Genomic DNA, 42,160 nt, shown 5'->3' with positions numbered 1-42,160 from the left:
GGGAGCAGCAGGATGAGAGTCAGACTACTTGTTTCAGCGGCCTTCATGGCCGCAACGATGACTCACGCCTTCGGCGCACAACAGCCTCGTCCTGGCACTTTGGATTCACGCGTTACAAGCGTCGTTTATCAGCCAAACAACGTGGTGAAGGTCTCCGCGACCTACGGCATCTCAACGATGATCATCTTCGATGAAGATGAAAAGTTCGAGACGATCTCTCTTGGCGACACAGACAGTTGGCAGGTCGCGCCGTCTGAAAAAGGGAACATCCTCTTCGTAAAACCTATTGCGAAGGGTGTCGCTACTAACATGAATGTCGTGACATCCAAGCGGATCTATTTCCTCGAATTAAATGACTACGCGCCGACAGACGAACGTAAGGTCTTCGGAATCCGGTTTGTGTACCCCGAGAAGGACTTGAACGCATCTCTGCGGAAAGAGGCGGAGTTTAGAGCCGCGAATCCGAACGTAAGCAATATCGACAAGGCCAATGTAAATATCGACTATTCATTTTCGGGTGATGCCGCTTTGAAGCCGTCTATGGTCTTCGATGACGGGAAAAAGACGTTCTTTAAGTTCAAAGGGCGCGTACCAGCGATTTTTGCGGTTCAGTCCGACTTCTCTGAGACCCTTCGGAATTTCAGAAAAGAGGGCGAATACATCGTCGTTGATGGCACGGCGACGCAATACACGCTGCGAGACGGGAACCAATGGACCTGCATTTTCAATCTACGCAAGCCCGATTTTGCAGCCCCTGACCCTGACATCATGGCTCCAAAACCTGATCCGGACGCAAGCAAGCGCAGAAGGAGCGGCAACTAATGAAGCGCAGTCCCGAACTTGAAGCTATGGCGCAGGCTGACGAAACGGATGTCAGCAACAAGAACGCAAAACGGAACCAGACGGCCGGAATGGCTGCTCTGGTGATTTTTGGCGTTATCGCCGCATACATGGTCCTTGCGACCTCGAAAGATGAGCCGCGAGATAATTCCCAATCAGATGAAGAGTTTCGCACCACGACGTTCCGGCCGCCTGGCTTCGTGCGCGATGGTGAGCCGCAACCTGCCCCGGAACAGCCGGTCGTCGTCTTACCGTCACCTCCGCCGCCTCCGCCGCCACCCGAGCCGCCAGCTGACACGACAACGTTCAACGTGCCGCCACCACCAGTGGCTCCGCCTCCTACCGTGGAAGTACCCAAAGTGGAGGAGTTTCCCGAGCGCTTCAGGTCAAAGCTCATCACTATGGACCAGAATTTGGGAGGCAACGGGAATGGTTCGCTGGACGGGTCGGCCAGCGGCCCGCCGTTGACGGTTGCCGGCGAGGACAAGAATAGCCAATACCTCTCGTCCGCGAGCGCGATAGGAGATCGCAGCGCCAAGGCCAGACAGCTGAAGCGCCTCGACGCTTTAGTGCCAGAAGGCACGCTTATTCCAGGCATTCTGGAAACGGCCATCGTGAGTGATCTTCCCGGGCAGATCCGTGCTATTACATCTCAGGATGTCTACTCGTTCGACGGCCGGCGCGTGATCATCCCTACAGGCACGCGCCTAATTGGCGAATACCAGTCGGAGGTTACGCGTGGACAGAAGCGTATCTTCGTCGTCTGGACACGCCTGATCCGTGACGATGGTGCCAGCGTGAGGCTAAACTCAATCGGAGCGGATAGCCTCGGTCGATCAGGATTGACAGGTCACGTTGATAACAAGTTCCGGGAGCGTTTCGGCGCTTCCATCCTTCTTTCGATCGTTGGTGGCGGCGCAAGCTATCTGACGGGATATGGAAGCGAACAGAGTTCAGGTTCCAACAATGATGATGCGCAGCGTGGGGCGGATCTCGCTCGCGAGACGATCGCACAGACGTTTAGCGACATGGCAAACACCGTGCTTTCGGAAAATCTTCGCATCCCCCCAACGATCAGCGTCCCACAGGGCGAACGCATCTTCATCTTCGTACGCCAAGACCTCGATTTCAGCGACATGTACGACGATCCGGTTACAGAAGCGATGAAGGAGATCAAACGTGAACGCTCCGGCAGGTAACCCACTGGTTCATGATCCCCACTATTTCCTGACCCGTTCGTTGGAGCCCATCAGGCCATTTCTTGATGATCCAAAGGTTGTCGAAATCGCGATCAACAAGCCGGGCCACGTTTACGTGGAACGGTTTGGCGCGGACCATATGGAGCATCATCTTATCGATGTTCTGACCGCGCAAGAGATAGAGAACATCGGAGAACGCGTCGCCGCCTCAACAAAGCAGTTCTTGAACCAGGCCAATCCAATCCTAAGCGCGGCGCTGCCCACTGGTGAGCGCATTCAGGTCGTTTTACCGCCCGCGGCTCCTGACGGAGGATCCATTACCATCCGAAAGCAGGTCGTCCAGAATTTCTCTCTGGAAGATTACAGGGACAACGGATCGCTCGATAAGGTGTCGGTTGCCGTTGGAGGGTTGAGCAATGTCGATCGCGAGCTCATCGGGTATCTGCGCCAAGAAAAGATCTACGACTTCATCCATACTGCGACCACGAAGCGGGTTTCGATCCTTATCAGCGGCGGCACGTCCTCGGGCAAAACGACATTCTTAAATGCCTGCCTCAACTCAGTTGACCTGAACGAGCGCATCTTGACGCTCGAAGACACGCGGGAACTTTTTCCGCCACAGAAAAACACAGTCCACTTGGTTGCTTCCAAAGGTGGGCAAGGTACGTCCAATGTGACCATTCAAAACCTGCTCGAGTCGGCACTGCGCATGCGTCCTGACCGCCTTTTCGTGGGCGAGATCAGAGGCGCTGAAGCTTTCTCTTTCCTGCGTGCCATCAACACCGGTCATCCGGGTAGCATGTCCACAGTTCATGCAGACACCCCTATGGGGGCATATGAGCAACTTGCAATGATGATGCAGCAATCTGGCATGTCGGCGGGCTACTCGAAGCAGGACTTAATGTCCTACATTCAAATGGTGATCCCGATCGTCATCCAGCTCCGCCGCGAAGGAGGCAAGCGCGGCGTTTCGGAGATTTTCTTTGCAAGAGATGAAGCATGACGAAGGGCTTCAAAGCCGTCTACCTAGCGTTTTGCCTCGCGGTTGCCTTTGCGGCCTGGATGCTTGGATATGGCGCTGGCCTTCACCTGTTTTACGGCGACGGCAGGATCCTCGATACAACGATACGAAGCAACCCTTTCGCGCCAATACAACAGTTCTGGGCTTACAGCGATAATCCTACCCTGCAGAAGGTCGCCCTGGGGTCATTGGTGCCTGCCTTCGTGATCGCCGCAATTACTGCCTATCTCGGCCTTAGGCCAGTTACGAGCCCATTAGGGGACGCCGCGTTTCAGGACATCGCGGGTTTGCGGACGGGGAAATGGTTCGGCAAGAAGGGGCATATTTTCGGTCGTTTTGGAGGCAAGGTCCTCCGGGCGCAGGACGATCGCCATCACCTGATCATCGGGCCGACAAGGTCCGGTAAAGGTGCCGGTTACGTCATTCCGAATGCTCTCATGCATGAAGGCTCGATGATCGTTACCGACCTAAAGGGAGAGGTCTTCAAGGCGACGGCCGGCTATCGGAAGAAGAATGGCAGCCAGGTTTTCATTTTTGCACCGGGCTCCGAGCGCACGAACAGCTATAATGCACTCGATTTTGTGCGACCGGAACGGGGCAATCGAACAACCGACATTCAGAACATTGCCAGCATTCTTGTTCCGGAGAACACGGAGTCTGAGAATTCGGTTTGGCAGGCTACCGCGCAGCAGGTCCTCGCCGGCGCGATAAGCTACATTCTCGAAAGCCCCTTCTACCGGGACCGCCGCAATCTGGGCGAAATCAACTCGTTCTTCAACAGCGGCGTAGATCTCCAGGCCTTGATGAAGCACATCAAGGAGAAAGAGCCCTACCTCTCGAAATTCACCGTCGAGAGCTTCAACTCATATCTTTCCCTGTCTGATCGAGCCGCTGCATCAGCGCTTCTGGATATCCAGAAGGCTATGCGACCTTTCAAGAACGAACGGGTTGTTGCCGCAACAAAATTCACGGACATGGACCTTCGCTCCATGAAACGGCGCCCCATTACGATCTATCTCGCTCCGAACATCACCGACATTACGCTTCTCAGGCCCTTACTGACCCTGTTTGTCCAACAGGTCATGGATATTCTCACGCTTGAGCACGATCCAAACTCCCTTCCTGTCTATTTTCTTCTCGATGAATTTCGCCAGCTGAAACGCATGGACGAGATCATGACGAAGCTGCCTTACGTGGCCGGTTACAAGATCAAGCTCGCATTCATTATCCAGGACCTGAAAAACCTAGATGAGATATATGGAGAGACCTCGCGGCACTCACTCTTGGGGAATTGCGGCCACCAGTTGATCCTTGGAGCAAATGATCAGGCGACGGCCGACTATGCGTCACGGGCTCTCGGCAAGAGGACCATTCGCTACTCGTCGGAGTCTCGCACAATCGAAATCATGGGACTCCCACGGCGGACGAAGGTCGAGCAGATTCGCGAGCGGGACCTCATGATGTCCCAGGAAGTCCGGCAAATGCCGGAAAACAGAATGATCCTTTTGGTAGAGGGCCAGCGTCCAATTTTTGCCGAAAAGCTTCGGTTCTTCAACACCCAGCCGTTCAAGGCAGCTGAGGCCTACGCCCAGGCTCACATCCCGAGTGTCCCGGATATCGAGTACCTTCCATCGAAGCCGGTCCCGGCGACGACTGCAGAATATGAGAATGCCGGAAATGTAGCGCCGGTAGCTGAGCCTTCGGCTGCAGTCCAAACGAACATACCGGAAGCCGATCCCGCTCAGAAAGAGCCGGAAAAGCAGATGCCTGCAACGATGGCGCTAGAGCCCGCGGATGTAACAGCGCCGGCAACCACCCCAGCGAAGCGTACCGTCAATCCAGCCGCATTGACCTCGAAAGCCAAAGCCTCGCCCGCAGCCCGACCCAAAACCCCACGGAAGCGCAATAGCTCCGTGTCGGATGACATTGCACGGCGAGAGGAGATTGAAGCGCTGCATTCCCTTGCAGCACAGAAACTTCGCGAACAGGTCGAGAAAAACAGCGTCGGAAAGAACCCGACTAAGCGAAAGAACATCATGGACGTTTTCGCTGCGACCGTTCCAGACCCAGAGACAGCCTGAATTTGAAACGGCCCTAGGAGTTTCGCTCTCAGAGCCGCTACGAATCTACTTGCTCGGGTAGAAGGACTAAAATGGCCAAAAGCCAGCGAGATACTGGCCGATGTCTCCAAGCCAGATCGCGGCCGCGTCATACCATCCGACAACTGTCTGATACGCGAAGCCGATAGCAGCGAGAGCAGCAACGAAGGCGAAGATCGCGACGATCCCTTTTCCTACGGCTTCGTCCGACTTTCTGTTCTCAGTCTGAATGACGTATCGGTTTGTCATGGCCTATCACCGCTCACGATCGTCCCGATCGCGGTCCCTCTGTTCATTTTGCTCCCGCTCAAGTTCTTCAAGACGAGGCACGTGCTGCTGCGCAGGGTCAGTTCGCGTGGTTTCTCCTGCTTTCTGCCCAGCCTCACGCTCCTGTTTTACACGATCTTGTTGCTTGTTTGTAGCCTCGATTGTGTCGGCCAACTCGTGCGCCTCGCGCTCGCTTGGAAGCTGACCCCGCTCCTCTTCCGCATCAAGCTGAAGGTCGCGCTGACGATCGTCAGGAGCATCAGACGTAGAAGCGGTTTTGTTGGTCGTGTTTTCGTCTGTCCGGCCGTCTTCGCGTTCGACTTTTTCGACTTCGCTGCGAAGCTCTGGATCCTCGACAGCGACATCGCGAAGGTAGGCGTTTCCGTCGGCCGCTAGCTCGGCGGCACGCCGCAGGGCTGACCTGAGCCCGGTCTCGTACATTTCAAGGTCTTCTTCAGAAAACTCGCCCGACTGTACCAGCGCGATACCTTCTCTGAAATGCTCGACATCGATCATCGCATCATTGCCAGCCTCAACAACCGCTTCGCCATGCTTGGCAACAGCCTCATCCCACTTCTTGCTGACATCGTCAGCCTCGTTGGCGAGGCGAAACGCGTCATCGCGAACAGCGTCAGTGGCGATGGCTCCACTACGTTCATCCGCTCCCCCACGCTGGTCCGTGGCGTCAGCAAGTGGTTCCCGATCGTCCTCGTTGCCAATCTGTCTATCGCCAACGCGCTCGGTGAGCTCGAGCATTTCACGGCGCAGATCAACAATTTCCCGGGCTGTAGTGGCAACCTCATCGAAACCGGCTCTGTCGTCGGGTCCAGCGCTTCGCTCAAGTCTGAACAGAGCTGTTTCGACAGTCTTTTCGTATGATTCAAACTCCTGGCGTGTCTGCTCGCGCATGTCCTCTGCCTCCAAAAGCATCTTCTGCAATGATATCATATTTGTACGGAAATCGCCGCCGAAATCCGAGTGAACGACTGTTGAATTATTTGCAGAATCCAGCTCTCTGAGCCCTGTCTCAATGACATCACGATGTTCAGCTGCGAAAGCTACAGTCCGCCTATCACCGGAAACCGCAGCTATCTTTTGCCACGTCTCCTGAGCCTTGACGGTATACTGCCGGCTGCGATCACTTGACGCTACGGTGCGTCGGCCCGATCGCTTTGCATCGTAACGAGCCTGAGCGGGCTCACTTGTTCCAACGTGGTCGGTCCTGCCCTCGCGGTTTACGGCCCTGACCTGGTTGCGCGTGTACGCGGGCGCTGAGGCAAACTCCCGTCGATCTGTCATTTCCATATTGACGCCGTGATCGCGCGCCTTCTCGGCCATCACTTCACGCCATTGGCGAAAGGTTGCCGGCGTTGTCTCGATACGGTCCCCGGCTTCTGATCGCATCGTGACGATAGCATGAGCATGGACATGCGGACGCTTGCCCCCCTCCCCTGGTTGCTTGGTATCGGTTTCAGGGTCGTGCATCGCAAAGACGTACCGATGTCCAGCAAACTGGTCAGCGAGGAAATCTCGAACAGCGCCTTCAAAGGCTCCTGCATCGGTTCCGGCTCGGGCGGACATGATGACATGCATAACATCACGGCTTTTGCGGCTATGAAGCTCTTCGCGCCACTCCTTTTGAACGAGATCTCCGGCCGCTTTACCGTCTGCTATTAAGCGACCGCGATCATCCCGAACCTCTGCACTGTCCGCGATAAGCTCCCGAACCTTCGTGGTGCCGTAATCGACACCGTTTCCATAGCCTCCGAAGGAAAACCTCGCAGCGCCCTGACCTGCGACTGCGCTAGCGTCAAAACTTTGCTGCACGATCCCGGCCGCCTTGGCGTCGGCTGTAAGCCTCTTACCCTGCCCGCTTCGTAGAACGACAAGGCCATCAATCGTCAATGAACCGTCAGCGCGCTCCGCAGCGGCATAAGCGTACCGCCGGTCGCCAAAACCACTCGATAGGATATCTCGCACCCGGCCATGCAAATCCTCTCCATCAGCATTGGCCGCGACCTCCACCGAGAAGCTTCCAATATCTCGGCTCTCCGTCCGGTTCTGAAACAGGTGGTTCCAGTCGCCCCGAACACGAGCAAGATCTTCACGGCCTTCAAGTTTCTCACCGTTTTCGTTCTCTACCTTCAACTCACCGCTACGCGAGACGTAGTTGAGCATCGATCCGACGCGTGCACCGCCGCCATAGGAGGCCATTTTCACAACAGCTGGCTGACTACCCTTCGCGACGCTCGTAAGACGCGCCTCCATCGGGCGGCTTGAAGCCGCCGCACTACCAGAAGGCATTGAGATCCGGGGAAACTGCATGCGAGGCATCCGCATAGGCTTCACCGTGGGTCCGCCTCCCCCGCCCTTAACCTCCTTGATCTGATGAACGTACTTGAAGAGATTTTCTTCAGATTGCGCCGCCTTTCCTCCAAGTGACATCTCATGCAAAAGCGTTGCGCGCTTCTGCTCCCAGTCACTCGTGAACGCTCCGAAGAAGAACTCCACCCTACGCCTCCCCACGCCGCTGATAGCCAGCACGCCTTGAAAGCGATCGGAGTTCAAGCATTACAGCGGCCTGAATCGACTGAACGTTAGCTAGATTGATATCTAGTTCACTCGGATGAACAGCCTTGCCGCTGTTCAGCGCTCGCGCGACCTGGTTCAAGTTCACACCGATCTTGCGCATATCTTCCAGCAATGCCGCCATAATAAGCCGGTCATCACGCGTCAAAATCGGCCGCACGCCTGCACCCTCAAGCAACAGCGAACGGAAAAACGCGGACACGCTCATATCAGCCGCTTTGGCCGCCTCTTCGATCTTTCCATGTTCGGCATCCGTCAAGCGCACGTTTACGAGCCGGTCTTTACGGGCCTTAGTCGCAGACGTCACCAAACTGTTTTCACTCATCAGCCGAAGGCCTTTCCAGCGCAACGCGAAGGCATCGAGGGCCAGTCCCTCGATAGAAACGACCAAAATGTAAAACATTTTTGCGTATCCTGCCACTCATAATATGAAACGACCTGCCACTCATAATATGAAACGACCTGCAACGACCTATAACCCCCTCCATCCCATTGCGTCCCACTAATACCGACGCTTACGCATCGGCTTCAAAGCATTGAAACGCTCACCAGGGTTCACCGCCAAAACCGCTAAGAAGCCCTTGGTATGGCAGCGGTACTCACCCGCAAGGGACGCTCCGCTCTACGCTCTTGCGGCTTCCGTTCGCCTACCAAAGTCGGCCTTCACGCGGCTCCGGGGTTCACCACTCGAACAGATCACACGAGGAAACCACACGGTAGGCCGTGTGGTTTTTAGATGTAGATTTTACCTTCTGTCCCTCAACATGGCGGCAAAGCACGTTGAGTACACTTCACCCGGACATATCATGTTGTCGTTTAGTCGTTTCGATCTTAACCGGCGAGTTGACCACCCGTGTGAACCCAACATAAGTTATCGTCGTGCGGGCGTGCCGCGACATGGTTCCGGTCGCCCTACGGCGTTTTTGTACCGTTGGTAAGATGTCAACGACCACGAGATGCTCAGTGTGGGCCTGCCGTTTGGAAGAACCGAAACGATGAGGCCACACGGATGCCCTGGGGGCCATCAAGAGGTCGGACAAAATTTTTGGGAGAAGCAACTATGACAATTTGCATGTCCGCAGTAAGCGGGAAAGGTGGTGCAGGAAAGACGACTGCTGTCATCCTTCTCGCAGGAGAGTTTGCTCTCGAAGGCAAAAGCGTGCTGCTCATCGATGCGGATGGTCGCCAAAACCTCTCGACTTGGTTCCAACGCTCAATTGAGAAAAACTACCAGCCAGACGGCATAGCGCTTGTGACTGCAGCCCAAGGTTCTGGTATTAGGCAAGTCCTCGAACAAGACGCTGCAGATTATGACGTTGTGATCATGGATTCTCCCGGCCAGGATACCGTTACCAGAGACACGATCATTGCTGGTTCCCAACTGGTAATAACGCCGATCCAACCAGCGCAGGACGAGATCGTGGCTGCTGGCCAAGCAGCCAGCGATGTTGCCGACATGAGTGATCAGATAGGACGGCAGATCCCACACCTCATATACAGGACACGGATAAGCATGCCGAACCGCGCACTTGAAGAGTATCGTTTAATTCGTCCATTTGTCGCCAACCTTCAAGAGGGCGGCTATAATTCACACCTGCTCGAAACCGAACTTGTTGAACGGAACCCCTATCGAGAGATTCGAACCGGCTATGGAACGCTCCAAATGCTTGAGCTAACCGATCCCGTGAAAAAGGCCCGTGCAGAAGCTCTAGCATTCAAGCACGAAGTTGAAAGCTACCTCCAGACGACCGCAAGGGGTTAATGCTATGGTTAAACGCGACACCAGTGTGACAGATTTTGCGGTTGCGCCTCGCAAACCGCGTCAGGAGCCACAAGTCGGCCAGTCTGTGCCTTCCAAGTCAGCTCCGGCCACTCCTGAAGTCGTGGTCACCGACAAGGCAGCCAACATGCAGCCGACGGACATAGATGCGAGTGCTACCAATCCTCAAGCCGACTTCGGCCCGAACCAACAAAGCGGGAATCTGATTTCTGCCAACGAGGATGTTCGGCGGGAGCGAACCACAACACGAGCTCTTCGCCAAGAAGCGTCGAGACTGCGCTTACAGGACCTGAAACAGACGAAGGCGAGAGAAAGCAAGCACTTCGTAAACTGCCCTCTCGACTTCGACACCAAGCAACGGCTCGCTCGAGCCGCGGTTGAGAACGAAATTAAAATGACGGTCATCATCAAGACGGCCATAGACCAATACTTGCGGGACAACGGGTATTGATCCTGGACCCCAAATTCCTTCTTGGCGTTGCGTTAGGTGGATTGCTCGGAGTTGTCCTCGCGCCGCAGGCGGTATTGGTCGGAATAGATCTTCCCGCCCTGAAACATTCCCTTCTGGCGCAAACAGTGAGTGGGACGGATGTAACCGATAAGGGCGACTGGCCGACTGACCAGGCAGCCAAGGAGCAACTGTTTATCTTATCCAAATGGGATATAGAAAACTACGGCCCCAAATCGTCAGTTCACGTCGATCGCTGCATTAGTTTAGCTCGAAACGCCATCGCATGTGAGTTGACTGCGAAACTCGGTTGGATCAAAGAAGATACCCGCTTGGAAGGGGTCTTTGAGCGGAAAGATGATATTTGGGCTCTAGTTTCTCTTAGAACCAAATAGCTGGATATTCTTGAAAATACACTATATCGCGCGGGTCGAAGCGGTAAGTACACCAAAACTGAGTTCGCCAAGTTGGCTAAGTTTGCAACTTGCCGCCGATTGTACACCTTACCCCCAAATTGGTAGAAAGACCGTTTGGTGATTCATAGGAACAGACTGGTGCCAAGTTGGTTCAGCTTGGTACATAATACCGCTTGAAAAGCGGATTGAGGCTGAGGGTGATGTCGGAAACGCGAGACCTAATCAAATACAAGAGTTCGAAGGGCCTCGTTGAGACCACTGATGAAGAAGTAGACCGGCCGCTTTACCGCCGCCCAGGCTTCGAAGGTATCGTGAGTTTCAAGGAAATGGACGAGAAACTTGCCGCGTTTCTGCGCAAGGCTCGCGAAGACGAAAAGCTCACCAGAGAAGAATTTGCTTCGATGGTCGGGCTCTCGACAGCAGTGTACGGTCGCTATGAGCGCGCGTTTTCGAGGATGACAGTCACGCGGATGATCCATTTATGTGAACTTCTTGGCTTCCAGCCGATCGACATCCTTTTTGCAGCTGCACCTCATCTTTACGGACGTACGCCGGAAGAAGCGAAAGATCACCTGGAGCTCTCGCACCTTACACGGAGTCTACCGCACGAAGCCGTGAGAAATCTTATCGGAATTATCGCGCGCATGACACCTGAAGAGCGCCCGGAGAGAGACAAGAAGTAAGGCGGCTAGCGGGGCCTTCCTCGGCTGATGGCATCGGCCACCCAACGCCAGGCGAAGCCATACGTCTTGCAAGACAGCTTCCTAGCCGGCGTTGCGTGAGATGGAGACAGCGCCGAACATCACCATCTCATCCCGCCTGTCGATCATTCTCAGTATTGGCGCGCATCAAGGCCATCAGCATCGGACCTAGCGAAAACTCACCCTTCTCGGCCCGTTGCGTCAGATCACGCAGGTAACCGCCTGCAGAGTTGATCTGGCCCCCCCGCTCCAGAATGCAGGCCATGACAGCGGCCGCATTCTCGGGTCCAAGGGTTTCGCAGGCGGTCTGATAGGCGCTCGGGCTAACGCCGAGCATCGAACGAACGACAACAGCGGCTGACATCAGCTCTCGCCAAGTTGCGATCTGGCCGCCCGGCCCGTAATCGCTTATCTGCGGGCAAGCCCTCAAAACCATACCAAGTGGGAACGCCTTTATCGGCTCCCTCTTCGGTCGACTGATTTCACTCGGCTTCGCGCCCTGCTCGTTTTCAGAGCTAGGTTCAAGTTCAATGATGGATTCGGGTTTTGAATTCTGTATGTGGCGCTCCGTCTGAGCACCATTGGTGCTTATATCTTCTGAATTACCCATCAAATCCAGCCGGTTGATGACTTCTTCGTAAAGAAGCTGCATCTCGTCGAGGATTTTTGCCAGGTCGGACGCTGACGGGGTGCGGGGAATCCGTCGGACGATGTCGAGGTAGACAGCCTCTATCGCTTCCCAGTCGCCATCAGCCCCCTCCTCGATCGCGGCGCTGATAACCTTTCGAACGTCCCGCCGGCATAGTGTAAGGCTCTCCTTGGCCTTGAGGAATTCGCGGCGATCGGTCGCCACCTGTTGAGCCGCCAACCCGAACTCCTCGGATCGAGCCAAAAGCGGAGAAAGATCAAATCCGAATGCGCGTTCGATCTCCCCTGCCCCATCTTTTCGAGCGTATCGTTTGCCATTGGGGCTATCCTTGCGGACAATCATCCCTGCATCGACAAGGATCGCTAAATGCCGCCGAAGGGTTGCTCCGGACATTCCGTTGGCGCGTACCATCAACTGAGCGTTGGAGGGAAATACCACCAGCTGCGCGTTCTGGCGCAATTCCTTTTCCGGATAGAACGTCAGCAGCGCATCAAGCACCGCTATCGAATAAGGAGGCAGCTTGAAGAGCTCGCGCGCTTCTTTGACGTCTCGAAAGATCATCCATTTATCAGCGCTCTTACCCGGCTTGATCTCGGAGACAGCGATTTGCCGTTTCACCAGAGCAAGCGTCATAGGTCGCCGCCCAAAGGGCGTCGTTACACTTCCTGTTTGCATCTCTTCAGCCCTCACAAAGGCAAAAGAAATCCGCTCGCCAAAACAGCGCCAAAGACTATTGACTGGGATTCGGGGAAATGCGATTCTCTAGTTGCGACACATATGAGAAGGGCTTCCACGACGGCGACGTTTGGGGGCCTTTTTCTTTTGCGGTTTTGATCTCCTAGTTGCGATCGGATTGTCAGCTGACAATCGAACTAATGGTTTGTTTCAGAAGCGTTTTCTTTTTCGAACTGTTCAACGAGATCGCTCATACGAGCGTCTAGGAATTTTGAAAATTCTTCTGATGTAACTGTGATCTTGGCGCCCCTGGTGGTTCGCTCTATCGATGCAAGCACGATACCCTTGCGCGTGCGAATCTTACCCGCGGTGCTCTTCTGCGGCAATTTTGCATCCTGAGCCTGACTCCACAGACGAGCGAAACGTTCATTCGTATCGATCGTTCTGAAATGAGGGTCCGCGATGGAATCCGCTACCCGTGCCGCCGCCGCTTTGTCTTTCAACAGTTCGGCAAAGGCCAGCCAGCGTGGCCGACCGATTCTAGAAGCGGGCCCAACAGCCATAATGATTTCCGTTGGAATGACGTCGGCCACTTGTAAGAGCCGCGAGGTTTCAGGCTTATCGACAGACAACGCTTGAGATATGCGGTCGCGATCAAAGCCGTGCTCTTCGAGCCGCCTCGCAAAAAGAGCGCGCTCGATGAAACTGAGATCAACGCGCGGCCCGTTTTCCTGGCCTTGCGCGACGATAAGTTCCTCGTCGGTCAGTTGGCGTACGATGGCTTTGACTGAGCGTTCCAGAATGATGGCCGCGCGCAATCGGCGGTGCCCGTAGGCCGCTTGGTAGTGGTTTTCCCTCGTAGGATGTGGCCGCACCAAGATCGGGACTTGCTGCCCGCTCTCGCGCATAGAGGAAATAAGATCCTCAAGGGCTGCATCGTGGTCCGTCGGAATGCGATCCTGAATGAAGGATGCGTCAATATGCGTCGGCGTCAACTCGACGACCTTGTCACCGGCTGCAAGCGCCAAACGTAGCTCTTTGGCCGCAGCGGCTTCATCACCGAGCCGACCAAGTGACAAGTTCATGGCTCGCACCGCGCCAGCTGGCTTGTGCTGTGGCTGAGTGGATGCCTTAGGTGGCCGTTCGCTACCCGCTGAACTGACCATATTTTTTAGAATGTCACGGCCCTTCATGCACGCCCCCATGAACTCTTGAGAAGTGCCTCAACTTCGAGGTTCACCCCATCCATTGATTCAACAGCGCGATCATAGGTCTGTCGATTCATCGATTCCCGTGCGGCCTCGTAGATCGTTTGCTTTGAGAGCCCGGCGTCAGAAATAGCCGTAGACTTCACCATCATCGAGGTCAGAACACGATCTCCGAACAAGCTTCGTAGAAAAGCAACGATCTGCGCTTGTGGGCCATCGTTCGGCTCGTACCGCGTGACCAGATAGCGCATCCAATCATATTCCAGATTGCCACCAGCGTCCTTGACCACAGAAAGAAGGTCCGATGTCATTGCCAAGAACTGGTTCATGGAAGCCACGTCCAGCATCTGGGGATGGACAGTGATTAACACTGCCGTCGCAGCGCATAGCGCAGAAAGCGTCAGGAACCCCAAGGTCGGTGGGCAGTCGATGACGACGACGTCGTATCTGTCAGAGAGGTCAGCGAGCGCGTTGCCGACGCGCATGAAAAACATGTCGGTTTCGGATCCGTTTCTTTCTGCGAGCGCTCGCGGCGTATCGTGCTCGAATTCATGGAGCTCAAGATTACCCGGGATTATATCCAAGCCCGGAAAATAGGTTTCTCGAACCACCTCCCCTACCGGGCGACGTAGATCATCGTATCGGATAGCCCCGAACAGTGTCTCGTTTTCGCCGACATCAAACTCCGGCTGATAGCCCAGCATTGCGGACATCGAAGCTTGCGGGTCGAGATCGACAGCGAGGACGCGGTAGCCGCGCAGAGCCAGATACTGAGCGAGATGCGTGGAGGTCGTTGTCTTACCCGATCCGCCTTTGAAATTGGTCACTGCGATAACCTGCAGATGTTCGTTTTCCCGGCGTCCAGACAAATAGGCTGGTTTGGTTTTACCCAGAATCTGGCGGATTGTGTTGATTTCGGTCAAGGAGAAGGTCCGTCGGCCGCCCGACGTCTTCTCGGAGGTAACAGAATCTTCCTGAGCCGCCAGATGGCGCACGTAGCTGTCCGTTACTCCGAGCAGTTTTGCGGCTTCCGTGCTACTAAAGCGGCGAAGTGCCTTTTGCGCATCAGGTGAAAACAGCCGAGCGGAAAGTTCCTGAAGATTGCTGCTGAGCTTCGCGGCATCATCGGCTATAGTCTTATCAATCGAGACGCGCTCGATTTTGTCGACTTTATTGCTTTTTGCGCTCTTATTCGCCATTCACGGTAAACCTGACAATTCTCTTCAATTTGCGCAAATGATCTCATAGACGGCATAACCGTCAAGCTGTTTTTGGTTAACCGAAATTAACCATTTGCGTCCTCTTAATTTCGTCTGATATTTCATATGGTTACTTCAATTGTCAGCTGACAACGGATTGCCTGAGAATCGTCCTTAGCATCTGACGGTCTCCGAGTTGGAGAGAATCGGTATGAAACAGAGGCAACTTGCCTCCGTTTCGAACCTCGTCGCAACGACTGCCTTTGTGTTAGAGGGGACGCTAGGCCGCCTCAATATCTATTGCGCCTCGAAGGCCGTGAAGGTAATCAGCAACGGCCTGAGCCTTGGCGGCGGCTGTGACGATCGCCCGCTTATCCTGCTTCAAAACCGTCAGCCAGCTTTCCAGATAGGTCGCGGTGTTCTCGCGTGGATCGTGCTCAACGCCAAGGTCAGCGCAGACGAAAGCCGCCGACAGTTCGGCAACGAGCTCTTCTACGGCACAGGTTTCGGTCCCAAACCGGCCGGAAAGATCGCGATCGAGACGTTGTTTCGAGCCGGTCCAGTGGCCGAGCTCGTGCAGAACGGTGCTGTAAAGATGGACTTCGCTTAAGAAGCGTTCACGCGCGGGCACCTCGATGTCGTCGGGACTTGGACGATAGCAGGCGTGCTTGCCGCCGTAGGTAATCTTCGCGCCGGTTCGACCGATAAAGTCTTCGACATGCCTGAGGAGCGGCATGGGGCCTTCCGGAATGTCTTCAACCGGGCTTTTGAACCGGTCGGGTAGGCCATCGATCTGCTCGACGTTGAAGACGGTGTAGCCCTTCAGGTACGGGATGCTCTTGTCGTCGGCTTCCTGCGCCTTCGGAGTGAAGGTCCCGTACTTGACGACGAGGGTTCCCTGTTCGCCCTTTCTGACCTGGCCCCCAAGATCCTGAGCCTGCCGGTAGGTCATCCAGGTGTTCTCGTCGTAGCCGGCGAGCTGGCTGGAAAGCCACAGCATGATGACGTTGATGCCGCGATAGGCCTCGCCGGTGGCGCGTTGCGGTACCGGCGAGCGGCGGACGGTCCCGCGCCAAGGGCGGATCCAAGGTTTCGTTCCTGCTTCAAGCTGCTCGATGATGGCATCCGTGATGCGCCGGTAGGTGTCCTTGCTCTGCATAGCCGTCTCCTTTTCGTTGGTTGACGGCAAAAAAAGGAGATAGCCGAGACGAGCCCATGCACCCGGAGGGCCGCAACGGAGAGGAGGACCGCGAAGCGGTTGAATGGGGGAGGGGCTATCGTCGTCAATCACCCAACGAAATGGGAGACAGCAAACACAAGGGAGCAGGCCGCTAACGGCGCTGCGGTTTCCGGTACTGCAACGGGTAAGAAGCCGGGCTAACGACCCCGGTCCTCCCGGTCGTTCTGCTGCTGACGGGTTGCCAGATGCTGCGCTTCAACGGCCTTGAGCTCTGCGTTGTGATTTGACGGCTGCGGCGCTTGTTCAGCCTTTTGCTCGACGCTCTGAGGCTGCGCTTGGGCCTCCTGCTCCAGCCGCCCCAAGGTTCTGAAGTCAGATCGGGCGGTGAACTTCACCTCTTCGTCGTCGGCCGGGATCCGCTCCGGAAGGTCGGCGCGATCGACAGCGATAATGCCGTTCTCGGTCACAAGGGTTGCAACGCGATTGTCATGACCGAACACCTGGCCCTCAATCTCTTCGCCCGGACGGGCAGTCCGAACATAATGCTCGAATGACTTCTCACCGACCTGCTCCAGATCCGCAAAGGCACCACGCAGCGCCTCGCGGCGGTTGGGGTCTATCGCATCCTCGATGACGTGCCTCAGGGCAGGGCTGGCAGGGTCATTTGTCGTGGCAATGGACGCTTCAATCATACGGGTCTTGCTGATCACGCTCATATCGATGTCATGCCCGTAATGCCGGCCGAGCTCCGTGATGAAGGTTTCCTGGGTTCTTCCGTTGCCTTCGCGAAATGGATGCACGTAGTTCAGTTCTGACAGCATTTTTGCGGCCCGCTCAACGAATTCTTCCCTGCTGGCGGCTCGTAGGGCCTGCGGATCACTGATCGGCTTCAGCGCCTCATTCAGACCCATGTCTATACGCGCGCCATGTAGGAAAGACGTTCCGCCTTTTGAAAGGCCGCCAATCGGCTCGACACGAGCTCCGTCAACCACCGGGCTTTCGTTTCGGGTATGACCGGCCCATTCGTACACATCCTGGAATATGTGCCCGTGGATCGCCTTGAGATGAGCGGCATCAAAGTTCCCCGTGGGACCATCACCCTCAAGGATTTCCGAAATTCTGTCTTGCGTTGCACGGTACTCGACCGTGCGAAGCTCCGATTTGAATTCGATACCGAACTTATTACGAAGAACGTTCTGGCGATCCGGATCGTCTGACGTGTTGGGATAAGTGTAGGAACCCCTGGGGTGTTCTTCAGCCATGCGTAAACCAACAAAAGGCCGTCTGCGCTAGCAGACGGCCTTGAGCCTCTTGAGACTTGAATGAAATGATCAGCCCTTGGGCTGCGGCAAGATGCGGGCGCGATACTCTTCTCGGGTGAGATCGCCGGCAACGTAAGCAGCGGTTGCCGCTTCGAGCAGGGCGTCGTTGCCCTGATAGCCTTGGCGAATATTCATGGCGCGAGCCTGATCGGTGCTCTTCTTTCGAGCCGCGACGGCTTCCGGGGAGCGGTCGGGACGGGTGGAATGAATGTTCATCGACAAATCTCCAATTACTGGTCAACCTAACACGAAAAGGGCCGAAAATCCAGCTATTTGGCGGATTTTCAGCCTTTTCGGGGCGAGATGCCCGGTCATGAACCGGGCTTCTCTGCGCAATCAATCGCGGGGTTCCCACTCGATGATTGCCTGAAGGGTCGGATCGTCCTGGCCGGGGAACCGGCCCAGATTGGCATTAAAGCCCATGCGCTTGATCGAGATCGTGTAGTAGGGCTTGCCTTCGCCGTTCTCTTTTTTCCAGATGCCGCCCACGTCGAGCTTGTGACCTGCGGGAGATGTTGCATAGACGCGGTGCGTCGGGGCTCTCTCGTTGGTGGAAGAAAAAGGCGTTACCCTGATTTCGAGGTCTCGCTCGATGGTGGAGATGAGGCCGGTACCGTCTGCGGTTTCGATATTGTCGCCGTTGAACTGGATGTAGTTGGTGATGTTTTTCATGGTGGTCACTCCTCTTTGGTGGTTGCGATGAGCGTTCACAAGGCCCAGCGGAAAGCGGTGCGCACCGGAGGCCGAAGCGCAGCGGAGGAGGCTGGAAGGGTGCCAAATTTGCTTCGCGAGGAAGCCGAAGGCGGGGAAATTTGGTGGACAGCCAGCTTTGAGCAAACCGCGTCGCTGTGCGAACGGGCATCAAGAGCAACCGCCTTGGAGGGGTGTCTACTGAAAGCGTCTACCAAACATCACCTGTACGACCAACGACAATAACCGCATATTCGTGCGCCAATATTATTCAACTTTCGCAAGCATACAACCGGAAACAAACGGCTTTTTGCTCTGCAAGATAGCCAATTTGGCGCTACCGAAGGAGGATTTCGGCGGTTCCAGATCCAATTGTCATTGGGCTACTGATGAGAATTGGAACGGCGATAGTTGCTCGGCGCGTCGATCTCGGCCGCCCACTGGCCCAAACGTCTGCCTCGGGCGCTGTCTTCGGCCTGATGGTAAGCCTCAAGAGGTATTGAGTTGCCTCGCGGTAGATACTGCAACAGAAGTCGCGCCTGGCCGGCTTTCACCATTTCAAGGCCGATATCGGTTTGCTGGATGTAGCACTGTCCGACTAGGCGACGGTATTGGTCCTCGTCGATGATGGTGCATGTCACATGCTTCCCGTCGATAAGGCGGGAAAGATAGCTGCGAGCCTCGACACCACATGCCCATTCGGCTCCATTCTTCCAGCCCTTTTGCGAGCGCTCGCAGGCGTCAATCGCCGCAATCCTGATCCGCTGCTGTCGAATGCTGAAGGTGTCGCCATCGATCACGCGTGCTTGCCCGGAATAGTCGGCCGCGCCGGATGGTTGTGAAAACACAAGAGCGAACAAGAGAGCCGAAAAAACGGGTTGTATTCTCAATTTAGAGCCTCCGTGGAGTTGCGGGCGGCAAGCCCGAAGACGGAACGCGAAAGATGAAGCTCACCGGATGCCGCCCGGTCCGTCATGGCGCGCAAATACCCTCCGGGCGAGCTGACTTCTTGGCGGGAATATTTCTCGAACGTGACCGCGATGGCGATCGCGGCGGCCTGCTGGCCCATCTGATCGACGGCGCGAAGCCGCGCGTCCTCTGAGACACCCGCCAAGCGGCAAATTTGCGGGGCGATGCGGGCTAGATCGGACCAGCTGCGTGGCGCGGTGGTGAAATAGTCTTTCAACGATGGCGCCGCCCTCCACACATCATCAAGAGCAACAATCCCTTGCTGCGGGCGAGATTGCCTATTGTCTGGGTCGGATCCTCTCGTCAGGCTTTCCTCAAAAGCCCTCTTGCTGGTGTAGCCAGCCTTAGGTGAATTGTGTTGGCCGGCTTTAGCCGGACGCCGTTCCTTTTTACTCAAGTCAAACGGATGGGGGTTTGTAATCTGTTTGTGCATGTCGTTTTCGACATTCGTGCATGTCATATTATCATAATCAGACACACTTTGCGGCCGCATCGATGCCTTGAGTGATCGTCCAACAAGCCACTCCAGCAGGATCGCTGCACGCCTCAAAACAAAAGCGGGCGCTCTGCCGGCGATACCAACAAAGGCAGCAATACGGTCGATGCGCGATGCAAGGCTCGCAAGGGCGGTTTTCGTCAAATCGACGGCATTCACCAGCGCGTAACGGGCGCTCCTGAGTGCGTCGCGAAAGCGGCGGGCAGCGGCGTCGCTGGCGCGTTTCTCCTCTCGCTTCTGCCGCACTAGGGCGTCGAGCTCACGGTAGCGGGCAATCAGCACACGCAAATCGATGCCACAAGCGTCTGAAATCTCGCCTTCGCCGTCCCTAATCGGATAGCGCTTGAAATTTGCGCTGTCCTGCATGGTAACGAGCCCGGCGTCGAACAACCTCGACAGGATACGGCTGACCCGCCCAGGTGAGCGGTTAATCTCGAACCCCAGCTGATTGTTGGACTTGAACACAATGGGTCGACCACCCTTGTCGAAGGCGTCGGCCCGGGCGGTGTTGACGATTACTGTCAGCAGATGGCTTTCGGTACTAGTAATTAGGCCGGTGCATGGAAGACTCTGTGACAACACCGCCAACTGGCCGCGCGTCACCGTTCCGACTTCCGTTGACTGTGCCAGTCGCCGGAACTCAGCTCTCTCCTTTGTCATTCTGCGGCCAGTTAGCTGCTTGTTCGTGAGGGTTTCCCTCATTTGTCATGTCTCCTGTTCAAGGGACCAGACAAGGCTTCGCCGTTCACCGAGAAGGCGTTTTTCTTATTGACAGGGGAAGGGGGGTCTGCGAAAACAAATCTGCTTAATTATTTGGTTTTTTGCAGACCGCTTCCGGGTTTTCTCGGGAGCGGTTTTCTCTTTTCTGGGCCTGCGTGTTCTCCAGACTTGGGTTAAAAGGGTACGAGCCGCAGCAGTAGCTGATTCCGGCCGGAGACAATACATAGCTTGATTACCCAACTTGGCGCAACGACTGAGCTTTCTCTCAATCGTTATTCGCACTTCAACGCGGCTTCCACGCCTAAAACCCCTGAAAATTATGGCTTTATATTCGTAGCGGCGTGCGCAAGAGCGTTCGGCGCCGTTACCGAAATGGCTCAAACATCGGTTAACAGCACCTTTAGAGGGCTTTTTGACCTCGGGTGGGACGGAGAGTTTGAGAGGAGGGGGCCTGGGCCTCCTCTCAACGGAGGGGCGCGTTTCGCGACGCTCCGAACCCATGAACCGGCTTTTCATCCCTATTGCACCAAGTTTGCGAATGACAGAAAGCCCGCCTTTGGTATCGGACCAAAGACGGGCGGGGCGGGGCGGGGCGGTGAGAGCCAAGAATCAGGCGATTTGAGCCTGTTCCTCGAAGAACGTGGGCGGAAGATCGAAAGCTTCCAGAGCGGTGTTGACTGCCGTTTGAACATCCCCCCAATCCACATGCTCTGGATCGGACAGATACGCTTGAATAAGTTGGCAGCAGCATTCGGCGGCTTTGGTGGGGTCGGGGACTTGATCGAACATGACTTTGCCTCGTGTCGAGAGGGAAGCCGGTCACGCTGGAGGACGTGACCGGCTGACAGCAGCGCGGCTATTCCGCTGCCATCGGGAAAGTTTGCTCATCCTCCGAACGGAGTTCCGTCTGATACTTCTCGGCCTTCGGATCAGGCGCGATCCGGACCAGCGACGGAAGCCAGCTGGACCCTTTGATTGCGGTTTCGGCAAAAGCGGCCGCCTCGGCCTTTTTCATACCTGCGATACGCGAAGCGAAATCAGCGCCTTTCACTTCTGCCACCGCCGCTTGAATGCCTGCGCGATTGAGGCTCGAAAAATAGCTTTCCGCTGTCGTCTCGAACCAGTCGGTCATATCAACCTTTAGGGTCTGCCCGATCTGGTCTGCATGGGCGCATGCGTCCTTGCGGAAGCTATGTTTCGTCTCGACCGCATTGAGGGTGTGCGCAGCGGCATAGGCCAGCAGTCCCAAAAGCTCCGACTGCGACTTATCAAGAAGATGGTCCCATAGGTCTTCCGGCTCGCCGGGAAGTTGATAACCGAAATTTTCGGCAATACGGTCCCATTCCGCGGTCGCCCGGCTCGCATCCGGTCTTTTCATCGAACCTTGCAAACGCTCATGCGTCACGGCGATCTGCAACGCGGTCATCCCTCGTGAACGGCCATAGGTGCCGGGATAAACAAGATCGAGCAGCATCGCGTGAACGACGCTGACCAGAGCGACATCGGGATTGTTGGCAAGTTCGACGCGGAGCGAGGCTGTCTTCTGCGCTGTCAGGTCTTCGACCAGCACAGCAGAGTGGACGATCTTCGGCGAGCCGACCTCCTCATCCTTCTCGGAAACCTCGGACCCGCTATCGTCATCCTCCGTTTCCGCTTGCTCGTTCTGTTCGTCATCACCCGGCTTGCGGATGCCAACGGCAATATCCGCCCTTCCGTAGTAGTCCAAGGAAACGATAACCCCGCTTTTCGCCTTGTCCTCGTCGGAAAAGACTTCCTGCATCGAGTCCAGTTCATCCAGTCGTGCGCTAATGGCATCGATGCGCTCGGACTGGCTTTCCTCGCCCCCGTCACGGTCCATGAGCTCTACGAGTTCATCGTGTTCGGCGCACAGGCGCAAACGTTCCGACTGTTCATCAGGGGAAAGCTCGATCTGTTTCGGATAGACGCGAGGAACGCAGAAAATCCAGTCGGGCCGCTGCATGTGGGTTTCGACAAATTTCCAGCCCTGCGACAAAAACGGTTCGGCTACCGCTGCCAACTTCTCGCTGACCAGCTTTTCAACCAATATTACGTCGAGCGCGAACCCGCCGCCCTGCGCGTCGAACAGGTCGCGGCGAACTGCGCCTCCTGCCTGTTCATAGACATCAAGGCCACCGATGAACTTGATACGCTTGTCGCTTCCGGCAATTTCGTCCGTCATCAGTGCCGACTTAATCCGCGAGATATCGCGGCTCCATCGATCAAGAGACTCCCAGACCTGTTCCTGACGCTCGTGATCATCGCAGACCGTAAAGGCGGTCAGCTGCTCAAACGTCATTTCGTCGTCGCGAAACAGGGCCAGCAAGACCGGCGAGACCTTCGCCAAGGCCAAACGGCGGCGAACGATGATTTCAGTGACACCGAACCGCGCAGCGATATCCGCGATGGCCTTGCCCTCGTTGACCATGGCCTTAAACGCCACATACTGGTCAGCAGGGTGCATTTCCTCACGCTGCACGTTCTCGGTCAGGCTAAGCTCTGTCGCCTCGTCGGCGGTCTTTACGATAGCGTTCACGGCATAATCGGCTGCGATCTGGCCGCGCTCGACAAGGAGCAACAGGGCAGCGCGCCGACGACCGCCCGCCGTAACAAAGTAGCGGCCCTTTGGAGCCTTGCGCACGACGATGTTCTGAACAACACCATTGGCGAGAATGGACGCTGCGAGGCTTTCGACGCCCTCGGCCTTGTAGGTTTTGCGGACGTTTTTCGGGTCCGTATCAAGCTTGCTAAGCGGAATGCTGACAATCTCGGTCATAGGTCAATCTCCAAAGTTTTCCCGGTTCCCTTGGGAGCAAGCCCCGCTAGTGGGCGAAGCCTCTGCCTACGTTCCGTAGGATGTGCCCCCACATCCGGCGGAACGAAGGGGGAGGGCGCAGCCCGCTCCCGTCAGGGGGTGGAGCGGGTCATGGGTCCGGAGGAGGGAAAAACGGAAGGTTCGCCGGCTCGGCGGTGAAAGCCGTTTTTCCAGACGAGGGACAGCGCTTGCGCGCTTGCCCATTGGCGCGATCCGCGACCTGTCGTAAGAGCGGATAGGTATAAAAAATCGTGCGTCCGCTTCTCGGACGCTCATTCTAGAAGTGAACCGGCCAGCCGGTTCCCCGGATCGATCTGCCCGCTCCGCTCCGAGTGTTGGGCGCTCCGCTTCACGGGCAGATCTAGTTCAACGTGAATTAGCGCAATGAGAAAGTGCACCGTGTTGAGTGCCGCTCGGCGTGTCGGTTGGCGCTTGCTCGTTGCGACGAGCCAAACGAACAATGAAGAGTATCGGAGCTTTCAGCATAGCGACGGCCCTTCTTCAGGCCGGGAAAGCGGGAATTCTCGACGCGGTTTTGCCGGGAAAAAGGAAGCCGCAGGAGGCTTAGCTTGCGCCGCGAAGCGGAAGCCGGGACCGACTTCCTCCGGCAAAACCGCACCGCCTGGCTCTCAATGACCTGACGCTGCCGTTTCACTTTTCATGATGTAGTGCGCGATCTGAAAGACCTTCTCGATAGCGTCGGCCAGATCGAGAGAGGCTTGCTGTACATCCGAGGGTATTGAGGGGTCCGCTGCCAACGCACGAAAACCCTGCCTGAGCTCTTCGCAGGGATCAGCGATGTCATGCACCCTCGCCAATAGTTGCTGTCTTGAAGTCATCGTTCATCCGTCCGGTCTTTTGCTTAGTGTTCTAAAGCATATTGTACGGGATATTAAGGGTTCCCTGATGCAATACGGGGATGACCAGACGCCCGCGCCCTTCAACGCAGCCGCTCCGTACAGAAGAGAATGCGCCCCTGCAAAGCGGGCGCGTGCGACGCCGCGACCCTAGTCAGCCGCAGTTGCTGTTCGATCCCATGCCCGTGCGGATCGAACCATGCCTTGCCAGTCTCGTCGCGCGCCCGCCAATCGGGCCGGAATGGTCATGGGATATCAAGTGGGACGGATAAGGGCGCGGCTTTGCCTCATTGAGGCTTGTTGGCGTTTCCGGCCTTGCCATCGAGCTCGACCTGATAGGTGAACTCGACCTTGGCGAGGAGCGGAAGCATGATGGCGATGGAGAACTTAAGTTGGCCCTTATGGGCCAACTTCGCGATTTGCCGGTTGATGAACTGGCTAAGGCGACGGCCGGTTTTCTGGCAGAAGGTTACGAGCGTTTTCATGAGGTGATCCTCCTTGGTGGTTGTGCGTAATCGCGAAACTCGAATACGGTTGGAGCCGCCGAGTGCATCGCGCAGCGATCGCAACGGAGCGAAGCGGAGAGGAGAACCCCTTGGGGTTGCACGCAAAGGCGGGGCCTGCCGTATCGTGCGCAGCATTAGATTACGTACAGCCACCAAGGAGAGACCGGTAAACGCGGCCTTCGTAGCCCCGGCCGTCGCCTTTGCCTTCAACCGGCAAATCGCGATCCGACCGCAAGGGCGGATCTCCATCGCCATCATGCTGCAGCGTGGTGGACACACATCAGGACGTCTCCGGCCGGAAACGCCAACAAGCCTCAATGAGCCGACCCGCTTGCGGGGCGTCTATCCTGCGGGGGAAGGGGAGTTTGAGGGGAGGGGCCGAAGGGGCTCCCCTCATTGCACTCGCTGGCCGCTCAACACGGTCAGCAAGTGCGCGCTTGAGGCATAACGGTGGAACTGATCAGCGCGACAGGAACCTGCTCAAGCTCAGGCCAGCCAGCAGGATGTAGGGCGGAATACCAAGTGAATAATGCCCGCAGTTCAGTTCCAGGATGTGGGGCGAAGCGCCGACACTTTCGAGCCTCTGCATAAATCGGGCCGAGAGATCGGGTAAAACGACTGTGTCTCGTTTCGCGAGGACGATGTGAAGCCTCAAGTCCGGTCGCGCTAGGTTTTGCGCGTAGTTCTCCATATTGAGCGGTCCCCACGCTCTTCTGAGATCGTTCAGCTCGATATGGGGCGCAAGGCTCTTGTGAATGGATCGTGTCGCGCGCCCTGTCCAAACCATATCCGCGAGGCTACCGGCTGTCAGAAACAGCGAGGCTTTCGACACGGCGGGCTCGTGCGCCGTGATCAATCCTGCGACCCAAGAGCCCAGGCTCATGCCGAGAACCGAAATCTCGCGATAGCCTTCGCTTTTCAGCCAGCCAATGACTTTCCGTCCGTCGAAAACGGCTTGCCTCATAGACTGAAGCGTTCGCCCGAGATTGGCGCTGAGGATGTAGTCGGCATACAGCGAGCCGGGACGGCTGCGCTCGAAATGATAGGGCATCGCGATCTCGATCACGGTGATGCCGCGCTTTGAAAAAAGTGTCGCGATCTGGGCATTCCGGGCGTCGGCATTCCAGTGGTGGAAAATCACCAATGCCTTTTTGCTGGACGCGCTTTCCGTGATTTTCGCCCAGACGGTATTGTTCTCGTCAACGTCCGTCGCAATGTCGGACGGGAACTTGAGCCATCCGTTTGTTCGGTCAAAGCCGTCAACGCTCCCGCTCGGTCGCTCAAAGAAACTTGGATCGGAAGCGGCCCTGTCTGCAAGCAAACAAAATTCTTCCAGAGACGCGGTATTCTTCGCGCCGGGAAAGGCGCGATCGGCGTCGATCACGAAAGGCGTTGTCTTCTTGGCCTCGTCACCGCTCTGCGCGCGCCGCTCATCCCAACCATCGAGCCAGCTATGAAACACGTTGATCGCTTTCTATTTCGTCTGCGCGCCACCGCCCGAACTCCGGGTCGAAGAGAGCGTATGTCGCAAGCAGGGTTGCGATACCAAGGAGGATCGAGAAGCCGTCAAAGGCATCGATCAGCATGTAGGTTGCAAAGAGCAACGCGACGACCGCCGACATCCGCCATAGCGGCATATGGAAGCGTCTAGCAAACCGAACGGACCCGAACAGGAAGCCTACACAGGACGAAATCGCCACTAGCAGACTGCTGAAATGCGTCGGCATTCTGTAGTGGAAGCCATTGCGGCCATTGGCATAGCCGTCAATGACAACAGAGCTATCGTTTACGAGCCACGTCACGATGTCCTTGCCGTTCGAGGCGAGGTAGGCGCTTTGCAGCTTCATGCAGATGGCGACCAGAATACCAACCGTGGTGCACCGGAATATTCCCTCCATCACTCTCAGGGCAATCGCGCCGGCTTCCCGCTGAAACTCATCCGGACGCAACTGTGTGGCACCCTCAATTGTCCAGAGGTCATGAAGGATCGTATGGAGCAGGATCAGCCCTGCGAACAAAAGATAGAAGCAGAGGCACATGTAGAGATATGCAAGGCCTGTGAAGACGATCGACATTGGCACCGTGACCACCTCGGGGCGAATGAGCGCCAACGTGCCCCAACTTATCGCGTAATCGCCGCCGCCCTTCAGCAGCGGTATCAGATCCACTGCGATCCACTGGAAGATACCGGCGAAGGGAATGCAGATAACGAAAACGGCCCAATAGGAGTAGGAATAGGCCTTGAGGTGGTGTTCCCAATCGCGGTTGCTCCGGATCCTGTCACCATGGCCCGCCAGAACCATCCGGCCATTGTTTTTCCAGTAAACCAGAAGCTCCGTGACCAGCACGAAAAATACGGGCAGGAGGACCATGAACAGAAAGGTCCAGTTGGGTGCCCAAAGGAACCCGACCTGCTTAACAATGCCATCGGCCCGGGTGTAGATCGCGCTGTGTATGCCGAGGATATAGGCCGAGAACCCAAGAGCCGACGCGCCGGCGAAGACCGAAGCGGGCAGATTCAGGGGCGAGCCGCGCGTGAAGACCGCTTCCGACATTCGGCCGAGACTGAAGCGCGGCTTTTGGGTCTGCGCATCGCCTTGCGCCGCATAGACGATTTCGACGGCCTCGAGCTCGGCTAGAGGAACATCAGGAATGCGATTGAGACGGCTGTCTGCTTTTTTGGAATCCCGCCTCTTGGCGACCAATCGGGATTGAGCCGCGCTGAGCTCCATCTGCCATTCGCTCGTCGCTTGCTTATCAGCGCATCCGAAAACCCTCGCAAGCCAGCGAATGTTGGCCGCGCTCACGCCCTTGTCGTTCTCCTGAAACCAAAGCTGTACCGTTCGCAAATCGACGCCGACATGATTGGAATCTATCTGCGAAATCGCTTCGGCCAGAAGCTCCGGCGTCCACGGACCCGATGGAAAGCCGTCGCTGTCCAGCGGACGTCCAGCCCCCGCAGCGGCAAGGTCCTTGAACAGTTCCTTGAAATCACGCCCATCCTTGGGAGGCGCGATGAAAAACTTTCCGTTCTTCTCCAAAGGCTTACAGGCCCTGATTTCGTTTCATTTCGTGGAACTTCGTAGTGTATCGTGCCTTCATCCGCAAGCGGTGGTCTACGCTTGGACGCTCATAGATCAGTGAGTTGTTCAGCCATGATAGATATGTCGTCATCCAATCCACGTTCATTCCATCATCGCACGCACAAGGTCCTTGTGGGCAAGGAGACCCTTGAGACATGCCTTGAGGAGTTGATTGATCAGCACATCGCCACGCTCCACGCGTTGGCAGACGCCGGTCAGTCTGAGGACGCTCTGATGAGGCAAGAAGCGGAAAGCCGACAAGCAATCCTCCATTACAGGCCGCAGGGTGAGAGCGAGGTGGATGAGAAGCTGACCTATATCGCAGCTTACATTCTGAAAACCGGCAATGTTTTGACGCCCAAGGAAATGGATTTGCTCCTCGGAGCTCCACGCCGGATGTGAAAATCCCGCTCGTCGTGGCTGACCTTAATCGATCACGTCCAATACTTCGTGGTCGATGACAGCGGCCTCAAAGCCCGAATTGAAAAGAAGCAGCAGATTTTCCCTGTTCATGGGGGCGAGGACAAGCTTCTCGATCTGGACAGGTGTCCACTCAGTTTCGCCCTGACGCACGATGTCTTCTCGTAGCTGTAGGGCGTCCTCCTTCGCAGCTTCATATGTGTCGAAGATATCAAAGCCTGCGTCGTCATCTTTCCAGCGTCGCTCGCCTTCGGCCCATCGGCATGGAGAATATGTGTAGAAAATCTGCGATACATCTTCAGACATGAACACCTCGCTGCTATTGACGATCACCAGCCGAGATCGGTCTCGGCAAAGTCGTTTCCCTTGTAAGCGATCTTCGTGCGGTAGGCTCTGGCACAGGCGTACGTGAAGCAATCGCCCATATTGAGCTTCGCCGGGTGATTGACGATCTTCCCAAACTGCTGCGCGGCGTCCAGCGCCTTCGTGCCCACATCGCCGGAAATCATCGCCTCCTTGGCTTCAAGGTCGGCAAAGAATTGATCGACCATCCTGCGCGCTGTCGCGAGCATGTCAGGGGTCGCAGGCCGGTCGCGACCTGTCGCTTCGGCCATGCGCCGCGTCAGCGAAAGTGAGGCTTCCATGCGAACCACGGCCGACACGTAAAAGGGGCCGTCATGCTGCTCAAGCCGCTGCATGAGTTCGCCGGCATCGTCTTCGCCGGCAAGGATCGCGACGGCCACGGAAGCGTCAACGAATAGCATCAGTCTTCGCCCCACATTTCATCGGTTTCGCGTTTGTGGTCCCCCGGCGCAAAGGGACCAGCGTCCCGCGCCATTGCGAGGGACTTGGCCAGGCGCTCGCGCATGGGCAAGCTGCCCTTGCGGCTGGCGATCTCGCGCCTAAGCGCTGTCTTCACGGCATCAACCTTGGATGTCTTGGTCAAGCGGATCAGCTCTTCGGTGAGCGTATCGACTTCTGGATCTTTGATGTAAAGCGGCATGATACATATCCTTTCGAGGATATTATAATATCCCGAATTGCATATGCTCGCAATCATTTCCCGGTCTTCCGGTGGAAAAACGTCGCTGCATGCGTGACCTAACCTTGCGGCGTTCAGGAAGCGCAACTTTAAGAACGTCTTAAACTACATCGTAATCAAGCACGGATTCCCGGACAAGCGGGCTCGTGCGACGATTCGAAAGGTCCAAGACATGATGTCACTCCCGGCCATCATCGGCATTTCGGCAGGCGCGGCAGGCGTCGTTGCGTTTAGCCGCAAGAAGCAGCCGCAAAGCCTACTCAAAAAAATCGGCGTCTTTTTTCTGGCTTTCATCGGCACGCTGGTCGTCATGCTGGCGGTCAATTTCGCCATTTTTTACGCTGCCCCAACCTAAGGAAGGGAGGGGCCAACAGTTTGCAGCCTCCTTCCAATATTTCTGATCGGTGATGCAGCCAACGGGTTACTGCGCCGCAACAGGTCCTTTGGACATGTATCGGTCCTGTTCGCCTGCCAGCAACCAAGCGGGATTGACCCCGTGTACATCGTAGAGCGATCTCATGACCGCCATCGGCATTTCAGCCTCTCCGTCCGCATATGCCTGATAGAGCTCTTGGCTCACGTTCAGGCTGGACGCGAATTCGCTCGTTGAGATTCCAGCATCTTTTCGGACAATCTCAAGGCGTCGTCCTATTTCGACCGTCAACGGCTCAAACCTGCTCATCTGATTTCTCCTTTGGGTGGGAGGGGAGCCCGAGGGGAGGGGCAAGGGCTCCCCTCGTTCGGACCTCGGCCGCTCGATGCGGCTTGGGTCCGACCTCCGAAAACGCAAGCGGGGCCAGTCTGGTAAAACCGGCCCCAAAAGACAAGCTTCGACTGATCGGTTAGCGAACGATCCCAAGTCGCTCGCCGATGCTCGGCGGCGTCGGCGTCCCGCCTTCCTTGGTCAGGGCTATGATAACATCATGGGTCAGTCCGTGAACATCATAACCCTCGGAGCGAGCTGCATTGATGATCGATTCAAGGCTCGGATACTCCTCAAGAAAGCCGCCAAGCCACAACGCGCAAGCGTCCGTCGCCTCGTCGGGGAACGCCTGCAGAAAGTACGTGCGCAACGGCGGGTCAAAACCGATTACGGCGTTTTCTTCGGTCTGAAGCTCCGATTTTACGGTGATAGGGTATCGGCTCAATGTCGGTCCTCCTGATGAAAGGGCCGCGCGATCGGCGCGGCCAAGGGTTATTTGAACAGCGGCATTGTCCGCTTGTTTTTCAATTCGGCGCGGTTGGCGTCAAACGGTAGCCGTCCCAATCCTTCCACGGTTCCCAGCCTGTCGCGGTTGCGCGCCCATACCAGACGCGCAACCGCACCTGACCGCCTTGCAGTTCTCCGACGATCTCGACGGTATGGCTCCCGCCAAGGCCGGACGGAATATCGAACACCTCGACGTTGCGGCGGGTCGCCTGCTCTGGCGCAGGCTTTCCCTCGCATTCGTCGCAAAGGTCTTCCCCCCCCGTGCGCCTTTCTCGCTTTCCCCGAAGCTGCCACCACAGCGTTTGCAAACAGAGAGCGTCATGGTTGCCCCCCTAGAACCGGAAGTGGGTATAAAGCCCCTGATTGGCTCGGTGACTGGCAAGTGCGTAGGCGCAGGCCTGAGCCACGTAATCCGCGTACCGGCCTAGCGGCCAACCTTGCGAACGGGCGACGATATTGGCGGTCAGATCCTCGTCACTTGTGCCAACATGCATATTCCCGACGATCCAGCGGAGCTGCGCAACGGGAATGCGCGCGTCATGTGGCACCGGCAGAACGGAAATCAGTCCGTTTCGAAGGCTCGCGTCTTCACCAGCTGCCTTTCCCTCCTTCTCGGTCGGGAAATAGGCTTTGACCAGATCGAGGCGCTGCGCGTCGGCGGCACACATGAACGCGTGCCCCATGTCCTCGGTCGTATAGAGGCCCCAATCGGCGGCATTGCCGCCGAACATCGGGTCCCCCTTACCGCAAAATTCCATGACGGTAAAAATCTGCTCGGTCATCTCACGAATCCTCAATGTGTTGGGAGGATCAAGCGGCGCTGGCGCCGCTGATCTTGCTCAAGACGGTTTTGACGGCATAGCGTCCCGCCTCGTTAAGGTGACGCTGCCACGCGCCTTCCGAGGGCGACCAACGGAAGCCATGGGATTTGAGGATGCGGCGGGCTTCCTCGTCGGGTTTGCCGGGAAAAAACATCTGGATGCGGGCTATTTCGGTGTTTTCCTTCACCTCCACGGCTCCCGCTTCCGTCTCGACTTCCTCCGACCTGTCGCCGCGCTTCTTCATCGCCGCGAGGCGCGCTAGGCGCTGCTGCATGCGGCGAAGCTCGGTGCGGGTGTTGGTGGTGCAAAAGCCGCGCCTGCTCTGCCACGGCGCAATCGTGATGCCCCGTGCCGCCTGCTCTTCTGCCAAGCCGGTTTCCGACACCACGCGAGCCAATATGTCGGCTTCGCTGGCATGGTCCTTTTCCATCCGGCGAATAATGGCGTTGGCGCGTTTCATCCTGTCGATGGACAAGGCCAGGTCCTCGATGCGCGATGCGATCCGCTGCAACGCTTCGGGGTCGCCGGAGCGGATCGGCTCGCCGTCCGCTCCGTGCGGGTATGCCTTGCGCCTGATTGCCTTGCGGGCATTTTCCGCATGGGCGGCGATATCAGCACGGCGGGCGTCGGAAACCCGCATGCGCTTTTCGTTGCGAGCAACAGGAAAGCGGGCAGGGCCGGTTATCATCCAGTTGGCGCAACGGCTTTCCGCTGCCCAATATTTGCGAGTGACGTCAATGTGCCGTCGCGTGAAAGCCTCGATTTGGGGACCGGGGATAGGGGTCGCGGCCTCCGTCCAAAGGTCCATGGCATAGTTGGCAAAATCGTTCAGCCGCTGGGCCAGCGCCTCAAGTTCGCGGTCTGCGCGACGTTCGGGCGAGTGGGTGAGCCAGCTGAAATTATGCTCGATGTCCTTCGCCGCGATCTTGGCGGCGAAGGTGTCTGCTACGATTTCTAGAACACGGTCGGCGGCTTCCCGCTCGAAGAATGCAACGGTGATGCTCATTTCTTCACTCCCGCCATGACGGTGGGCATGGTACGAGTGATCCGCGTTTGCAGGCCGGTCAGGAAACCGGCAAGGATAACCCCCTTCATGGTCGTCTCATCGATTGACGCGAAAACCGGATCAAGCACCGGCTTGCAGACGGTGAACCGTTTGGCGGCGTCCTCGATGGTGATTTGGAGAGGCGTGAAGCGTTCTCCGTTGTGCGCACCGACAAGGACAATTTTTCCGGCCAATGGCTGCGGGTAGCCATCTGCGATGGTGAAGGATGTTAGTCCGTCCTGTAACCCGTCCTCATCGATGACAAGCACATGGTGGCTATCGAACGGCACCACCTGAACCAGTTCGCATCCAATCAAGGTGTAGGTTTGAGCAAAGGCGCTGCGCGCATCAATCTCGACGGTCTGAATGGTCCCCGCCTCCGGGTCCAGCAGGTAAACGGTTGCTGCTTTGGTCATGTCTAGCCCTTCCATTTCCGCGAAGCGGTCTTCTCATGCCCCTCGTGGGCAGGAGCCCCGCTCCTGCTCCCGAGTTCGCGCGGAGCAGCGGGAGAGAGGGTGGCAAGGGAATAAAACGGAGGGGGTTCGCCCGCCCGAAGGCGAAGACGGAGGGTCGGCGCGTTAGCGGCGATCCTGCACGGAGCGCAAAGCGCGAAGGAAGGACGGGGATACCGTTTTTTCGCTTGCGAGGGAGAGAGGGCAGCGCTCCTCTTTCCCTCATCCAGCAAGCAGGACACCGAAGGAGTCACCGTTGATCTACCCACGCCGAATTGCTGTTCAGGAGGACATCTCAGCGATCGAGGCTATGATGGCGAAAAGGGCGGCGAGTGGAATGACGCCGCCAGGAATGGCGGCGACGTTGATCCAGAATTGATTGCTGGCTTCGCGGCCCTCGAATTTGCGCAACTCTTCGTAGGTGGCGAATTGCAGAACGCCAGCGGCATTTGTGTGCTCGAACCGCTCTTTGCGAATGGCGTGGAAGGTTCGGCTCGCTCTCAACACGAGCCATACGTAACCGGGCAAAGCGATGACTGCTGGAATGAAAATATCCACGACGATGATACCCCAGAGATAAAAAGGGGCCGCCCTGCTTCGAGGCAGAGCGGCCCCCTGCCGGCATGGCAGAACGGGCTAGTGTCCTGTCACAACCTGACCTCGGTTTGATGCAATATGGTATCTTGCGATCAAACTGTAAATGCCAGTAAATAGCCCAATATGGCGCATATCATTATTTGTTTCGCGGCGACCACCGCGCTGCGCAAGCGATCGTTACCCGCAGGGCGGAGACGCTTTTTCAGCGGCTCCGTGCCGAAGGCATAGAGCGGGGTCGCGAAGCGATGCGCCAAATTTAGCCGAGAACCTATGTTTCAGGGTTCCTATCACGTAGCCAATTCGGTAACAAAGAGTCAGGCTTAGAAATTACAGCGCGGTAAAACCATGGCAGGTCCAACGATGGAAAACTGGGTTGAACAACTCGGCCTACAGCTGGTCCAGGATCCTGATCTCGAAAAACCGGTCTATCGGAAGCCCTATCACGGCAAAGTCCATCTGAATGCGGAACTGGACGAAAAAATCAGTACGAGCATCCGGGAGGCCCGCGATAAACGGTCCTTGTCACGCTCCAAAATCGCTCCCCTGCTTGGCTTGAGCAACGCGGTCTATCATCGCTACGAAACGAGTGTTTCCCGACTGACCGTGTCTCGGCTTATTCATCTCTGCGAAGTTCTGGACGCCACGCCAGAGGAAATCCTAGCCCCTGCCGCTCCGCATTTATGGGGCGAAAATCAGGAGCATTCCCGGCTTTTGCAAAATACGATCTCGGAAATCCGACAGCTCGACACCGAAGGTCTTGAACGGATCTTCAGACTGGTTGTCTCGATGGAGAAAAAACCGACACCCACGGCGGGCCGCTGAGATAGGGGCGCGGCGAAAGCCGCGCCTCTATTTCGGTCTCATTGCGTGGGCGTTGGATGGGGACCGCGATCGCAGCGGCGAGGGTTGATCAACACTTGGCAGTCATCGCACAGACCATAGCAGGGAAAGCCGCGGCAAGCGTGCGTAGGGGGGGCCCGCGGTGTTCTGGCAAAAATCAACACCATACTGCTAATGCGGCAGCGCCTGGCATACCTCCACAAGACCGATCGCCCGCCCTTCTAGGAGATGTCTTTCCAGCTGCCAGGCGATGTGGTTCGGCGTAAACGCGTCCTACAGCAGTAATTGCAGGCTGGACGGCTGGTTATCGGGGGCGAGACTTGCCCTCCTTGAGGCAAAGCGATACCGAAAACACATCAACCGCGCCCATGTGGTGGGCGCCGGCGCGGTCCTCGCTGCATAGAACTGCGGCGGAATCTTCATCCTACTAGGCGGACAGGGGCCGGCGCGAAGGATGTCACAGCCGCGGATCCAAAGCTGACGACGTCAGCAGCCATCGGTTACCCAATCTTCTTAACAACGAAGAACTGGCATTAAATCCCTTTAAATCAATACTGTGAGTTCATGCTTTGCTAATGCTCGGTGCAAACGCGACAGAGGGAAATTCGACCTGAATCATCGAAGCTTTCGGCGATTGGCGATGCAGTTTATTCCGAATCCTCAGTCCCTGGCTCTTTGCATCGCTTGAAGCCAAATGCCTCGCAGCGCTGCTGTACTCAAACTTGGCCTTGTGGTTCGACCTTAAGATTCCCTTAAGCCACACGCGGATTATGACGATGCGGGCGTGTCCCCGTCTGCACTGGAGGACTTGCGGAATGCGTTACATCCTATCTGCCCTTATAATTTCGTTCCTGAATGTCACGGCGGTTTTGGCCGAAGATGTCCATGTTTATGGGCCCGGAGGCCCATTGCCGGTGTTGAAACAGGCTGCAGCCGCTTTCGAAAAAGAAACGGGCAATAAAATTGTCCTAACTGCTGGGCCGACCCCTTCATGGCTTCAACGAGCGAAAGAGGATGCCGACCTGCTCTTCAGCGGGTCTGAAACTATGATGAGCGATTTTACTCAGGCGTTTGGTAGCCAGGTCCGAGCCGAAGACGTCATACCGCTCTATCTTCGAGCTTCAGCCATCCTCGTACGTCCTGGCAATCCGAAAAAAATCACGGGCTTGAACGAACTCATGCGGCCCGGCCATAGCGTGCTTGTTGTCAATGGTGCCGGGCAAAATGGCCTCTGGGAAGATATGGCGGGCCGGACAGGCGACATCTCCAAGGTGAAGGCACTACGTTCCAACATTAAGATCTTTGCGGCTAACAGCGCAGACGCGAAAAAGGCTTGGATCGAAAACAAGGATTTGGACGCCTGGATCATCTGGAATATTTGGCAGGTCGCGAACCCGGAATTGGCGCAGACGGTCGAAGTGGAGAGAGACCACCGCATTTACCGCGACACCGGAGTAGTCCTTACCGAGCGGGGTAAAAATAACCAGGCAGCGATAGCGTTCCAGACGTTTCTGCAAAGCACTGAGGCCAGAGGCTTCTTCGCAAACGCCGGCTGGATCGTTGACTAATCCTGCACGTGCATAGCGTTTTTCCACGCTATGTGTTCGGGGGTGTGGACAACCAAAGGCGTCGGGACAGTCCAGCCGAACGATCGGAATGGTTTCTTGAATTCCATGGATCGCCGGTAACGGCCCGCACGTCGTTTCGTCACTCTCAAGCTGCGAGAGCACGCAATCGACCGGCGAGATGGGGCACGTCAAAATTGCCGACTGACCGTGTACCGTAGACTTCGTGACCAGTTGCCGTGTCGATCACGAATACCGTCGGTGGCCCGTCAGCTTTCAAGTGCTGCAAAAGCGCCAAATTGGAAGCATCCATCGCTGTGACATCCACCTTGATCAAGGCGATTTTCTGAAGAAATTTTTTGATGACTGGGTCAGCGAGAATCTTATCGTCAATTACCTCGCAAAAAGGACACCAGTCTGCCGCGATATCGACGATTGCGAAACGGCTCTGCCAAGACGCAAAGCGGCGTCCTTCCAAGTAGGAATCGATAGATCGAATGGGCCCTACGGTCGTCCCAGCTTCGACCGATCGAACCGGAAGAAGGACCAAGTTTACGATCGCGAAGGATGCAATCCTGAGGATTCCTCGCCTGCTTGAAGCAGCTGCAGCGTTTCCTTCGCGATCCAATGAGTACTTCAAAATATTGCCCTTTCCAACGCAACTTGCCGCCCTGCCAGTTTTAATAGCAACTGAATGTCAGGGCTCTAACTTAGTGTCTCTCGTCTACAATAGCCGCGGTTACTGGAGGTCGAGGCCGAGAGTGGTCATTCTGTTATTTCGGACCGAGCACCTCATCAAGGCCACCACCCTGTGGCAGGCCGGACATCGTTTTGATTTCACCTTTGCCGTTCTTATAGACGATTGCGGGTGTTCCGCCGAAACCGAGTGCGGTCATCAGTTGCTCGTTGGCCTTAAGGCTGACAGCCGTTTCCCGGCGGATTGTAGATAAGGGAGGTATTCCTCCCTCTTGCGTTTCGTTGAGCACGATGGCCTTCTCGGGTGATTGAGCCTCAAGGATCGCAGCCGCCTTTGCAGGTGAATCCTGCCTGATGACGCCGACCATCACATGTCTCAGCTGAACCTTGCCGCCCTCAACCCAAGGGCGAGCAGCTTTCCAGAATTGACGGCAGTAAGGGCAATTTGGATCTGTAAAAGTGTAGATCACCCTTGGCGCCTCGGGATTTCCGTCCTGCACCCATGAAGATTTCTCCAACGTTGTCCAGACTGCCGGATCAATGGCCACTTCGGATAACTTTTTCAGTTGATCGGCCGCGACATCGATACCATCGCCATCGACGAGGGGACCTACGATTACATGTTGATTATCAGGAGTTAGGTAGATTGTCAGAGGCTGCGCACCGGCCTTGGCGGCAAATCCTCGTAGCCCACCAGGCACTTTCATCTCGCCGAGTATCTTGATGCCTTGTTCTTCTATCCTTCCCAAAATTGCTGGTCGACTTTCCGCTCCGGTCAATGTGGACGGGTCATCTGAAAAGGCGTTTGTGGAAGAGCTTATAAAAAAGAGAGCAACCAGGACCCCCGAGGCTTTACGGGCATTCTTGTGTATAGGCGACATGGTAGTTTCCTTCACTGAAGCGTTTGCAGTAAATCGGGTTACTTAAGTCAACCTTAAGCAGTCAGGCGGGTGCAGAAGCAAACTTCGGCCTGATAAATGAACCCGGCTGAGGTGCTCACATCGACATCAGCGATGGCTCATCGGTGCAGGCTAGGGAACGGCATGCACACAGCGACCGCTGTTCTCGTCGGCCGAAATTAATCACGGCTGTCATGCGACGTAGAACCGGCCCACGGTTTGGCTCTGCGCTCGTCCCTCGGAAATGCAATCTTCCAGCGCTTCGATTGCGGTGACATCAAGATGTCGGCGGTCATGACCATATTTTGCTGGCACGCCCTGTTCCGTTACGAACGCCACGGCCACATCTTCGTCGTCCTCAAGCTCGCGCTCGCCCAAAAAGATCTTTTCTATGCGGTGACCTGCAGGGTTTTCGATCTTGCCGAAGATGGTTAAGCCACGAAATCGCTTGAGATAGCCACCCATCTGATTGTAGGGATCCGCAGCGAAAGTCCGCTCGAGGTTATCTTCCATCATATGCCGAATCTCAGAACCCGACATTTCAGTCACGGAGACCGGAGGGTTGGTCGGAATTATATTCCACAAATCATTCATTGTAATAGGACCAGGCGGAATTGGCGCGCCGTACCGCCAGCCATTTGAAAATGCGATATCCGTCCCGGCACTCGTGCTAATTGCCGCCAAGAGAAGATCGTCCATAGTTGAAAACAGTTGCAGGTTGCGGTGTAAGGCGGAATTTGTCTGGCCGATGCAACGGTTCAAATATTCCCGATGAGGATGCATAATTGTGTCGACGATCTCTGCCATAGCAGCATTTTCCTGAAATGACTCATCCACGGCAATAAGCTGATGCTCGAAGGAAGATATCCGCCCCCCTTTGATTAACAGATCGAGGCGACCCAGGAACGAACCATGGCATCCGGACTGGATGATAAGCGTTCCGCCGATTTCAATCGCACGCTGAAGTCGGTTATGGGTGTGGCCGCTCAGAATGACATCCACCCCTTCTAGCCTTGAGGCAAGTTGTGCGTCTTGTGGGAGGCCAAGATGAGATAGTAGCACCACAAGGTCGCAACGCTCATCGACACGCAGTCGCGAGACTTCAGCTGCGATCGCTTCTTCATTGATGTCGAACCGCCGCCCAGTGCTGAAGCTCGGCGGCATGCTTTTGTCTATGATGGTCGCCGCCAAGCCAATAACACCAACGCGCAAGTCGCCTTTGTCAAAAACAGCCGACGGCTTGAACGGTCGCGTGTCGTCTTCACGCCGATAGCAATTGAGAGCGAGCATCGGATAATGGAGGCGTTGGCAAAGTTGCTCAAAATGGGCTGGTCCCCAGGCAAACTCCCAATGCGCGGTCATCGCGTCGATGCCAAGAGCATTTACGGCATCAATCAGATCCATCCCCTTGCTGGCCACCGCCGGATATGTGCCGTGAAACATGTCTCCATTGTCCAGCACCAGCAATTCGCCGCCTGCGCTCCTGATTTGGCTAAGAGCGGTTGAGATGCGCGCAAATCCCCCAAGCACTGGAAATGTTGGTCCGGAGGCAGACCAGATCAACTCGGGATGTGGCTCGAGATAGCCATGCACGTCGTTGATTTGTACGAGTGTAAGTTTCGCGTTCTCGGTCATCGCCGGTCCTTTCGAGCTTTCGCGATCGGTGCAATGTTCGCATAGGCCGATCCCCGCCTTAAGCCAGGCTTAAGGTGGCACTGCGATGCGATGCCCGCCCCACAATAAGGATTGCCTTGACTATGCTTTTTCGAACGTTCGTCTCGTTCTTCGCGAGACTGCTGGCCGGCGCAATATTCGGCATTGCTGTACTGTCCGCAAGTGTCTCGTCACTGCGAGCCGCGGAGGACCTTAGCAAGGAAATGATCCTCAACGATCCCGCAGCTCCGGTTGCAGGGAACCCTTCAGGTGATGTGACGATCGTCGCTTTTCTGGACTATAATTGCCCTTTCTGCAAAAAAGCAGCGCCGGACCTGGAGCGCGCGGTCAAAACAGATGGACGGGTCAGGCTTGTCTACAAAGATTGGCCAATCCTTACCGAGGCTTCAAAATATGGCGCTCGCGCTGCGCTGGCTGCGAAATATCAGGGCAAGTACCAAGAGGTCCACAACGCGCTGATGGCTATTCCTGGACGCAAGATCACTGAAGATCAAATGCGTAAAACGATCGCAACGTCTGCGGTCGATATAGCCCAGATGGAGAAGGATATGAAGGCTCATGCAGCCGAGATCGATGCTGTTCTTGATCGCAATCTTGCACAAGCCGATGGCCTCGGGCTCCAGGGAACGCCAGTCTTCCTGATCGGCTCGTTCATGGTGCCCTCTGTCCTTTCCTATGAGGAGTTTCAAAAAGTCATTGCGGAAGCCCGTTTGAAGGTAGCCAAATGATGAAGAATTGCGTTTTTCTTGTCATGGCGAAAAACTGCAAATGCCAAGCAATGCATTTGTCGAGTTTCATCGTTCTTGCAATCACTCTTGCATCATGCGCTTCTTCACCGCCCACACTTGCGCCGTCACTTCCGTTTCAAACGCCGGTCGCTATCCAGCCTGCGCCGTTTGCAGAAGAGGATCGATACGGCGCCAAGGCGAACGAGCCATTTCCTGTTGCTGCTGTGAACACCGAAAAGGTCGGCTCGCAGTATCTAAAACAAATCGTTGATTACCCAACTGACCAGCCCGTTGGGACGGTTGTGGTCGATCCACGAAGCCGTTTCCTTTATCTCGTCAAAGAGAATGGAAAAGCTGTTCGCTATGGGGTTGGTGTCGGCAAGGCTGGCTTTGAGTTTGCCGGATCGGCACATATCGGCTTCAAAAGAGAATGGCCCCGCTGGACCCCGACCCCCGACATGCTCGCGCGAGATCCGAAACGCTATGGGAAATGGGCAGACGGCATGGATGGTAGTGACCGAAATCCGTTGGGCGCTCGAGCCATGTATCTCGTCAAAGACGGTAAGGACACTCTCTACCGGATTCATGGGACAAATGAGCCTTGGACGATCGGAACGGCGGCGTCATCAGGTTGCATCCGAATGCTTAATCAAGATGTCATCGATCTTTATAAGCAGGTCCCTACAGGTGCCAAAGTGGTTGTCTTAGGGACGACGGCGTAGGGTAAGATCGAAAGAGGCGCGGCCAGCATCATGAGCTTACACCACAACAGGTATGACGATCGTACAGTCGCGGACATCATCGCTGATGAAATGTGGTGGGAAGAATGGCTGGTCACGCCGGAGGCAGAACAGGAAAGACAGGTGAGCAAGGCCTTAAAGCGCTATTCCAGCTCCCTACAGAACTTAACACCAACTGAGCGCTACTGCCGCTCGCGTCGAGCCGCCCTACGACACTGTTTGAGCTGGCGTCAGCTTTACAATGATGATGGCCTCGACTTTTTCAAGGAAATGCTGCGGGAACGGCAGGCACGACTTGTGGAGCTTCGACACAGGCACGCAATCAGCAACCTCAAAAGGTAGGGCCGTGCCTAAAATTTTCTCAACTGGAGGCTTGCCGCTTTGTGTTGGAAGCTTATGGAACGTCGCGCTTTCTTAAGGATCTGGATGAACTCGGCGACGCTTTTGGGAGCCGCGATCTTGACGGGTTGCCAGACCGACTATCTACCGGACGTTACCAAAGCGAACGCGCCGATTCCATCCAAGCTTCTGGCTGAGATCGAAAAGAGAAAGATGGCCGCCGGCTCGCCAATTCTGTTGCGCATCTTCAAGCAAGAAGCCGAACTCGAAGTCTGGAAACAGGATCGCAAAGGTCGCTTCCACCTTCTCAAAACCTACCCGATCTGTAAATGGTCGGGCGATCTCGGCCCGAAGATCAGTGAAGGCGATCGCCAGACGCCCGAAGGATTCTACGACGTTACGCCGGGTCAGATGAACCCAAACTCGGAATACTTTCTTTCATTCAATCTCGGCTTCCCGAACGCTTTCGATCGCGCCCATGGCCGAAGCGGGTCGCATCTGATGGTGCACGGCGATTGCTCGTCACAAGGTTGCTATGCGATGACAGACGCGCAGATACAGGAAATCTTTGCGCTCGGCCGAGAATCGTTCTCCGGCGGACAAAGTTCGTTTCAAGTACAGGCCTATCCATTCCGCATGACGCCGGCTAACCTGGCCAGGCACCGAAACAGCCCACACCTGCCCTTCTGGCGTATGTTAAAAGAGGGCAACGATCACTTCGAGGTCACACGGCAGCAACCTGCAGTCGATGTCTGCGACAAGCGTTATGTTTTCAACGCAGTCGCACGAGCTGGCAATACTACAACGATCAACTTTGATCGGCGCGTCTCGTGCCCGGAATATGACGTGCCGCAGGATCTCGCTCAAGCTGTGCAGGATAAGCGAAGCCGCGATGACTTGGAGTTCGAACGCCTCGTCGCGCAAGGTGCGAAGATGGCGCCGATCGCGAGCGGCCGCGATGGCGGCATGCATCCGACTTGGGTCGAAAAACTGCGCCCACGTGAGATTGTCGATGAACGCGGCAACCTGAAGCTGATCGTTGACAAGAAATCCGAGCTCCGTTGACCACTCAAAACTCCTACTTGCCGAAATGGGCAATTTCGACGGATTTCGAGTTCTATTGACGCAGATTTGGGTCAATAAGGAACAAGCCGTCCGCCGTTTCTACCCGGGGGTAATCCGTCGCTATCGTTTAAGCATGTTAGCCAAGTTCGGCCGGAAAGGCTGTGAACCGCCCCTACCCTTAACTTTGGCCCAGTCTAACCAAGCAGTCCGACCACCACACCCCGTGCGCGGCGAAGACACAAGCCCCTAGCAACTGACGAGGAGTTTAGCAGCAGCCTGC

45 protein-coding genes are annotated in these 42,160 nt (G+C 56.1%); 15 read left to right on the top strand and 30 right to left on the bottom strand.

What is annotated here, in order from left to right; genetic code table 11:
* Positions 1 to 12: 12 nt before the first annotated feature.
* Genes DXT96_RS25225 through DXT96_RS25210 form a run of 4 tightly spaced genes read left to right on the top strand, consistent with a single transcriptional unit; the run spans position 13 to position 5,141 of the window.
* Positions 13 to 822 (top strand): TrbG/VirB9 family P-type conjugative transfer protein, encoded by an 810-nt coding sequence (locus DXT96_RS25225; RefSeq protein WP_153516974.1) that lies wholly within the window; start codon positions 13 to 15, stop codon positions 820 to 822.
* The gene (gene virB10 / locus DXT96_RS25220; RefSeq protein ID WP_153516973.1) at positions 822 to 2,039 is read left to right on the top strand and encodes a type IV secretion system protein VirB10; all 1,218 of its coding nucleotides are present in this window, start codon (positions 822 to 824) and stop codon (positions 2,037 to 2,039) included. The genes DXT96_RS25225 and virB10 overlap by 1 nt, the downstream gene beginning before the upstream one ends.
* Positions 2,020 to 3,042 (top strand): P-type DNA transfer ATPase VirB11, encoded by a 1,023-nt coding sequence (virB11, locus tag DXT96_RS25215; RefSeq protein ID WP_371419005.1) that lies wholly within the window; start codon positions 2,020 to 2,022, stop codon positions 3,040 to 3,042. The genes virB10 and virB11 overlap by 20 nt, the downstream gene beginning before the upstream one ends.
* Complete coding sequence (locus DXT96_RS25210; RefSeq protein WP_153516972.1) at positions 3,039 to 5,141, top strand: type IV secretory system conjugative DNA transfer family protein; 2,103 nt, start codon at positions 3,039 to 3,041, stop codon at positions 5,139 to 5,141. Before virB11 ends, DXT96_RS25210 begins: the two co-directional genes overlap by 4 nt.
* A 66-nt stretch (positions 5,142 to 5,207) precedes the next feature.
* Here DXT96_RS25210 and DXT96_RS25205 read toward each other — a convergent pair whose 3' ends face one another.
* Genes DXT96_RS25205 through mobC form a run of 3 tightly spaced genes read right to left on the bottom strand, consistent with a single transcriptional unit; the run spans position 5,208 to position 8,340 of the window.
* A complete protein-coding gene (locus DXT96_RS25205; RefSeq protein WP_045232523.1) occupies positions 5,208 to 5,408 on the bottom strand; it encodes a hypothetical protein in 201 nt (66 codons plus the stop codon).
* Between the two features lie 6 nt (positions 5,409 to 5,414).
* Positions 5,415 to 7,937 (bottom strand): relaxase/mobilization nuclease domain-containing protein, encoded by a 2,523-nt coding sequence (locus tag DXT96_RS25200; protein ID WP_371419003.1) that lies wholly within the window; start codon positions 7,935 to 7,937, stop codon positions 5,415 to 5,417.
* A 1-nt stretch (position 7,938) separates the two neighbouring features.
* Complete coding sequence (gene mobC / locus DXT96_RS25195) at positions 7,939 to 8,340, bottom strand: plasmid mobilization relaxosome protein MobC (RefSeq protein ID WP_153516987.1); 402 nt, start codon at positions 8,338 to 8,340, stop codon at positions 7,939 to 7,941.
* A gap of 747 nt (positions 8,341 to 9,087) precedes the next feature.
* On the opposite strand from mobC, the gene DXT96_RS25190 reads away from it, so the two are divergent.
* The 4 genes from DXT96_RS25190 (at position 9,088) to DXT96_RS25175 (ending at position 11,342) form a co-directional block, all read left to right on the top strand.
* Complete coding sequence (locus DXT96_RS25190; protein WP_371419002.1) at positions 9,088 to 9,777, top strand: ParA family protein; 690 nt, start codon at positions 9,088 to 9,090, stop codon at positions 9,775 to 9,777.
* Between the two features lie 4 nt (positions 9,778 to 9,781).
* Entirely contained in the window at positions 9,782 to 10,246 is a 465-nt protein-coding gene (locus DXT96_RS25185; protein WP_153516970.1) for a hypothetical protein, read from the top strand.
* The gene (locus DXT96_RS25180; RefSeq protein WP_153516969.1) at positions 10,243 to 10,638 is read left to right on the top strand and encodes a hypothetical protein; all 396 of its coding nucleotides are present in this window, start codon (positions 10,243 to 10,245) and stop codon (positions 10,636 to 10,638) included. Before DXT96_RS25185 ends, DXT96_RS25180 begins: the two co-directional genes overlap by 4 nt.
* A gap of 221 nt (positions 10,639 to 10,859) precedes the next feature.
* Positions 10,860 to 11,342 (top strand): helix-turn-helix transcriptional regulator, encoded by a 483-nt coding sequence (locus DXT96_RS25175; protein WP_153516968.1) that lies wholly within the window; start codon positions 10,860 to 10,862, stop codon positions 11,340 to 11,342.
* 127 nt (positions 11,343 to 11,469) lie between these two features.
* Here the strand turns inward: DXT96_RS25175 and repC (DXT96_RS25170) are convergent, their stop codons facing one another.
* From repC (DXT96_RS25170) to DXT96_RS25105, 14 genes are all read right to left on the bottom strand, one after another.
* Positions 11,470 to 12,684 carry a plasmid replication protein RepC gene (repC, locus tag DXT96_RS25170; protein ID WP_153516967.1) on the bottom strand — a complete coding sequence of 405 codons (1,215 nt, stop codon included), beginning with the start codon at positions 12,682 to 12,684 and terminating at the stop codon, positions 11,470 to 11,472.
* Positions 12,685 to 12,881: 197 nt separating this feature from the next.
* Positions 12,882 to 13,877: a plasmid partitioning protein RepB gene (gene repB / locus DXT96_RS25165; protein WP_153516966.1), complete on the bottom strand. Its 996-nt coding sequence runs from the start codon at positions 13,875 to 13,877 to the stop codon at positions 12,882 to 12,884.
* Positions 13,874 to 15,091: a plasmid partitioning protein RepA gene (repA, locus tag DXT96_RS25160; protein ID WP_153516965.1), complete on the bottom strand. Its 1,218-nt coding sequence runs from the start codon at positions 15,089 to 15,091 to the stop codon at positions 13,874 to 13,876. Before repA ends, repB begins: the two co-directional genes overlap by 4 nt.
* Before the next feature lie 280 nt (positions 15,092 to 15,371).
* Positions 15,372 to 16,250: an ArdC family protein gene (locus tag DXT96_RS25155; RefSeq protein WP_153516964.1), complete on the bottom strand. Its 879-nt coding sequence runs from the start codon at positions 16,248 to 16,250 to the stop codon at positions 15,372 to 15,374.
* Between the two features lie 218 nt (positions 16,251 to 16,468).
* Positions 16,469 to 17,533 (bottom strand): Fic family protein, encoded by a 1,065-nt coding sequence (locus tag DXT96_RS25150; protein ID WP_153516963.1) that lies wholly within the window; start codon positions 17,531 to 17,533, stop codon positions 16,469 to 16,471.
* Between the two features lie 69 nt (positions 17,534 to 17,602).
* Entirely contained in the window at positions 17,603 to 17,809 is a 207-nt protein-coding gene (locus DXT96_RS25145; protein WP_153516962.1) for a hypothetical protein, read from the bottom strand.
* 120 nt (positions 17,810 to 17,929) lie between these two features.
* Positions 17,930 to 18,265, bottom strand: coding sequence for a DUF736 family protein (locus tag DXT96_RS25140; protein ID WP_153516961.1), 336 nt, complete (start codon positions 18,263 to 18,265; stop codon positions 17,930 to 17,932).
* A gap of 401 nt (positions 18,266 to 18,666) precedes the next feature.
* Positions 18,667 to 19,173: a thermonuclease family protein gene (locus DXT96_RS25135; protein ID WP_153516960.1), complete on the bottom strand. Its 507-nt coding sequence runs from the start codon at positions 19,171 to 19,173 to the stop codon at positions 18,667 to 18,669.
* Positions 19,170 to 20,450 (bottom strand): plasmid replication protein RepC, encoded by a 1,281-nt coding sequence (repC, locus tag DXT96_RS25130; RefSeq protein ID WP_153516959.1) that lies wholly within the window; start codon positions 20,448 to 20,450, stop codon positions 19,170 to 19,172. The genes DXT96_RS25135 and repC (DXT96_RS25130) overlap by 4 nt, the downstream gene beginning before the upstream one ends.
* 627 nt (positions 20,451 to 21,077) lie before the next feature.
* Positions 21,078 to 21,257, bottom strand: a complete 180-nt coding sequence (locus DXT96_RS25125) for a hypothetical protein (protein ID WP_153516958.1) — start codon at positions 21,255 to 21,257, stop codon at positions 21,078 to 21,080.
* 67 nt (positions 21,258 to 21,324) lie between these two features.
* Positions 21,325 to 23,262, bottom strand: a complete 1,938-nt coding sequence (locus DXT96_RS25120) for a ParB/RepB/Spo0J family partition protein (RefSeq protein ID WP_153516957.1) — start codon at positions 23,260 to 23,262, stop codon at positions 21,325 to 21,327.
* A 1,183-nt stretch (positions 23,263 to 24,445) separates the two neighbouring features.
* Positions 24,446 to 24,643, bottom strand: a complete 198-nt coding sequence (locus DXT96_RS25115) for a hypothetical protein (RefSeq protein ID WP_153516956.1) — start codon at positions 24,641 to 24,643, stop codon at positions 24,446 to 24,448.
* Positions 24,644 to 25,124: 481 nt separating this feature from the next.
* Positions 25,125 to 26,126, bottom strand: a complete 1,002-nt coding sequence (locus tag DXT96_RS25110; RefSeq protein WP_249741318.1) for an RcgR family putative quorum lactone hydrolase — start codon at positions 26,124 to 26,126, stop codon at positions 25,125 to 25,127.
* The gene (locus DXT96_RS25105; RefSeq protein WP_153516955.1) at positions 26,116 to 27,705 is read right to left on the bottom strand and encodes an RcgA family putative transporter; all 1,590 of its coding nucleotides are present in this window, start codon (positions 27,703 to 27,705) and stop codon (positions 26,116 to 26,118) included. Before DXT96_RS25105 ends, DXT96_RS25110 begins: the two co-directional genes overlap by 11 nt.
* Positions 27,706 to 27,819: 114 nt before the next feature.
* Here DXT96_RS25105 and DXT96_RS25100 point away from each other — a divergent pair, with 114 nt between their 5' ends.
* Positions 27,820 to 28,149 (top strand): hypothetical protein, encoded by a 330-nt coding sequence (locus tag DXT96_RS25100; RefSeq protein ID WP_153516954.1) that lies wholly within the window; start codon positions 27,820 to 27,822, stop codon positions 28,147 to 28,149.
* A 24-nt stretch (positions 28,150 to 28,173) separates the two neighbouring features.
* On the opposite strand, the gene DXT96_RS25095 is transcribed toward DXT96_RS25100, so the two are convergent.
* From DXT96_RS25095 to DXT96_RS25085, 3 genes are read right to left on the bottom strand one after another with little or no spacing between them, the layout of a single operon-like run.
* Positions 28,174 to 28,473: a hypothetical protein gene (locus tag DXT96_RS25095; RefSeq protein ID WP_153516953.1), complete on the bottom strand. Its 300-nt coding sequence runs from the start codon at positions 28,471 to 28,473 to the stop codon at positions 28,174 to 28,176.
* 23 nt (positions 28,474 to 28,496) lie between these two features.
* A complete protein-coding gene (locus DXT96_RS25090) occupies positions 28,497 to 28,931 on the bottom strand; it encodes a type II toxin-antitoxin system VapC family toxin (protein WP_153516952.1) in 435 nt (144 codons plus the stop codon).
* Positions 28,931 to 29,170 (bottom strand): type II toxin-antitoxin system VapB family antitoxin, encoded by a 240-nt coding sequence (locus DXT96_RS25085; protein ID WP_012653071.1) that lies wholly within the window; start codon positions 29,168 to 29,170, stop codon positions 28,931 to 28,933. The genes DXT96_RS25090 and DXT96_RS25085 overlap by 1 nt, the downstream gene beginning before the upstream one ends.
* Positions 29,171 to 29,381: 211 nt before the next feature.
* On the opposite strand from DXT96_RS25085, the gene DXT96_RS25080 reads away from it, so the two are divergent.
* A complete protein-coding gene (locus tag DXT96_RS25080; protein ID WP_153516951.1) occupies positions 29,382 to 29,564 on the top strand; it encodes a hypothetical protein in 183 nt (60 codons plus the stop codon).
* A 66-nt stretch (positions 29,565 to 29,630) separates the two neighbouring features.
* On the opposite strand, the gene DXT96_RS25075 is transcribed toward DXT96_RS25080, so the two are convergent.
* The 7 genes from DXT96_RS25075 to DXT96_RS25045 all read right to left on the bottom strand — a co-directional run bounded on the left by DXT96_RS25075 (position 29,631) and on the right by DXT96_RS25045 (position 33,295).
* Positions 29,631 to 29,891 (bottom strand): helix-turn-helix domain-containing protein, encoded by a 261-nt coding sequence (locus DXT96_RS25075; RefSeq protein WP_153516950.1) that lies wholly within the window; start codon positions 29,889 to 29,891, stop codon positions 29,631 to 29,633.
* 160 nt (positions 29,892 to 30,051) lie between these two features.
* The gene (locus DXT96_RS25070) at positions 30,052 to 30,357 is read right to left on the bottom strand and encodes a hypothetical protein (protein WP_153516949.1); all 306 of its coding nucleotides are present in this window, start codon (positions 30,355 to 30,357) and stop codon (positions 30,052 to 30,054) included.
* Positions 30,358 to 30,436: 79 nt separating this feature from the next.
* A complete protein-coding gene (locus DXT96_RS25065; protein ID WP_153516948.1) occupies positions 30,437 to 30,607 on the bottom strand; it encodes a hypothetical protein in 171 nt (56 codons plus the stop codon).
* 144 nt (positions 30,608 to 30,751) lie between these two features.
* Positions 30,752 to 31,201: a hypothetical protein gene (locus DXT96_RS25060; RefSeq protein ID WP_153516947.1), complete on the bottom strand. Its 450-nt coding sequence runs from the start codon at positions 31,199 to 31,201 to the stop codon at positions 30,752 to 30,754.
* A gap of 28 nt (positions 31,202 to 31,229) precedes the next feature.
* A complete protein-coding gene (locus DXT96_RS25055; protein WP_246670653.1) occupies positions 31,230 to 32,246 on the bottom strand; it encodes a hypothetical protein in 1,017 nt (338 codons plus the stop codon).
* Positions 32,243 to 32,701 carry a DUF3846 domain-containing protein gene (locus DXT96_RS25050; protein ID WP_246670652.1) on the bottom strand — a complete coding sequence of 153 codons (459 nt, stop codon included), beginning with the start codon at positions 32,699 to 32,701 and terminating at the stop codon, positions 32,243 to 32,245. Before DXT96_RS25050 ends, DXT96_RS25055 begins: the two co-directional genes overlap by 4 nt.
* Positions 32,702 to 33,019: 318 nt before the next feature.
* Positions 33,020 to 33,295 carry a hypothetical protein gene (locus DXT96_RS25045; RefSeq protein WP_153516945.1) on the bottom strand — a complete coding sequence of 92 codons (276 nt, stop codon included), beginning with the start codon at positions 33,293 to 33,295 and terminating at the stop codon, positions 33,020 to 33,022.
* Between the two features lie 399 nt (positions 33,296 to 33,694).
* Between DXT96_RS25045 and DXT96_RS25040 the strand changes: the two genes are divergently transcribed.
* Together DXT96_RS25040 and DXT96_RS25035 are read left to right on the top strand one after the other, a co-directional pair.
* The gene (locus DXT96_RS25040; RefSeq protein ID WP_246670651.1) at positions 33,695 to 34,156 is read left to right on the top strand and encodes a helix-turn-helix domain-containing protein; all 462 of its coding nucleotides are present in this window, start codon (positions 33,695 to 33,697) and stop codon (positions 34,154 to 34,156) included.
* Between the two features lie 833 nt (positions 34,157 to 34,989).
* On the top strand, positions 34,990 to 35,742 hold the full coding sequence (locus DXT96_RS25035; protein ID WP_153516943.1) for a substrate-binding domain-containing protein: 753 nt from the start codon (positions 34,990 to 34,992) through the stop codon (positions 35,740 to 35,742).
* A 145-nt stretch (positions 35,743 to 35,887) separates the two neighbouring features.
* Here the strand turns inward: DXT96_RS25035 and DXT96_RS25030 are convergent, their stop codons facing one another.
* The 3 genes from DXT96_RS25030 to DXT96_RS25020 form a co-directional block, all read right to left on the bottom strand.
* Positions 35,888 to 36,217: a thioredoxin family protein gene (locus DXT96_RS25030; RefSeq protein ID WP_194287743.1), complete on the bottom strand. Its 330-nt coding sequence runs from the start codon at positions 36,215 to 36,217 to the stop codon at positions 35,888 to 35,890.
* 295 nt (positions 36,218 to 36,512) lie between these two features.
* A complete protein-coding gene (gene dsbG / locus DXT96_RS25025; RefSeq protein WP_153516941.1) occupies positions 36,513 to 37,316 on the bottom strand; it encodes a thiol:disulfide interchange protein DsbG in 804 nt (267 codons plus the stop codon).
* 210 nt (positions 37,317 to 37,526) lie between these two features.
* Entirely contained in the window at positions 37,527 to 38,969 is a 1,443-nt protein-coding gene (locus tag DXT96_RS25020) for a bifunctional UDP-sugar hydrolase/5'-nucleotidase (protein ID WP_153516940.1), read from the bottom strand.
* Positions 38,970 to 39,091: 122 nt separating this feature from the next.
* Between DXT96_RS25020 and DXT96_RS25015 the strand changes: the two genes are divergently transcribed.
* From DXT96_RS25015 to DXT96_RS25005, 3 genes are all read left to right on the top strand, one after another.
* Positions 39,092 to 39,736, top strand: coding sequence for a DsbA family protein (locus DXT96_RS25015; protein WP_153516939.1), 645 nt, complete (start codon positions 39,092 to 39,094; stop codon positions 39,734 to 39,736).
* On the top strand, positions 39,733 to 40,458 hold the full coding sequence (locus tag DXT96_RS25010) for a L,D-transpeptidase (protein WP_371419000.1): 726 nt from the start codon (positions 39,733 to 39,735) through the stop codon (positions 40,456 to 40,458). Before DXT96_RS25015 ends, DXT96_RS25010 begins: the two co-directional genes overlap by 4 nt.
* Positions 40,459 to 40,902: 444 nt before the next feature.
* A complete protein-coding gene (locus tag DXT96_RS25005; RefSeq protein ID WP_153516938.1) occupies positions 40,903 to 41,880 on the top strand; it encodes a murein L,D-transpeptidase family protein in 978 nt (325 codons plus the stop codon).
* The last annotated feature ends 280 nt before the right edge of the window (positions 41,881 to 42,160 follow it).

The organism is Agrobacterium sp. ICMP 6402 (assembly GCF_009498615.1).
Classification (GTDB): Bacteria; Pseudomonadota; Alphaproteobacteria; order Rhizobiales; family Rhizobiaceae; genus Agrobacterium; species Agrobacterium burrii.
Note: the sequence above shows the minus strand (reverse complement) of the source record. Positions and strands in the feature narration are given on the sequence as shown.

What these genes read in the sequence shown, in the direction of transcription:
- DXT96_RS25055 (WP_246670653.1), bottom strand. Translation starts at nt 32,246, where the DNA reads ATGAGCATCACCGTTGCATTCTTCGAGCGGGAAGCCGCCGACCGTGTT.
- DXT96_RS25020 (WP_153516940.1), bottom strand. Translation starts at nt 38,969, where the DNA reads ATGACCGAGAACGCGAAACTTACACTCGTACAAATCAACGACGTGCAT.
- repC (WP_153516967.1), bottom strand. Translation starts at nt 12,684, where the DNA reads ATGCAAACAGGAAGTGTAACGACGCCCTTTGGGCGGCGACCTATGACG.
- DXT96_RS25100 (WP_153516954.1), top strand. Translation starts at nt 27,820, where the DNA reads ATGATAGATATGTCGTCATCCAATCCACGTTCATTCCATCATCGCACG.
- DXT96_RS25125 (WP_153516958.1), bottom strand. Translation starts at nt 21,257, where the DNA reads ATGTTCGATCAAGTCCCCGACCCCACCAAAGCCGCCGAATGCTGCTGC.
- DXT96_RS25205 (WP_045232523.1), bottom strand. Translation starts at nt 5,408, where the DNA reads ATGACAAACCGATACGTCATTCAGACTGAGAACAGAAAGTCGGACGAA.
- DXT96_RS25155 (WP_153516964.1), bottom strand. Translation starts at nt 16,250, where the DNA reads ATGCAGAGCAAGGACACCTACCGGCGCATCACGGATGCCATCATCGAG.
- DXT96_RS25095 (WP_153516953.1), bottom strand. Translation starts at nt 28,473, where the DNA reads ATGTCTGAAGATGTATCGCAGATTTTCTACACATATTCTCCATGCCGA.
- repA (WP_153516965.1), bottom strand. Translation starts at nt 15,091, where the DNA reads ATGGCGAATAAGAGCGCAAAAAGCAATAAAGTCGACAAAATCGAGCGC.
- mobC (WP_153516987.1), bottom strand. Translation starts at nt 8,340, where the DNA reads ATGAGTGAAAACAGTTTGGTGACGTCTGCGACTAAGGCCCGTAAAGAC.
- DXT96_RS25005 (WP_153516938.1), top strand. Translation starts at nt 40,903, where the DNA reads ATGAACTCGGCGACGCTTTTGGGAGCCGCGATCTTGACGGGTTGCCAG.
- DXT96_RS25090 (WP_153516952.1), bottom strand. Translation starts at nt 28,931, where the DNA reads ATGCTATTCGTTGACGCTTCCGTGGCCGTCGCGATCCTTGCCGGCGAA.
- DXT96_RS25140 (WP_153516961.1), bottom strand. Translation starts at nt 18,265, where the DNA reads ATGAAAAACATCACCAACTACATCCAGTTCAACGGCGACAATATCGAA.
- DXT96_RS25035 (WP_153516943.1), top strand. Translation starts at nt 34,990, where the DNA reads ATGCGTTACATCCTATCTGCCCTTATAATTTCGTTCCTGAATGTCACG.
- DXT96_RS25015 (WP_153516939.1), top strand. Translation starts at nt 39,092, where the DNA reads ATGCTTTTTCGAACGTTCGTCTCGTTCTTCGCGAGACTGCTGGCCGGC.
- DXT96_RS25145 (WP_153516962.1), bottom strand. Translation starts at nt 17,809, where the DNA reads ATGAACATTCATTCCACCCGTCCCGACCGCTCCCCGGAAGCCGTCGCG.
- virB10 (WP_153516973.1), top strand. Translation starts at nt 822, where the DNA reads ATGAAGCGCAGTCCCGAACTTGAAGCTATGGCGCAGGCTGACGAAACG.
- DXT96_RS25175 (WP_153516968.1), top strand. Translation starts at nt 10,860, where the DNA reads ATGTCGGAAACGCGAGACCTAATCAAATACAAGAGTTCGAAGGGCCTC.
- DXT96_RS25060 (WP_153516947.1), bottom strand. Translation starts at nt 31,201, where the DNA reads ATGACCGAGCAGATTTTTACCGTCATGGAATTTTGCGGTAAGGGGGAC.
- DXT96_RS25080 (WP_153516951.1), top strand. Translation starts at nt 29,382, where the DNA reads ATGATGTCACTCCCGGCCATCATCGGCATTTCGGCAGGCGCGGCAGGC.
- DXT96_RS25085 (WP_012653071.1), bottom strand. Translation starts at nt 29,170, where the DNA reads ATGCCGCTTTACATCAAAGATCCAGAAGTCGATACGCTCACCGAAGAG.
- repB (WP_153516966.1), bottom strand. Translation starts at nt 13,877, where the DNA reads ATGAAGGGCCGTGACATTCTAAAAAATATGGTCAGTTCAGCGGGTAGC.
- DXT96_RS25010 (WP_371419000.1), top strand. Translation starts at nt 39,733, where the DNA reads ATGATGAAGAATTGCGTTTTTCTTGTCATGGCGAAAAACTGCAAATGC.
- DXT96_RS25225 (WP_153516974.1), top strand. Translation starts at nt 13, where the DNA reads ATGAGAGTCAGACTACTTGTTTCAGCGGCCTTCATGGCCGCAACGATG.
- DXT96_RS25040 (WP_246670651.1), top strand. Translation starts at nt 33,695, where the DNA reads ATGGAAAACTGGGTTGAACAACTCGGCCTACAGCTGGTCCAGGATCCT.
- dsbG (WP_153516941.1), bottom strand. Translation starts at nt 37,316, where the DNA reads ATGTCGCCTATACACAAGAATGCCCGTAAAGCCTCGGGGGTCCTGGTT.
- repC (WP_153516959.1), bottom strand. Translation starts at nt 20,450, where the DNA reads ATGAGGGAAACCCTCACGAACAAGCAGCTAACTGGCCGCAGAATGACA.
- DXT96_RS25050 (WP_246670652.1), bottom strand. Translation starts at nt 32,701, where the DNA reads ATGACCAAAGCAGCAACCGTTTACCTGCTGGACCCGGAGGCGGGGACC.
- DXT96_RS25150 (WP_153516963.1), bottom strand. Translation starts at nt 17,533, where the DNA reads ATGGCTGAAGAACACCCCAGGGGTTCCTACACTTATCCCAACACGTCA.
- DXT96_RS25210 (WP_153516972.1), top strand. Translation starts at nt 3,039, where the DNA reads ATGACGAAGGGCTTCAAAGCCGTCTACCTAGCGTTTTGCCTCGCGGTT.
- DXT96_RS25185 (WP_153516970.1), top strand. Translation starts at nt 9,782, where the DNA reads ATGGTTAAACGCGACACCAGTGTGACAGATTTTGCGGTTGCGCCTCGC.
- DXT96_RS25115 (WP_153516956.1), bottom strand. Translation starts at nt 24,643, where the DNA reads ATGAAAACGCTCGTAACCTTCTGCCAGAAAACCGGCCGTCGCCTTAGC.
- DXT96_RS25075 (WP_153516950.1), bottom strand. Translation starts at nt 29,891, where the DNA reads ATGAGCAGGTTTGAGCCGTTGACGGTCGAAATAGGACGACGCCTTGAG.
- DXT96_RS25120 (WP_153516957.1), bottom strand. Translation starts at nt 23,262, where the DNA reads ATGACCGAGATTGTCAGCATTCCGCTTAGCAAGCTTGATACGGACCCG.
- DXT96_RS25190 (WP_371419002.1), top strand. Translation starts at nt 9,088, where the DNA reads ATGTCCGCAGTAAGCGGGAAAGGTGGTGCAGGAAAGACGACTGCTGTC.